The organism is Kitasatospora griseola (assembly GCF_014648555.1).
GTDB classification, from domain to species: Bacteria; Actinomycetota; Actinomycetes; order Streptomycetales; family Streptomycetaceae; genus Kitasatospora; species Kitasatospora griseola.
The window spans coordinates 292490-337513 of the sequence record NZ_BMRI01000004.1; the positions used below are offsets into that span (position 1 = coordinate 292490).

Sequence of the window (45024 nt, forward strand, 5' to 3'; positions counted from 1 at the left end):
GACTCGTAGCCCTCGCCGACCACGAAGGCGCGGCGGATGGCGCGGCCCTCCTCGGTGCGGACCGGGATGTTCTGCAGGTTCGGGTCCTGGGACGAGAGCCGGCCGGTGGCGGCGACCATCTGGTTGAAGGTGGTGTGGATGCGGCCCTGCGGGGAGACCGTCTTGAGCAGGCCCTCGACGGTGGTGCGCAGCTTGGCCTGGTCGCGGTGGCGGAGCAGGATGACCGGCAGTTCGTTGTCGGTCTGGGTGGCGAGCCAGGTGAGGGCGTCGGCGTCGGTGGTGTAGCCGGTCTTGATCTTCTTGGTCTTGGGCAGGTTGAGGTCGCCGAACAGGATCTCCTGGAGCTGCTTGGGCGAGCCGAGGTTGAACTCGCGCCCGGCGGCGGCGTGCGCCTCCTCGACGCAGCGCTGGATCTCGGCGGCGAACTGGGCCTCCAGGCCCTGCAGCCAGCCGCGGTCGGCGGCGATGCCGTAGCGCTCCATCCGGGCGAGCAGCGCGGCGATGGGCAGTTCCATGTCGTGGAACAGCTTGTCGGCGCCGACCTCGGCGAGCCGGGTGTCGAAGAGCTCGGCGAGGTCGTGGACGGCGCGGGCCTCGGTCATCTGGGCCTGGGCGCCGGCCGTCGGGTCGGGCTCGTCGGCGTCGAAGCTGAGCTGGCCGGTCTCGGCCTGGGCGGCGGGGGCCAGCGAGCGGGACAGGTACTCCTCGGCGAGGACGTCGAGGGTGAAGGTGCGGCGGCCGGGCTTCTCCAGGTAGGCGGCGAGCGCGGTGTCGGCGCTGACGCCGGCGAACTGCCAGCCCTGCTCGGCGAAGGCGCGCACGACCTGCTTGGCGACGTGCAGGGCCTTGGGGCGCGCGGGGTCGGCGAGCCAGGCGGTGAACGCCCGGTCGTCGTCCTCCTCCAGGGCGGCGGGGTCGAACCAGGCGGCGGCGGTGCCGGTGGCGAGCGCGACCTGCTTGACCTGGCCGGAGCCGAGGGCCCACTCGTAGTCGGCGGCGATCGCGGTGCGCTCGCCCTTGCCGGTGTGCTCCTCCAGCCAGGCGGCGAGCGCACCGGGGACGGTGAGCAGGTCGCCCTCGACGGCGGGGCCGGTGGGGATGTCGGCGGCGGCGGCGCTCTCGGCGCCGGCCGGGTCGATGCCGGCCACCCGGTCGCGGAAGTTGGGGTTGCGGAACTCCAGCGCCTCCATCAGCCGGGCGATTTCCTCCCGGTCGAACGGCGTGCGCTCCAACTGGGGGACGCCGAGCGGGAGTTCGACGTCCCTGACGAGCTCGGTGAGGACCCGGTTGCGCTTGACGGAGTCGAGGTGCTCGCGCAGCTTCTCGCCGATCTTGCCCTTGACCTCGTCGGCCCGCTCGACCAGTTCCTCGAAGGAGCCGAACTGGTTGACCCACTTCGCGGCGGTCTTCTCGCCGACGCCGGGGATGCCGGGCAGGTTGTCGGACGGGTCGCCGCGCAGCGCCGCGAGGTCCGGGTACTGGTCGGGGCGCACGCCGTACTTCTCGGCGACCTTCTCCGGGGTGTAGCGCGTCAACTCCGAGACGCCCTTGGTGGGGTAGAGCACGGTGACGTGTTCGTTGACCAGCTGGAGCGAATCCCGGTCGCCGGTGACGATGAGCACCTCGAAGCCCTCGGCCGCGGCGGCGGTGGCGAGGGTGGCGATGATGTCGTCGGCCTCGAAGCCCTCGGCGGTGAGCCGGGGGATCCGCATCGCGTCGAGGAGTTCGCCGATCAGCGGGATCTGGCTGCGGAACTCGTCGGGAGTCTTGGCGCGGTTGGCCTTGTACTCGGGGAACTCGGCGGCGCGGAAGGTCTGCCGGGAGATGTCGAAGGCGACCGCGAGGTGGGTGGGCGCCTCGTCCCGGACGGTGTTGACCAGCATCGAGGTGAAGCCGTACACCGCGTTGGTGTGCTGGCCGGTGGTGGTGGAGAAGTTCTCCACCGGCAGGGCGAAGAAGGCCCGGTAGGCCATCGAATGCCCGTCCAGCAGCATCAGCCGGGGCCGCCCGGCCGCACTCTTGCCTGCACCCTGTGTCGCCACGTCACATCCCGTTCCTGCCCGGTTGCACTGCCGTCCCCGATCCTATGGCCCGGGGCCGACATCTCCCGGCGCGGCGCGGAGCACCTCCCTACCGACGGGTAGACAGTCGTACGATCGACGCGCACAACGAAGTGAACCCCGAACAGGAGCACCATGACCGACGCGGCGCCCGTACTGAACGTGCCCCAGGACGTGCTGGACCACTTCGCGAAGCTGGGGGTGAACCCGGAGACCTTCTCGGGTGGCCTGCTGGGCGAGAAGCTGGGCATCACCATCGTCGAGGCCTCCCCGGACCGGGTGGTGGGCACCATGCCGGTGGAGGGCAACCAGCAGCCGTACGGACTCCTGCACGGCGGGGCGTCGGCCGCGCTGGCCGAGACGCTGGGGTCGATCGGCGCGATGCTGCACGCCGGCCCGGGCCGCTACGCCGTGGGCGTGGACCTGAACGCCACCCACCACCGCTCGGCCACCTCCGGCCTGGTGACGGGCGTGGCGACGGCGGTGTTCAAGGGCCGCACCGCGGCGACCTACGAGATCGCGGTGACGGACGACACCGGCCGCCGGATCACCAGCTGCCGACTGACCTGCATGCTGCGCGACCTGTAGCGCCGCGAGGCCGCAAAAAGCCTCAACTCCCCACGCGCCCCCTGGGTTTGGCCGTTTCCCGGCACGGGAATTCTCGGCTGGACGAGGGGGCGCCGCCATGTCCGCAGAACCGCCGCCGGGCGAGCCGAAGGGGTTTCTCGGCCCGGTGGAGCCGGGCGAGGGCACCTGGACGCCGCTCCGACTGTACGTCGACGAACCGCCGCGGCTGCTGAGCAGACGCCTGAAGGCGGTCCTGGTCCTGCTACTGCTGGCGCTGGCGCTGTTCCTGACGGCGCGTCACGCGATGGAGCGCACGGCGGCCGCGGCCAACTCGCCGCCGCCGGAGCTGCCGTTCCCCTCGCAGTCCACCCGGTTCCAGTACGGCGGCAGGCTGCCGGTCGGGCAGGAGTCGTTCGCACTGTCCCTGACGGTGCACAACGCCGGCCCCGGCCCGGTGGACGTCCTGGGGGTGAGCCAGGGCTACCGCGGACTGTCGGTGGTGGTGGGGGGATGGCTGCCGCAGACGGTGCCGCCGGGGCAGACGGTGTCGCTGCGGGTCGGCCTGAAGGTGACGGACTGCTCGGCGGCCCCGGCGGACGCCGGCCTGCCCTTCCTCGATGTCACGCTGCGTAACACGCGCGCATTGGAGACGACAAGTCAGATTCTGGGCGATTCCTACGCCCGGGACCTCTCCGCGGCACTGCACGCGACCTGCGACACTCCCGATAATCGAACACCCACGACCAGCCCGAGCAGCTCGGACAAACCTGTCCGATAAGCGGATCTTCCAACCCTGCCTGGGGAGTTGGGCGCCCCGACCGCCCGCGCCACCGGCCGGAGCCCGGAACAGCGGGCTCCACCTGCGGTTTTCTCCCACGCACTGAGATCAACTTCCGGCGTGGTCATAACAAGAGAATCACAGCCTCACCCGCCCCACTGACCGCACCGCCACACGCGGTCTAGAGTCACGCCCAGTCACCGCCCGTCCGATTTTCGGGCCCGGTCGACGCGTTCCGGCACCGCCAGCCCTGTGCGCGTGTCTTCCGTCCAGAAGGAGACCCCCGTCGTGCGAAAGAGCTCACTTCTTGTCGTGACCATTGCAGTTACCGGAGCGCTCACCCTCTCGGCCTGCGGCTCGCGCGGTGCCAAGACCGGCTCGGACAACGCGGGCGGCACCACCAAGGTGGTCATCGGCGTGGACGCCCCGATCAGCGGCAAGCTGTCCGCGCTGGGCCTGGGCATCAAGAACTCGGCCGACCTGGCCACCAAGAAGGCCAACAAGGACAACCTGGTTCCGGGCGTCACCTTCTCCATCGAGGCCAAGGACGACCAGGCCAACCCGACCTCCGGCAAGCAGAACGCCACCGCCCTGGTCGACATGAAGGACGTCGTCGGCGTGGTCGGCCCGCTGAACTCCAGCGTCTCGCAGACCATGCAGAAGGTCTTCAACGACGCCAAGCTGACCCAGGTCTCCCCGGCCAACACCAGCCCCGAGCTGTCGCTCGGCCCGGACTGGGGCAGCAGCAAGTTCACCCGCCCGTACGCCTCGTACTTCCGCACCGCCACCACCGACGTGGTGCAGGGCAAGTACGCCGCCCAGTACCTGTTCAACGAGGCGAAGAAGACCAAGGTCTACGTCATCGACGACAAGAAGACCTACGGCGCGGGCCTGGCGGCCATCTTCCAGGAGGAGTTCAAGAAGCTCGGCGGCACCGTGGCCGGCTCCGACCACATCAACCCGGACGACAAGGACTTCTCCGCGGTCGCCACCAAGGTCGCCTCCTCGGGCGCCGACTCGGTGTACTACGGCGGCGAGTACCCGGAGGCCGGCCCGCTCACCGACCAGATCAAGAAGGCCGGCGCGAAGGTCCCGGTGATGGGCGGCGACGGCATCTACGACCCCGAGTTCATCAAGCTCTCCAACAACAACAGCGACGGCGACCTGGCCACCTCGGTCGGCGCCCCGGTGGAGGAGCTGTCCTCCGCCAAGACCTTCGTCGCCGACTACACCGCGGCCGGCTACAAGGACGCGTACTCCGCGTACGGCGGCTACTCGTACGACGCCGCGTGGTCGATCATCGAGGCCGTCAAGGCCGCGGTGGAGCACAACGGCGGCAAGGTGCCGAGCGACCTGCGCACCAAGGTGCTGGCCGAGATGGCCAAGGTGAACTTCTCCGGCGTCACCGGCCAGGTCTCCTTCGACCAGTACGGCGACACCACGAACAAGCAGCTCACCGTCTACAGCGTCAAGGGCGGCGAGTGGAAGGCGGTCAAGAGCGGTACCTACAACGGCTGATCCCGCACCTGCACCAGCCGATGTCCGGCGGGGGGCGCCACAAGTGCCCCCCGCCTCCTCATACCCCCCTATCCACGGAGGCCCGCGGTGCACGAACTGCCGCAAAACCTGGCCAACGGACTGATGCTCGGCCTGATGTACGGCCTGATCGCCATCGGGTACACGATGGTCTACGGCATCGTCCAACTCATCAACTTCGCCCATGGCGAGATCTTCATGATCGGCGGCTTCGGAGCCCTGACCGCCTACGCCGCGCTGCCGCACGGCACTTCGCTCTGGCTGGCCCTGCCGGTCATGATCCTGGGCGGCGTGATCGCCTCCGTGCTCACCGCCACCGCGGCCGAACGGTTCGCCTACCGCCCGCTGCGGACCGCGCCCCGGCTGGCCCCGCTGATCACCGCGATCGGCCTGTCCATCGCGCTGCAGCAGGTGGTCTGGGCGTTCTACCCGGGAGCCAAGAAGGCCATCTCCTTCCCGCAGTTCGCGGGTGACACCGTCGACCTCGGCCTGTTCCACCTCCAGCGCAACGACCTGTTCCTGCTGGCCGCCGCACCGCTGTGCATGCTGATCCTGGCCTCGTTCGTGCGCTTCACCCGCACCGGCCGGGCCATGCAGGCCACCGCGCAGGACCCGGACACCGCGAAGCTGATGGGCATCAACACCGACCGGATCATCGTGATCGCCTTCGCGCTGGGCGCGGCCTTCGCCGCGGTCGCGGCCGTGGCGCACGGCCTGAGGTACGGCCAGGTCGACTTCATGATGGGCTTCCTGGCCGGTCTGAAGGCCTTCACCGCCGCCGTCCTGGGCGGCATCGGCAACATCTACGGCGCGATGCTCGGCGGGCTGGTCCTCGGCGTCGCCGAATCGCTGGCCACCGCGTACATCCAGAACGTCCCCGGCATGCACCAGCTCGGCGGCGGCGCCTGGGCCAACGTGTGGGCGTTCGTCCTGCTGATCGTCGTGCTGCTGGTGAGGCCACAGGGCCTGCTCGGCGAGCGCGTCGCGGATCGGGCGTGAGCAGATGACCACTTCGTCCCAGAAATTCGCGGCCTCGCACGAGACCACGCCCGTTCTCCGGCTTCCCGGCACCGCGGCGCTCGCCGCGGCGGTGGCCGGCGGGGTGCTGGCCGCCGCGTCCGCGGCGATGTCCTGGACCTGGACCGACCAGTTCCCGGGCGACCTCACCTACTACGGCTCCCCGGCCGGCCTGCAGTGGCCGGCGCTGGTCGGCGGCCTGCTGACCGCGCTGCTGGCGCTCGCCGCGCACGGGCTGAAGGGCCTGCGCTGGCTGAGCCCGTCCGGCAGCCACAACGGCGTGCTGTTCGCCGCCCTCGGCACCCTCGCGGTGTGCTGGTACTCGGTGATCGCGATCACCGTCCAGCTGGACGGCCTGGTCAACCTCGACCCGGGCGGCTGGGTCGCCGCGGTCGGCTCGTTGCTCGCCGTGGTCGGCGCGCTCGGCCTGCCGCTGGACCGCCGCCGCACCGTCAAGCAGACCCCCTTCGCCCCGTGGTGGTACCTGGTCGCCGGTGTCGCGGTGGTGCTGCGGGTCGGCTTCGGCCAGGGCTGGGCGCTGAACGCCGTCCCGCCCGGCGTCCGGCCGCTCTTCACCGAGAACCTGTGGTTCTTCGTCGCCGTGCCGGTCGTGATCCTCGGCTTCCGGCTCTGGCAGCTGCTGGACGCCTGGCTGCGGATCGGCCGGATCGAACGCCCGCTGCCCGCCGCCCGCGCACTGCCGTCCTGGGCGGAGATCCTGGTGATCACCGCGGTGTTCGCGCTCGGCCTGGGCGTGGTCGAGTTCGGCATCTCCACCGAGTACGGCGAGCTGTTCATCGGCTTCCTGCTGCTCGCGGTCTTCGCCACCGCCGCGCTGCTGGCCGGCGGCACGGTCGCCCGGCTGAGCGAACTGACCACCCGCCACCGCGCGGTGACCACCGGCGCGGCGTTCGCCGCCGCGGGCGCGTTCCCGTTCACCCAGAGCAGCGAGACGTACGTGCTGATCGGGGCGAACATCCTGATCTTCGCCACGGTGGCGCTCGGCCTGAACGTGGTGGTCGGCCTGGCCGGTCTGCTGGACCTCGGCTACGTCGCCTTCCTCGGCGTCGGCGCGTACGCGGCCGCGCTGGTCTCCGGCTCGCCGTACTCGGTGTTCCGCGGCCTGCACCTGCCGTTCCCGCTCGCGGTGCTGATCGGCGCGCTGGCCGCGCTGGTGTTCGGCGTGGTGATCGGCGCCCCGACGCTGCGGCTGCGCGGCGACTACCTGGCGATCGTCACGCTCGGCTTCGGTGAGATCTTCCGGATCGCCATGAACAACCTGGACGGCCGCTCCGGCCCGAGCCTGACCAACGGCCCGAACGGCGTCGCGGCGATCCCCGACGTCAACCTGTTCGGCTTCGACTTCGGCCGGCCGCACGACTTCGGCTTCGTCCAGCTCGGCAAGTTCGGCAACTACCTGCTGCTGATGCTGGTGGTCACCGCGATCGTCGTGGTGGTGTTCGGCCGGGTCGCCAACTCCCGGATCGGCCGCGCCTGGGTGGCGATCCGCGAGGACGAGACGGCGGCCGAGGCGATGGGCATCAACGGCTTCCGGGTGAAGCTGATCGCCTTCGCGCTGGGCGCCACCCTGGCCGGCCTGGCCGGCGCGGTGCAGGCGCACGTGGCGGGCGCGGTCTCCCCCGACCAGTACCAGTTCGCCGGGCCGGTCCCGCCGAACTCGGCGTTCCTGCTGGCCGCGGTGATCCTCGGCGGCATGGGCACCATCAGCGGACCGCTGGTCGGCGCGGCGCTGCTGTTCCTGATCCCGGCGAAGCTCCAGTTCCTGCAGTCCTACCAACTGCTGGCGTTCGGCGTCGCGCTGATCCTGCTGATGCGCTTCCGCCCCGAGGGGCTGATCGCCAACCGCCGCCGGAAGTTGGAGTTCCACGAGGCCGAGCTGCCCGCGCAGGGCGGCCCGACCGATGACGCACTCTCGAAGGCAGGGGCGTGAGCACCATGACCACCGACACCGCGCCCGCCGCACCGCTCGCCGAGACGGTCCTGGAAGCCACCGACGTGGTGATGCGCTTCGGCGGCCTGACCGCCGTCAACCAGGTCAACCTGACGGTCCGGCAGGGCGAGATCGTCGGTCTGATCGGCCCGAACGGCGCCGGCAAGACCACCTTCTTCAACTGCCTGACCGGGCTGTACGTCCCGACCTCGGGCGTCGTCAGGTACAAGGGCCAGGTGCTGCCGCCCAAGCCGCACCTGGTCACCCAGGCCGGCATCGCCCGGACCTTCCAGAACATCCGGCTGTTCTCCAACATGACGGTGCTGGAGAACGTCCTGGTGGGCCGGCACACCCGCACCGAGGAGGGCCTGTTCTCGGCGATCCTCCGCGGCCCGGGGTACCGGCGGGCCGAGGCCGAGAGCCGTGCACGGGCCATGGAGCTGCTGGAGTTCTGCGGCCTGTCCGGGAAGGCCGACCACCTGGCCCGCAACCTGCCCTACGGCGAGCAGCGCAAGCTGGAGATCGCCCGGGCGCTGGCCTCCGAGCCGGGCCTGCTGCTGCTGGACGAGCCGACCGCCGGCATGAACCCGCAGGAGACCCGGTCCGCCGAGGAACTGGTGTTCGCGATCCGGGACCTCGGGATCGCGGTGCTGGTGATCGAGCACGACATGAAGTTCATCTTCAACCTGTGCGACCGCACCGCGGTGCTGGTGCAGGGCCAGAAGATCGTCGAGGGCGACCGGGAGACCGTCCAGAACGACGAGCGGGTGGTCACCGCCTACCTGGGCGAGCCGCTCGAAGGAACCACCACCGCTACGGAGGCCGACCAGTGACCGCTCTGCTGGAGGTCGAGGACCTTCGCGTCGCCTACGGCAAGATCGAGGCCGTCAAGGGCATCAGCTTCACCGTCGAACAGGGCGAGGTCACCACCCTGATCGGCACCAACGGCGCGGGCAAGACCACCACCCTGCGCACCGTGTCCGGCCTGCTCCGGCCGACCGCGGGCCGGATCCTGTTCGAGGGCGAGCCGATCGACACGGTGCCCGCGCACAAGATCGTCGCGCTGGGCCTGGCCCACTCCCCCGAGGGCCGGCACATCTTCCCGCGGATGACCATCGAGGAGAACCTGCTGCTGGGCGCGTTCCTGCGACGCGACCAGGCAGGCATCGCGCGGGACATCGAGCGGGCCTGCTCGCTGTTCCCGATCCTCGACGAGCGCCGGAAGCAGGCCGCGGGCACGCTGTCCGGCGGCGAGCAGCAGATGCTGGCGATGGGCCGGGCCCTGATGTCCAACCCGAAGCTGCTGCTGCTGGACGAGCCCTCGATGGGCCTGTCGCCGCTGATGATGCAGAAGATCATGGCGACCGTGGTGGAGCTGCGCGCCTCGGGCACCACCATCCTGCTGGTGGAGCAGAACGCGCAGGCCGCGCTCTCGCTCTCGGACCGCGCGTACGTGATGACGACCGGCGAGATCACCCTCTCCGGCACGGGCGCGGAGCTGCTGCGCGACGACACGGTGCGCCGCGCGTACCTGGGCGAGGACTGACGGACCGTCAGTACGGCGAGTGCCCCCGTCGGAAGTCCGACGGGGGCACTCGTGCGCTCGGGGGCGGTCAGCCCTCGGCCGCCTCGGCCTTCTTGCGGTCCTGGGCGGCGCCCTCCTCGATCACGGCCTCGGCGACGGCGGCCATGGTCATCCGGCGGTCCATCGAGGTCTTCTGGATCCAGCGGAACGCGGCGGGCTCGTTCAGCCCGAACTTGGTCTGCAGCACGCTCTTCGCCCGGTCGACCAGCTTGCGGGTCTCCAGGCGCTGCGAGAGATCCGCGATCTCCTGCTCCAGGGTGCGCATCTCGGTGTAGCGGGAGACCGCCATCTCGATCGCGGGCACCAGGTCGCTCTTGCTGAACGGCTTGACGATGTAGGCCATCGCACCGGCGTCGCGGGCCCGGTCGACCAGTTCGCGCTGCGAGAACGCGGTGAGCATCAGCACCGGGGCGAGGTGCTGCTCGTGGATCCGCTCGGCGGCGGACAGGCCGTCCAGCACCGGCATCTTGACGTCCAGGATGGCCAGGTCGGGCTTGAGCTCCTCGACCAGCCGTACCGCGGTCTCGCCGTCACCGGCCTCACCGACGACGGTGTAGCCCTCCTCCTCCAGCATCTCCTTGAGGTCGAGGCGAATCAGTGCCTCGTCCTCGGCGATGACGATTCGGGTGATCTGGGGCGAGTCGGTCTCAAGCGGCTGGGGCTGCTCGTCGGCGGTGCTCACGGGGCTCCTCGGTCCGGCGGGGTGCTGCATGCACGAGCCTACCCAGACGCGGTATGTTTGGTTCACCACGGTGGGGGGTTTGACCTTCGAACCGCTGGGCCCCGATAGCCCAATCGGCAGAGGCAACGGTCTCAAACACCGTCCGGTGTGGGTTCGAATCCCACTCGGGGCACTTTCTCTTCAATTCCAAGGTCGCCGACCTTGGCTGCGCGCCGCCGCGGTGACCATCACCACGGCGGCGCGAATCGTTTCCCCGCCCGGCTGCCGGGGGATCCGGATCAGGACGCCAGGTGCAGTCCGGCGGACGGGCCGGCCCGGTGGGCGAGGGCCGCCGCCTCGCCCCGGGAGGCGACGCCGAGCTTGGCCAGGATGTTGGCGACGTGGAACTTCACCGTGGACTCGCTGATGTGCAGCGCGGCGGCGATGTCCCGGTTGCGGCGGCCCCGGGCCAGCTGGTCCAGCACCTCCCGTTCGCGCGGCTGGAGACCGTCCAGGGGGTCGCCGACCGAAGCGGGTTCGGGCAGCGCGAGGGGCAGGTCCACGGTGATGGTGGCGCCCCAGCCGGGCACCGCCTCGACCGTGCTGCGCCCGCCCAGCGCGGCGATCCGCTCCGCGGTGCGGTGCACGCCCAGCGCGTCGGCCGCCAGCGCGCCGAGGCCGTCGCCGCGCACCACCGCGCGCAGCACCGAATCGGCGGTGAACTGCCAACTGACATGCAGCCGCCCGGGCTTCTCCTGGTCCAGCATCACCAGCACGGCGGCCCGGACGGCGTCCCTCGCGGTGTGCGCCAGGTCGGCGGGGACGGAGCGGGCGCCGTCGGCCGGGGGCGCAACGTCGAGGCGGACCCGGGTGTGGCGCAGCAGCGGCCGCAGTTCGCGGGCCAGTCGGGCGAACGCGGCGTCGGCGGGCTCCTCGCTGAGGACGCGGTCCAGGTCCGCGGAGCGGCGCAGGTCGAGCAGGGCGGTGACGGCGAGTTCGGTGGCCGCGCGGCGGGCGGCGGCGTCGTCCAGGTCGGCGGAGCGCAGCGGGGCGAGGATGGCGGTCAGCGCGGCGCTGTGGGTGCCGGTGGACTTGGCGATCGCCCAGGCGCGGGCGTTCGCGGAGACCCGGGAGACGGCGGCCTGCGCGGGGGCGGCGTCGGTGGCGCGGTGGTCGGAGTGGGTGACCACCAGGTCCCACAGCTGTTGCAGGATCTCCAGCACGTCCGTCGTCAGCGGCGCCCCGTCCGGCCGGATCAGCACCAGCACGGCGCCCTTCCCGGCCCCCGGCGTGGTGGTGACCACCACCAGCGGCCGCTCCGCTCCGGCGAGTTCGGCCTCCCCCTGCCAGGGCCGGCCGGGCCCGGCCTCGGCCAGCGCGCGCTCGCCGAGCCGGGAGATCACCAGGCTGCCGAAGGCCTCCGTCAGCTCCGACGGCCCGACCGTGTTCGCCGGGGAGTACGCGCAGACGCCGCTGAGCTGCGCCGCCGCCAGGTGCGGGACCAGCGGTTCGAGCACCTCGGACAGCTTCGGCAGCAGGCCGGGCCGGGGTTCGCGCAACACCTCGACGGCGCGGGCCAGCGCGTCCTGCGGGCGGGCCCAGGGGGCGGTCTCGTCCATACCCGCCAGCCTAGTTCGGGCCGCGGGTGCCGACCCTGGCCTTTCGGCCGGGTCGACCTGTCCGAAAGGCGGGCCGCGGGTCAGTCCGCGAGCCTGAGGGCGAACCGGTCGAAGACGGTCAGCACGTCCACCCAGGCGACCGCGCGGGTGCAGACCGCCTCCCCGGTGGTGAACGTGCAGTCGAACCCGTCGACGACCATCCCGTTCAGCTGGCGGGAGTCCGGGTCGTTGATGGTGATCACCGGTCCGCCGCTGTCGCCGCCGCGCGCGACGACTCCGCCGTTCTGCGGGACGCCTTCGCTGCCGAAGACGGTGACGCCGGCGGTGGGCCAGCTGGCGTCGCCGGCGTTGGTCGTCCGGATGTTGCAGACCACCTTGGAGCTGTAGCCGAGCTGGCAGACGAAGTCCCCCACCGCCACGTCGCGCACGCCGTTGAGGCGGCGGACGTACCCCTGCTGGTCGAGGCCGTCCCAGGTGAAGGGGGCCGTCGGGGTCTCGATGAAGCCCGCGTCGAGATCGGCGATCTTGGCCTGGACCACGCCGACGCGGTTGCCGCCCGCCGCCCAGACGGTGTCGCCGAGGTTGTAGCAGTGGCCCGCGGTGACGAGCCATTGGCGTCCGTCGGCGGTGCTGACGCCCGGGATGCCGCTGGTGCAGTGGGCCCGTGAGCCATCGATGGGTCCGAGCGCGGCCGCCGCGTAGAACGGCGGGGTGTCGTTCCACCGGCTCAGCGGCGTCGCGGCGGGTGATCGGCGGACGCGGACGGGGGTGGCCCCGGCGGCGAGCTGGGCCTGCGCGACCTCGGGCCTGGCGAAGTACTCCTGAGCGGCCTTCGGGTCGTCCACGCCGAGGTCGATCGCGCTGCCGTCGACCGTGCTCGACGCCTTGTTGATGGCGAACGGCAGGTCCTTGCGGGCCATCAGGGCTGTGATCTCCTTCCGGAGCTCCTGCCGCGGCTTGGCGCTCCTCCGCACCGTCAGCAGCTCCGTCCGGGCCTGCGGGTTGGCCTTGCGCACGGCGTCCAGGAAGGCGGGGGCCCGGTCCGGGTCGGTGAGGTAGACGTTGACGGACCGGTAGTCGGGGGCCATCTCGACCTGGGTGTACACGTCCGCCTGGGTGCCGCGGCCGGCTCGGGACGCGGCGTCCGCCACCACCCGCAGCGGTTCCAGCACCCGGCCCTGCTCCTCCGGCGTCATGGCGGCCACCACGTCGGCGGACAGCGGCTCGGGGGCCTTCTCCACGGCGATCGCCGAGGACAGCGGCAGGGCGGCCAGCGCCGCGGCGAACGCGAGGGGGCGCCATGCGAATTTCGTCATCGGATCTCCATCGATCACTCCCCGAGTTCGAACACGTACTGCGAGCGACCCTAGGGACGGTCGAATGCCCCGGCAAACCCAGCGCGGCGGTCCGGGTCCGGCCGTCCTGGCTTTTCGGCCAGGTGGAACCGTCCGAAAGACCGGCCGGGCGGCCGCCGCCCGGGGCGCAGGATGGAACCCGTCGGAACGAAGCAACTCCCCGTGAATCCAAGGACATTGCCATGACCAAGGCCATTGCTTTCGCGCACTACGGCGACCCGGACGTGCTGGGCCCGATCGACCTGGAGCTGCCCGAGCCGGGGCCCCGCCAGGTGCGGGTCGCGGTCCGCGCGGTGGGCGTCAACCCGCTGGACCACAAGCTGCGCAGCGGCGCGCTGGACGGGTTCTTCCCGGTCGTCTTCCCCTCGGTGCCGGGTTACGAGGTGGCGGGCACGGTGGAGGCGGTCGGCGCGGAGGTCGCCGAGTTCGCCGTCGGCGACCAGGTGTTCGGCGCGGTGATGGGCGGCGGCTACGCCGAACACGCCCTGGTGGACGTCGAGTTGCTGGCGGCCAAGCCGTCCGGGCTGAGCTGGGAGGAGGCGGCGGCGATCCCGACGGCGGCGGAGACCGCGGAGCGGGTGCTCGGGGTGCTGGGCGTGCGGCCGGGCGAGACCCTGCTGGTGCACGGCGCGGCGGGCGGGGTCGGCACACTGCTGCTGCAGTTCGCCCGGGCGCGCGGCATCACGGTGGTGGGCACCGCGAGCGAGGCCAACCACGCCTACCTGCGGGAGCTGGGCGCGATCCCGGTGGCGTACGGCGAGGGCCTGGCGGAGCGGGTGCGGGCGGCCGCCCCGGGCGGGGTGGACCGAGCGCTGGACGCCTCCGGGAAGGCCGACGAGCTGGCGGTGTCGATCGAGCTGACCGGCAGCGCAGACCGGGTGCTGACGATCACCTCGCCGCTGGCGGGCCAGCAGTACGGCGTCCGCTTCACCGGCGGCGCCGAGGCCGAGCCGTACCACCCGGGCGCGTACGCGGCGGTGCTGGCGCTGCACGAGGCGGGCACGCTGGTGCTGCCGATCCACCGGGTGCTGCCGCTGGCGGAGGCCGCCGAGGCGCACCGACTCAGCGAGCACGGCCACCTGCGCGGCAAGATCGTCCTGACGGTGTGACGGGCGAAGGGCCGCCCGGTGCCGGGCGGCCCTCGCGTCCGTCAGTTGTCCAGCTCGCCGACGTGGTGCACGCGCACCAGGTTGGTGGAGCCGGCCAGCCCGGGCGGGGAGCCCGCGGTGATCACCACGATGTCGCCGCGCTTGCAGCGGCCGAGGCTCAGCAGTTGGGCGTCGACCTGGGCGACCATCTCGTCGGTGGTGGTGACGAACGGGCCGAGGAAGGTCTCCACGCCCCAGGTGAGCGCCAGTTGGCTGCGCACGGCGGGCTCGTAGGTGAACGCCAGGACCGGGATCGGCGAGCGGTAGCGGGTCAGCCGGCGGGCGGTGTCGCCGCTCTGGGTGAACGCGATCAGGTACTTGGCGTCCAGGAAGTCGCCGATCTCGGCGGCGGCCCGGGCCACCGCTCCGCCCTGGGTGCGGGGCTTGCTCTTCTCGGTGAGCGGCGGCAGCCCGCCGGCCAGGATGTCGGTCTCGGCGGCCTCGACGATCCGGGCCATCGTCCGGACCGTCTCCACCGGGTACTTGCCGACCGAGGTCTCGCCGGACAGCATCACCGCGTCGGTGCCGTCGAGCACCGCGTTGGCGACGTCGGACGCCTCGGCGCGGGTCGGCCGGGAGGCGTTGATCATCGAGTCCAGCATCTGGGTGGCGACGATCACCGGCTTGGCGTTCCGCTTGGCCAGCTTGATCGCCCGCTTCTGGACGATCGGCACCTGCTCCAGCGGGAGTTCGACGCCCAGGTCGCCGCGGGCGACCATCAGGCCGTCGAAGGCGTCCACGATGGAGTCCAGGTTCTCCACCGCCTGCGGCTTCTCGATCTTGGCGATGACCGGGATCCGACGGCCCTCCTCCGCCATGATCCGGTGCACCCCCTCGACGTCCTTGGCGCTGCGCACGAACGACAGCGCGATCAGGTCGGCGCCGGTCCGCAGGGCCCAGCGCAGGTCTTCGACGTCCTTGTCGGAGAGCGCGGGCACGGAGACGGCGACTCCGGGCAGGTTGAGGCCCTTGTGGTCGGAGACCAGGCCCCCTTCGATGACGATGCAGTGCACCCGGGGGCCCTCGACGTGGGTGACCTCCAGGCAGACCCGGCCGTCGTCGACCAGGATCCGTTCACCGCGCGACACGTCGGCGGCCAGGCCCTGGTAGGTGGTGCCGCAGATCTCCCGGTCGCCCGGGACGTCCTCGGTGGTGATGGTGAACTCGTCCCCGCGTTCCAGCAGCACGGGGCCGTCGGCGAAGGTGCTCAGCCGGATCTTCGGGCCCTGCAGGTCGGCGAGCACCCCGACGCTGCGGCCCGACTCGTCCGAGGCCTTGCGGACCCGGTGGTAACGATCCTCGTGCTCCGCGTGGGAGCCGTGGCTGAGGTTCAGTCGGGCGATGTCCATGCCGGCGTCGACCAGGGCCTTGATCTGGTCGTACGAGTCCGCGGCAGGCCCGAGAGTACAAACGATTTTTGCTCGGCGCATACCTCAGAAGCCTAGGTATTACCCGGCCGTAACAGCACGCTTCCGGCCAGTCGTCCCATGGCAGTTGGCGAAAGATTTGATGAACGGACCGACACAGTCGCAACGGTGGCGTACGGGGTGAGCACGATCGACTCCGGTTGACGCACTGGTGTGCGGCCCGGCGGGCCGGTGTCACGGGAGAGTTGCCCAGATCTCACCTGTTGGACAGCTCTCGGGGCTGGTACCGGAGGCCAGAAGACGGCAGACTGCCACACGCGTTTTTCTACGCGCGTCACGGCAGGTGGCGGGGTGTCAGCTGCCCTGTCGCCGATGCCGCCCGACGGCCCGTACTGCTCGACTTGGAGACCTCGATGGCCCTGAACCGCCGTGACTTCGTCACCCGCTCCGCCGCCACCGCGGCCGGGGCCGCCCTCGCCGGCGGCCTGACCGCCGCCACGGCCACCCCCGCCGCCGCGGCGGACCAGAACCAGGGCGAGTCCCGCGGCCGGGGCCCCGTCCCGTTCAAGGCGAGCTTCACCGTGATGGGCACCACCGACCTGCACGGCCACGTCTTCAACTGGGAGTACTTCACCGACTCCGAGTTCGACGACAAGAGCCACAACGACGTCGGCCTGGCCAAGATCTCCACCCTGGTCGAGCAGGTCCGTGCCGAGAAGGGCCACGGCCGCACCCTGCTGATCGACGCCGGCGACACCATCCAGGGCACCCAGCTGTCCTACTACTACGCCCGGGTCGAGCCGATCACCGGCAAGAAGGCCCCGGTCCACCCGATGGCCGCCGCGATGAACGCCATCGGCTACGACGCCGCCGCGCTCGGCAACCACGAGTTCAACTACGGCATCCCGCTGCTGCGCGCCTACCAGGACCAGCTGGACTTCCCGCTGCTCGGCGCCAACGCGCTGAACGCCAAGAACGAGAAGCCAGCCTTCCCGCCGTACGTGATCCGCGAGCTGCACCTCGGCCACGGCCGTCCGATCCGGGTCGGCATCCTCGGCCTGACCAACCCCGGCATCGCGATCTGGGACAAGGCCAACGTCCAGGGCCAACTGACCTTCCCGGGCATCCCCGAGGTCGCCGCCAAGTGGGTGCCGAAGCTGCGCGCCGCCGGCGCCGACGTGGTCGTGGTCTCCGCGCACACCGGCGTCGACGACCCGTCCTCCTGGGGCGACCAACTGCCCTACGCGGAGAACGCGGGCGCCGCGATGGCCGCCACCGTTCCCGGCATCGACGCGGTGCTGGTGGGCCACGCCCACAAGGAGATCGCGCAGCGGATCGTGGTCAACACCCAGACCGGCAAGAACGTCGTGCTGTCCGAGCCGCTGTGCTGGGGCGAGCGGCTGACCTGCTTCGACTTCGAGGTCGAGTTCGCCCGCGGCCAGTGGACCGTCACCGGCGTCACCTCGCGCCTGCTGAACTCCAACACGGTCGCCGAGGACCCGAAGATCGTCAAGCTGGTGGACGCCCAGCACAAGAAGGTCGTCGCCTACGTCAACCAGGTCATCGGCACCTGCAAGGAGACCCTCTCCATCGCCGAGTCCCGGTTCAAGGACACCCCGATCATCGACCTGATCGGCCGCGTCCAGGCCGACGCCGTCCGCACCGCGCTGGCCGGCGGCCAGTACGCGAACCTGCCGGTGGTGGCCCAGGCCGCGCCGTTCAACCGCACCGCGGTCATCCCGTCCGGCCAGGTCAAGCTGCGCGACGCGGCCGGCCTGTACATCTACGAGAACACGCTGGAGGCCCGCCTGCTGACGGGCGCCCAGATCAAGGACTACCTGGAGTACTCCGCCAAGTACTACGCCCAGGTCGCCCCGGGTGCGCCGATCAACCTGGACACCCTCACCAACCAGGCCAACAACACGCCCGACTACAACTACGACTCCCTCTACGGCGTCAGCTACGACATCGACATCGCGCAGCCGGTCGGCAGCCGCATCGTCAACCTGTCGTACCAGGGCAAGCCGGTCGACCCGACCGCGCAGTTCGTGCTCGCCGTCAACAACTACCGTGCCAACGGCGGCGGCAACTTCCCGCACGTCGCCAAGTCGCAGCAGCTGTGGGCGAACTCCGACGAGATCCGCAACACCATGATCGCCTGGGTGAAGGCCAAGGGCGTCATCGACCCGGCCGACTTCTACGGCCAGTCCGGCTGGCGCCTGGTCCGGGCCGGCGTGCCGGTCTTCTAACTCCCGCTCGCACCAGGGCCGTTCGGACCGCGTCCGGACGGCCCCGGCCGTTTCCCGCGGAACCGGATCGCCGGCTGCCCCGTCCAACTCGCGTCCTGTGAACGGACTTCGAGGGGGATCACGGAGATGCGTGGACGGATTGCGGTGGCGGCGGCGCTGGTTCTGCTGCTCGGCGGGTGCGCGAGCAGCACGGCTCCGAAGAGCTCGGCGATCGGGCCGAGCCTGATCACGGCCGGACCGGAGGTGCGCACCGCCACCGGCGAGGCCGCCCGGCGGGCCTCCGAGGTGACGGCCGCCTGGCCCGGATCGGCGGCCCAACAGGCCTGGGAGCACGGCTACTTCCCTCTCCAGGACACCACCGAATGGCTGCCCGAGGGGGCGTTCCACAACGGCGCGGACAAGGCCGCCTACCTGGCCGGCCACCTCGACCTGGCGACCACCCTGCCGGTTTCCGTCTCCGGCACCACCGAGGTGACGTTCGCGGACGGCTCCCGACTGGCCCTGCCGCAGCGCTCCGCGAAGACCGTCTTCGACTCACTGACCCAGCGCCGCAGCGCCTGCGCCGCCGACTGCGACACCCGGCTGACCGTCACCGCCGTCCGGCCCGGCACCACCGCCGTGGCCACCAGCCGGGGCCAAGCCGTCATCCCGGTCTGGGAGTTCACCGTCACCGGCTACGACCGGCCGTTCCGCTACCCCGCCGTGCTCTCCCAGGCCCCGGCCCCCACCGCGCCCGCCCCCGTCACCGGCGCCACCACGCTGCACTCGGTCTCCGCGGACGGTCTGGTGCTCACCGCCTTCGTCCCGCACGGCAGTTGCGACACTGTCCGGCCCGGCGAGGTCCACGAGACCGACCGGGCCGTCGTCCTGATCGGCCGCACCACCCCGGCCGAGTCCGGCCGCCCCTGCAACGACGCCCTGCTCTCCACCCCGGTCGAGTTCCGCCTCTCCCGCCCGCTCGGCGCCCGCGCCGTCCTCGGCCTCGCCGACGGCCGCCCGCAGATCCCGGCGTCGCAGTAGCCTGACCGCATGCCGACCACCGAGCGCCTCACCCTGCGCCCCTGGGAACCCGCCGACCGCGACCGCGCCTTCGACCTCTACTCCCGCTGGGAGGTGGCCCGTTGGCTCGGTGCCGAGCCCCGCGCCCTCGCCGAGCCCGCCGAGGCGGACGACCTGATCGCCCGCTTCGGCTCCCGCTGCACGCCCGACGGCCGCTACGGCGTCTGGGCGGTCGAGGTCCGTGAGACCGGCGTGATCGCCGGGACGCTGCTGCTGATCCCGATCCCGGACGGCGCCGGCGAGATCGAGATCGGCTGGCACTTCCACCCGGACAGTTGGGGCCACGGCTACGCGACGGAGGCCGCGACCGCGGTCCGCGACCGCGCTCTCGCCGACGGCCTGACAGAGCTGTACGCCCTCGTCCGCCCGGACAACACCCGCTCGGCGGCGGTCTGCCACCGCCTGGGCATGACCCCGCTCGGCCGCACCGACCGCTGGTACGGCACGGAGCTGGAAGCCTTCCGGCTCGGCCAGTAGAGGACGACAAGGGGCGCCGGGAAGCCGAGCGCGACAGGCGCACGCGCCCCGGTCTTCGCGCCCGACCGCTCTCCCTCAGAAGGGGAAGCGCGAGCGCCCGTGCTGGATCGAGATCCACTTGACGGTGGTGAACGCGTCCACGCTGCTCTCGCCGTTGAGGCGGCCGAGGCCGGAGTTCTTCTGGCCGCCGAACGGCACGATCGGTTCGTCGGCGATGGTGCCGTCGTTGACGTGCATCATGCCGGTGTCGATGCGCTGGGCGAACCGCACGCCGCGTTCGATGTTCGCGGTGTGGACGGCCCCGGACAGGCCGAAAGGCGTGTCGTTGGTGATCCGGACGGCCTCGTCCTCGTCGTCGAAGGGGATCAGCAGGGCGACGGGGCCGAAGATCTCGCGGTGCAGGATCGGGGCGCCGACCGGGATGTCGGTGAGGACGGTGGGCTTCACCAGGGTGCCGACGGTGGCGCCGTGCAGCAGCGGACGGGCGCCGGCGGCTATCGCCTGGTCGACCTCGGCGGTGACGGATTCGGCCTGGGCGGTGTTGATCAGGGGGCCGAGCTGGGTCTCCGGGTCGCCGGGGTCGCCGGCCCGCAGCGAGGCGACCTTCGCGGTGAACTTCTCGCTGAACTCGGCGAACAGGCTGCGGTCGACCAGGATCCGGTTGGCGGCCATGCAGATCTGGCCCTGGTGGACGAAGCGGCTGGCCACGGCGGCGTCCACCGCGTAGTCGACGTCGGCGTCGTCGAGCACCACGAGGGCGCTGTTGCCGCCGAGTTCGAGGACGGTCCGCTTGAGGTGGCTCGCGGCGACGGTGGCGACGTGCCGGCCGACGGTGTCGGAGCCGGTGAAGGCGATCACCTTGGGCACGGGGTGCTCGATGAACGCGTCGCCGATCTCGGCGATGTCGGTGAGGACGACGTTGAGCAGGCCGGCGGGCAGCCCGGCCTCCTCGAAGATCTTGGCGATCAGGGTGCCGCCGGCCACCGGCGCGTCCTGGTGGGGCTTGAGGACGACCGCGTTGCCGAGGGCGAGCGCGGGCGCGACGGCCTTCAGCGACAGGAAGATCGGGGCGTTGAACGGGCTGATCACGCCGACCACGCCGACCGGAAGCCGGTAGAGGCGGTTCTCCTTGCCGGGCACCGGCGAGGGCAGGATCCGGCCCTCGGCGCTCAGCGCCAGCGACATCGACTCCCGCAGCATGTCCTTGACCAGCGAGAGTTCGAACGCGGACTTCATCAGGGTGCCGCCGAGCTCGACGGTCAGCACGTCGAGGATCTCGGCCTCGCGGGCCTCCACCACCTGCAGCGCCCGTTCGAACACCAGTCGGCGGTCGTACGCGCTGGCGGCGGCCCAGGCGGGCTGGGCCCGCTCGGCGGCGCGATAGGCCTGGTCGATCTCCTCGGCGGTGGCCACGGTGAAGGAGGCCAGCTTCTCCCCGCTGAAGGGATCGAGGTCCACGATGTCCCAGGAGCCGGTTCCCGGCCGCCACTGGCCGTCGATGTACTGCTGGGCGAGTTCCGCGATCAAGGACATCGGATCCCTTTCGGTGCTGACGATCACCTACTGACGGATCATCATCTTAGGTGCGGACTAGCTCTCTTGGAGGATCTCCGCCAGAAGCACCCGAGTCTCCTCCTCGGACAGCGCCGCCGCCGACACCCGGTCCAGCGCGGCCGTGTACTCGGCGACCTCGCTCGGCTTGTCCAGGTACAGCGCGGTGGTGAACTGCTCGACGTACACCACGTCCGACAGGTCCGGCTCGGGGAAGCACAGCACGGTGAACGCCCCGCTGTCCGCCGCCAGCGCGCCCATGCCCAGCGGCAGCACCCGCAGGCTGATGGTCTCCCGCAGCGACAGCTCGGCCAGCCGCGCCAGCTGACCGCGCATCACCTCGGGCCCGCCGCACGGGCGGCGCAGCGCCGTCTCGTCGACGATCAGCTCCAGCCGGGCGGTGGTGTCCGGCGCCAGGTAGCGCTCCTGGCGGCGCAGCCGGACGGCCGCCCGCCGGGCGATCTCCTCGTCCGGCACCGTCGGGCTGCCCGCCCGCATCACCGCGTGCACGTACTCGGGCGTCTGGAGCAGCCCGGGCACGAACTGCACCTCGTAGCTGCGCACCAGGTTCGCCGCGTCCTCCAGGTTGAGGTACGTCTGGAACCAGCCGGGGATGACGTCCCCGTAGCCGTGCCACCAGGCCGGGGTGTTGGTCTCGACGACCAGGCCGAGCAGCGCCGCCCGGGAGTGCTCGTCCTCCACGCCGTACAGCGTCAGCAGGTCCGCCACGTCGCGCTGCTTGAAGCCGACCCGGCCGAGCTCCATCCGGCTGATCTTCGACTCGGAGGCGCGGATCGAGTAGCCCGCATCCTCCCGGGTCACGCCTCGGGCCTCGCGCAGGCGGCGCAACTGGGCGCCCAACTGGATGCGACGCGCGGTCGCACCGCTGCCCGTCTGCAGGCCCGTCATGCAAACCTCCGCCCCGAACCACCAGTTGGACCCTGTGGGATGCAGTCTGCCACTGCCCGACGACACTCCGCGAGGGGCTTCCGGCATTTGGCCAAGCCGTTGCACAGTTGTGCTGCGGCGTCACTCAGGACAGCGTCGGCAACACCCGGGCGAGATCGGTGCGCGAACTCACCCCGAGCTTCGGGTACGCCTTGTACAGGTGGTGGCCCACGGTGCGGGCGCTCAGGAACAGTTGGGCGGCGATGTCCCGGTTGGACAGGCCCTGCGCGGCCAGCCGGACGATCTGCGACTCCTGCGGGGTCAGGCCCGCCACCGCCCCGGCCGGGCCGCGCGCGGCGGGCGCGCCGGTGGCGTCCAGCTCCAGCCGGGCCCGCTCCGCCCACGGCAGCGCGCCCAGTTGACGCAGCGTCCGCTCGGCCGAGCGCAGCGGCACCCGGGCCTCCGACCTGCGCCGGCCCCGGCGCAGCCACTCGCCGTACAGCAGCTCGGTGCGGGCCTGCTCCCACGGACGGGGCTGCTCGGCGTGCCGGGCCAGCGCCGCCAGGTAGCACTCCTCGGCCAACTCCTCCGGCGCCAGCAGCGCGTGGCAGCGGTGCACCAGCGCCCGGGCCCACGGCAGCCCGCTGCGGTCCGCCCACCGCTCGAACCGGGCCAGCGGCTCGGCGACCTCCTCCGGCCGGCGCAGCCGCACCGCCGCCTCCACCAGGTCCGGCACCGAACGGACGGCCGACACCTGGAAGTTCTGCCCGCCGCCGGCCAGCGCCGCCAGCTGCCCGAACGCGTCCTCGGCCCGGCCCGCGCCCAACTCCAGCACGCCGAGCGCCCACTGCGCCCACGGCACCCCGGAAGCGCCGCGGGCCCGCGCCAGCCCGGCGTGCTCCCGGCACCGGGCGTCCTCGCCGCGGGCCGCCGCCAGGTACGCCAGGAAACCGTGCAACTGCCCGGTCCACAGCGGCTGCCCGCAGTCCTCGGCCAGCCGCAGCGCCTCCCCCGCGTGCTCGTCGGCGGTGCCCGGGCGGCCGGTGAACAGCTCGGCCTCGGCCAGGAAGAACAGCAGGGTGGGCAGCGTGCCGAACGCGCCGGCCTCCCGGGCCTCCCGGACCAGCCGGCCCGCGAGGTCCAGCACCTCCTCGTCCCGGCCGGGCAGCAGGGCGGCCCCGCAGGGCAGCGCCAGGTCGACGGGGGCCACCGCGCCGGCGGCCCGGGCGGCCTGTTCGGCCTCCGTCAGGGTCGGCCCGTCGGGGGCGTCGCCGAGCGCCGCCGTCACGTACCGCACCGCCGGCGCGAGCGGGTCGTCCGCCGGCAGGGCGAGTGCGCCGAGCGCCGTCAGCGTCCCGCACACCGCCTCCACGTCGAGGTACCAGGCGGCGTGCAGGGCCTGCACCAGGACCCGGGTCGCCGGGCCGGGCGCGAACTGCGCGACCAGCGCCGCCGCCTCGATCAGCCGCCGGTGCGCGGAGCGGTGCTCGCCGCGCCAGAACTCCGCCACCCCGCGCGCGAACAGCAGGTGCGCCCGGGTCACCGCGTCCAGCCCGGGTACGTCCGCCGCGGCCGCCAGCGCCTCGGCCCGGCCGACCTCGCCCGCCTCCAGCGCCGCCTCCACCGCCTCCACCGTCAACTCCCGGGCCCGCGACGGGTCCGGGCTCAGCCGCGCGGCCCGCTCGTACGCCGCCGACGCGCCCGTGTGCCCGCCCCGCGACGCCGCGCCGGCCGCCGCCGATGCCAACTCCTCCGCCACCGCCGTGTCCCGGCCGGTCGCCGCGAGGGCCAGGTGCCAGGCCCGGCACAGCGGCTCCCGCTCGCCGTACGCCTGCGCGAGCGCGGTGTGCGCGGCCAGCCGGTCCATCAGCGGCGCCCGGTCGATCAGCGCCGAACGCAGCAGCGGATGCCGGAACACCACCCGGCCCTCCGCCAACTCCACTCGGACCAAACCCTGTTGCTCGGCCGGCGCGAGATCCGCGACCGTCAGACCGCACTCCCCCGCCGCCCGCAGCAGCACCTCCAGCGCACCGGATTCCTCCAACGCGGCCAGCAGAAGCCACCGTTGGGTCCCGCCGGGCAGGCGGCTCACCTGCCCGTGGTACGTCAGCCGCAGCCGCCCCGCCGGAGGCAGCATGCCCGCCGCACCGGCCGCCGAGAGCTCCACCAGCGCCAGCGGGTTGCCCTGGGCTGCCTCCAACACCGGCTCCCGGTCGGCGAGTTCGGGTGCGACGGCGGCCAGCAGCTCGGCGGCGGACCGCTCGTCCAGCGGCTCCACCCACGACTCGGGCAGCCCCGGCAGCTCCGGGCCGTCCGTCCGGGTCGCCAGCAGCAGCGCCACCGCCTCCGCGCCCAGTCGGCGGGCCGCGACCTGCAACACCGCCACGGACTCCCGGTCCGCCCACTGCACGTCGTCCACCAGGCACAGCAGCGGTTCCTGCTCGGCCAGCTCGCCCAGCAGCGTCAACACCGCCAGGCCCACCAGCAGCCGATCCGCGGCCGGGCCGTCCGCCAGTCCCAACACCCGCTCAAGCGCTGCCCGCTGAGGGCCCGGCAGCTCGGGCACCCGGTCCAGCACCGGGGCCAGCAACTGGCTCAGCGCCGCGTACGGCAACCGGGCCTCCGACTCCACGCCCGTCGCCCGCAGCACCCGCCCCGACGCGGACTCGGCCGCCGCGGCCAGCAACGCGCTCTTGCCGACCCCCGGCTCCCCGCGCAGCACCAGCACCCCGGCCCGCCCCGCGCCCGCCTCCGCCAGCAGCCGGCCGACCGCCGCCAGCTCCGTCCCCCGCCCGTACAGCAGCATGCCCAGCACCCTACCCATACGCGACTGATTCGCCGTCCGCGCGAGATCCCTAACGTCTTGTCCCGCAAGGAAGAACCGCACCGGAACGGGAGACCACCATGGACCTGCAGAACATCGTCGAGCGCTACCTCGCCGTCTGGAACGAGACCGACCCGACCGCCCGCCGCAAGCTCGTCGAGGACGTCTGGGCCGCCGACGGCACCTACACCGACCCGCTGACCGCCGTCCGGGGCCGCGACGAGTTCGACGCCGCCCTCGCCACCGTCCAGACCCAGTTCCCCGGCTTCGCCTTCCGCCTCGGCAGCCCCGTCGACACCCACCACAACGTCGCCCGCTTCACCTGGGAGCTCGCCCCGGAGGGCGCCGAGGAAGCGCTCGTCGTCGGCTTCGACGTCCTCACGGCCACCGAGGACGGGCGCGTGGCCTCGGTGGTCGGCTTCCTCGACAAGGTGCCGAGCGCGTAGCGGAGGGTCCACAGAAAACAACGACGCCTGCCCTGTACCTGGTCGGGGAAGGGGCAGGCGTCGACCGGATCCCGGCGGCTCTGGCGGGTCGGTGTTTGTCGGCCGCACCCCCGTGAGGGGGCTGGCGTTCTTGGGGGTGGTCAGACCACCAGGGGACGGTCGGTCGGCTTGATCGGGGCGGGGAGCGGTGTCTTGCCACCCAGGTACTTGTCGACCGCCGCGGCGGCCGAACGGCCTTCCGCGATCGCCCAGACGATCAACGACTGACCGCGACCGGCGTCACCGCAAACGTACACCCCGGAGACGTTGGTGCCGAACTTGCCGTCCCGGGCGATGTTTCCGCGGGCGTCGAGGTCGACGCCGAGCTGCTCGACCAGGCCGTTCCTGACGTCGGTGCCGGTGAATCCCATGGCGAGGGTGACGAGTTGGGCGGGGATGACCTTCTCACTGCCCGGAACCGGCTCGAACTTGCCGTCCTTGAAGGCGACCTCGACGAGGTGCAGCTCCTGGACGTTCCCGTCCTCGTCGCCCGCGAAGTGCGTGGTGGAGACCGAGTACACGCGCTCGCCGCCCTCCTCGTGGGCGGAGGTCACCTTGTACGTCATCGGCATGGTCGGCCACGGCTGACCGGCCGGACGGGCCTCCGACGGCCGCGGCATGATCTCCAACTGGGTGACGGAGGCCGCGCCCTGGCGGTGCGCGGTGCCGACGCAGTCGGCGCCGGTGTCGCCGCCGCCGATGACCACGACGTGCTTGCCCTTGGCCGAGATCGGGGAGTCGACGTAGTCGCCCTCCTGGACCTTGTTGGCCAGCGGCAGGTACTCCATCGCCTGGTGGATGCCGTTCAACTCCCGTCCGGGGACGGGCAGATCACGGGCGGTGGTGGCGCCGGCCGCGACCACGACCGCGTCGAAGCGGGAGCGCAGGTCCTGGCCGGTGAGGTCGACGCCGACCTCGACGCCGGTGCGGAACCGGGTGCCTTCCGCGCGCATCTGCTCGATGCGGCGGTTGATGTGGCGCTTCTCCATCTTGAACTCGGGGATGCCGTAGCGCAGCAGTCCGCCGATCCGATCGGCGCGCTCGTACACGACGACGGTGTGCCCGGCCCGGGTGAGCTGCTGGGCGGCGGCCAGACCGGACGGGCCGGAGCCCACCACGGCGACGGTCTTGCCGGACAGCCGCTCCGGGACCTGCGGGGTGACGCCGCCCCGGTCCCAGGCCTTGTCGATGATGGTGACCTCGACGTTCTTGATGGTCACCGCGTCCTGGTTGATGCCGAGCACGCACGCCGACTCGCACGGGGCGGGGCAGAGGCGGCCGGTGAACTCCGGGAAGTTGTTGGTGGCGTGCAGGCGCTCGATGGCGCCGACGAAGTCGTCCCGGTACGCGAGGTCGTTCCACTCGGGGATGAGGTTCCCGAGCGGGCAGCCGTTGTGGCAGAACGGGATGCCGCAGTCCATGCAGCGCCCGGCCTGCTTGCTGATGATCGGAAGGAGGCTGCGCTCGACGTAGACCTCGTTCCAGTCGCGCAGTCGCACGTCCACCGGACGGCGCTCCGCCAGCTGCTTGGGGGTGGTCAGGAAGCCCTTGGGGTCAGCCACGTGCCGCCTCCATCATCTTCGCGGTGGTGTCGGCCTCGGAGAGGCCATCGCGCTCAGCGGCGTCCTTGGCGGCGAGCACTGCCTTGTAGTCGGTCGGCATGATCGTGGAGAAGCGGGAGACTCCGCTGCCCCAGTCGGCCAGGAGTTCGGCGGCCACGGTGGAGCCGGTCTCCTCGTAGTGCTGCTGCACGGTCTCGCGCAGCCATTCGCGGTCGGCGGCGTTGGGAGCCTCAATGCCCACCATGCCGCTGTTGACGTTGGCGGGGCGCAGGTCCAGCACGTAGGCGATGCCGCCGGACATGCCCGCCGCCAGGTTGCGGCCGGTCTCGCCGAGGATCACCACTCGGCCGCCGGTCATGTACTCCAGGCCGTGGTCGCCCACGCCCTCCACCACCAGGGTGGCGCCGGAGTTGCGGACGGCGAAGCGCTCACCGGCCTTGCCGCGCAGGTGGATCCGGCCCGAGGTGGCGCCGTAGCCGATGGTGTTGCCGGCGATCACGTGGTGCTGCGCGTCGGCGCCGATCGCGGCGGCGTCCCGGGCGGGACGGACCACGAGCACACCGCCGGACAAGCCCTTGCCGACATAGTCGTTGGCGTCGCCCTCCAGGCGCAGCGTCACGCCCCGGGGGACGAAGGCGCCGAACGACTGGCCGGCCGAGCCGGTGAAGGTGACGTCGATGGTGCCCTCGGGCAGGCCTTCGCCGCGGTACTTCTGGGTGACGCGGTGGCCGAGCATGGTGCCGACGGTGCGGTTGACGTTGCGGATCGGCAGCTGGATGCGGACGGCGTCGCCGCGCTCCAGGGCGTCCTCGGCCAGCTCGATCAGCTGGTTGTCGAGGGCCTTGTCGAGGGCGTGGTCCTGCTCGGTGGTGCGGTGCAGGGCCGCGCCCTCGGGCAGTTCGGGGACGTGGAGCAGCGGGGCGAGGTCGAGCCCGGCGGCCTTCCAGTGGTCGATCGCGGCCCGCGCGTCGATGTGCTCGGCGTGGCCGACGGCCTCCTCGATCGAGCGGAAGCCCAGCTCGGCGAGGATCTCGCGGACCTCCTCGGCGATGAACTCGAAGAAGTTGACCACGAATTCGGGCTTGCCGGTGAACCGCTCGCGCAGCACCGGGTTCTGGGTGGCGACGCCGACCGGGCAGGTGTCGAGGTGGCAGACCCGCATCATGATGCAGCCGGAGACCACCAGCGGGGCGGTCGCGAAGCCGAACTCCTCGGCGCCCAGCAGGGCGGCGATGACCACGTCGCGGCCGGTCTTCAGCTGGCCGTCGGTCTGCACCACGATGCGGTCGCGCAGGCCGTTGAGCAGCAGGGTCTGCTGGGTCTCGGCGAGGCCGAGCTCCCAGGGGCCGCCCGCGTGCTTGAGCGAGGTCAGCGGGGAGGCGCCGGTGCCGCCGTCGTGGCCGGAGATCAGCACCACGTCGGCGTGCGCCTTGGAGACGCCGGCCGCGACCGTGCCGACGCCGACCTCGGAGACCAGCTTCACGTGGATGCGGGCGGCCGGGTTGGCGTTCTTGAGGTCGTGGATCAGCTGAGCCAGGTCCTCGATGGAGTAGATGTCGTGGTGCGGCGGCGGGGAGATCAGGCCGACGCCCGGAGTGGAGTGCCGGGTCTTCGCCACCCACGGGTAGACCTTGTGGCCGGGCAGCTGGCCGCCCTCGCCGGGCTTGGCGCCCTGGGCCATCTTGATCTGGATGTCGTCGGCGTTGACCAGGTACTCGGAGGTGACGCCGAACCGGCCGGAGGCGACCTGCTTGATCGCCGAGCGGCGCTCGGGGTCGTACAGGCGCTCCGGGTCCTCGCCGCCCTCGCCGGTGTTGGACTTGCCGCCGAGGCGGTTCATCGCGATCGCGAGGGTCTCGTGCGCCTCCATCGAGATGGAGCCGTAGGACATCGCGCCGGTGGAGAACCGCTTGACGATCTCGGAGACCGGCTCGACCTCGTCCACGGAGATCGGGGCCCGGTCGAGGCCGTCCAGCCGGAACAGGCCGCGCAGCGTCATCAGCCGCTCGGACTGGGCGTTCACCCGGCCCGTGTACTGCTTGAAGATGTCGTAACGCTTGGTGCGGGTGGAGTGCTGGAGCCGGAACACCGTCTCCGGGTCGAACAGGTGCGGCTCGCCCTCGCGGCGCCACTGGTACTCGCCGCCGATCTCCAGCGCGCGGTGCGCGGCGGAGATGCCGGACGCCGGGTACGCCTTGGCGTGCCGGGCGGCGGTCTCCCGGGCGATCTCGTCCAGGCCGATGCCGCCGAGCTTGGTGGTGGTGCCCGCGAAGTAGGCGTCCACCAGCTCCTGGGACAGGCCGATGGCCTCGAAGACCTGCGCGCCGCGGTAGGAGGCGACGGTGGAGATGCCCATCTTGGACATCACCTTCAGCACGCCCTTGCCGAGCGCCTTGATCAGGTTCTTGATCGCCTTCTCGGGCTCCGCGCCCTGCACGAAGACGCCCTGCGAGACCAGGTCCTCGACGGACTCCATCGCCAGGTACGGGTTGACCGCGCCGGCGCCGTAGCCGATCAGCAGCGCGACGTGGTGCACCTCGCGGACGTCGCCGGCCTCGACCAGCAGCGACACCTGGGTGCGCTGCTTGGTGCGGATCAGGTGGTGGTGGATCGCCGAGGTGAGCAGCAGCGACGGGATCGGCGCGTGCTCGGCGTCCGAGTGCCGGTCGGAGAGCAGGATGATCCGGGCCCCGTCGGCGATCGCCGCGTCGGCCTCGGCGGCGATCTCGGCGAGCCGGGCGGCCAGGCCCTGGCCGCCGGTGGCGACCTTGTACAGGCCGGAGAGGGTGACGGCCTTCAGGCCGGGCTGGTCGCCGTCCGCGTTGACGTGGATCAGCTTGGCCAGCTCGTCGTTGTCGATCACCGGGAAGGTGATGCCGACCGAGCGGCAGTGCGCCGGGGTGGCGTCCAGCAGGTTGCCCTCGGGGCCGAGGTTGCTGTGCAGCGAGGTGACCAGCTCTTCGCGGATGGCGTCCAGCGGCGGGTTGGTGACCTGGGCGAACAGCTGGGTGAAGTAGTCGAACAGCAGCCGCGGCTTCTCGCTGAGCGCGGCGATCGGCGAGTCGGTGCCCATCGAGCCGAGCGCCTCGGCGCCGGTCTTGGCCATCGGCGCGATGATGACCCGCAGCTCCTCCTCGGTGTAGCCGAAGGTCTGCTGACGGCGCGTCACCGAGGCGTGGGTGTGGGCGATGTGCTCGCGCTCGGGGAGCTTGGCGAGCTGGATCTGCCCGGCGGCGACCCACTCCTCGTAGGGGTTCTCGGCGGCGAGGGCGGACTTGATCTCCTCGTCCTCGACGATCCGGTGCTCGGCGGTGTCGATCAGGAACATCCGGCCGGGCTGCAGGCGGCCCTTCTTGGCGACCTTGTCCTGGTCGATGTCGAGCACGCCGACCTCGGAGGAGAGCACCACCAGGCCGTCCTCGGTGATCCAGTACCGGGCGGGGCGCAGGCCGTTGCGGTCCAGGACGGCGCCGATCCGGGTGCCGTCGGTGAAGGTGACGCAGGCCGGTCCGTCCCAGGGCTCCATCAGGTTGGAGTGGTACTGGTAGAACGCGCGGCGGGCCGGGTCCATGGTGGCATGGTTCTCCCACGCCTCCGGGATCATCATCAGCACCGCGTGCGGCAGCGAGCGGCCGCCGAGGTGGAGCAGCTCCAGCACCTCGTCGAAGGACGCCGAGTCGGAGTGGTCCGGGGTGCAGACCGGGAAGATCCGGCTCAGGTCGCCGGGGATCAGGTCGGTGGCGAGCTGCGACTCCCGGGCGGTCATCCAGTTGCGGTTGCCCTTGACCGTGTTGATCTCGCCGTTGTGCGCGACGAAGCGGTACGGGTGGGCGAGCGGCCAGCTCGGGAAGGTGTTGGTGGAGAACCGCGAGTGCACCAGGCCGATCGCGGAGGCGTACAGCCGGTCCGACAGGTCGGGGAAGAACGGCTCCAGCTGCCCGGTGGTCAGCATGCCCTTGTAGACCAGGGTGCGGGCGGACAGCGAGGGGAAGTACACCCCGGCCTCCCGCTCGGCGCGCTTGCGCACCACGAACGCGATCCGGTCCAGCTCGATGCCGGCCCGCTCGCCGTGCGAGACGAAGAGCTGCCGGAAGCGCGGCATGACGGAGCGGGCGGTGGCGCCCAGCAGCTCCGGGGCGGTGGGGACGTCGCGCCAGCCGAGGACGGTCAGGCCCTCCTCGGCGGCGATCGCGCCGATCCGGGCGACGGCGGCCTCGGTCGCCTCGTCGTCCTGGGGCAGGAAGGCGATGCCGACCGCGTAGGAGCCGGCGGCGGGGAGCTCGAAGCCGACGTTGGCGCGCAGGAACGCGTCCGGGATCTGGGTCAGGATGCCCGCGCCGTCGCCGGAGTCGGGCTCGGCGCCGGTGGCGCCGCGGTGCTCCAGGTTGCGCAGCACGGTCAGCGCCTGCTCGACGATCCTGTGGTCGGCGATGCCGGTGAGCGTGGCCACGAAGCCGACGCCGCAGGCGTCGTGCTCGTTGCGCGGGTCGTAGAGACCCTGGGCCTGGGGACGCGCGTCCGGAACGAGGGCGTAGGGGCCGCCGGTGGCCGGGTCGTCCTCGTGGCCGGAGTGCAGGGATGCAGACAGCATCGGCTCTCCCGTCGTCGTGATCAGTTGCTTGATGCAAAGGGACGACGTTGGCCCTGATGCGATTGGTCGGTGCAGGTTACATGATGCCGGTGGTCCCGGGAAGCGGATTCCTGCGTCCATATCGCGGACGCAACCCCAGGTCACGGGGCGGATGGAGGGAAGGCGCAGCGTCGCGCGTCCAGACCAGTGTGCCCGGGGTCGAGGGGGTCGAAACAGGGGCGAAACACCCCCGGAACGACCCCTGCCGGGGTCAACCTGGGATTCTCCGACCGGGATGCCGACTGCGGTTGGGATTGTGCGGGTCGGCGACCGGATGTTGAGACTAGGGCAAGGCGACGGCCCGTGCCCATGTGTGGAACATCACGCGCTGCAGTGCATAGTCATGCAGAGATCTGGGTGTTCGTACAGGCCCGTCCGGAGGCCCGGTCAGCCGATCGCCCCGCCGATCAGTCGGCCCAGCAGGAAGGTGACGGCCGCCGCCGCGCCGCCCAGCGCGAGCTGGCGCAGGCCGCTGAACCACCAGGTACGGGCGGTCACCCGGGCCACTGCCGCACCGCAGACGAACAGGCCGAGCATGGCCAGCAGCGCGGCCGGCCACAGCGCGGTCGCGCCGAGCAGGTAGGGCAGCACGGGCAGCAGCGCGCCCAGCGCGAAGCAGCCGAACGAGGAGACGGCGGCGACCAGCGGCGAGGGCAGGTCCTCCGGGTCCACGCCGAGCTCCTCGCGGGCGTGCACGGCGAGCAGGGTGTCCGGGTCGGCGGACAGCTGGCGGGCCACCTCCATGGCCAGCTCCGGCTCGACGCCCTTGGCCACGTACAGCTGCGCCAGCTCGGCCAGCTCGCCGTGCGGGTTGCGCCGCAGCTCGATCCGCTCGGCCTCCAGCTCGGCCTCCACCAGCTCGCGCTGGGAGGCCACCGAGGTGTACTCCCCCACCGCCATGGAGAACGCGCCGGCCGCCAGGCCGGCCAGTCCGGTCAGCACCACGGTGCTCGGCTCGGCGGCCCCGCCGACCACGCCGGTCATCAGCGCGAAGTTGGACACCAGGCCGTCCACGGCGCCGAACACGGCCGGACGCAGCCAGCCGCCGTTGACGTCCCGGTGGTGGCCGTCGGCGGGTATCCGGGGCTGCGGGCTGTCGGTGTGGTGGTCGACGGTGATGGTGCTCATGCGGGCGGCTCCCCTTCCGGGCACGGCGAACACCCCCCAGGCCGGGTTCCGGACAGGCTGCTCGTGCCCTTCGAAACTAGCCTTTTGACCTGCGAGTTTCCAGCAAAGTAAGCCTGCCCAAAGGCAGTTGGGGCCGCCCCGCCGGTGCTGGCGGAGCGGCCCCGTGGAGGGTCAACTGGTGCGCTCAGGAGGACTTTTCGGAGTCCTTGGCGGCCTGGACGCTCTTCGCGTCCTTCGGGTCCTTCGCGTCCTTCGCGTCCTCGGGGCCCTTGGCGTCCTTCGGCGTGTCGTCGGCCGGGGCGTCCCCGGCGCCGGCCGCGGCAGCCGCGGCCTCGGCGCGCTCACGGGTGGCCTGCGGGTCGATCTCGTCCGGGTCCTCGCGGCCGGGGCGCAGCCGGGCGGAGACCACCAGGTAGACCACCGCGCCGATGAAGACGAGGATCGCCACCCAGTCGTTCAGCCGCAGGCCGAAGAAGCGGTGCGCCTCGTCGATCCGCAGCCACTCGGTCCAGAACCGGCCGGGCGTGTAGAGCGCGACGTACAGCGCGAAGGCCCGGCCGTGGCCTAGGGTGAAGCGCTTGTCGGCCCAGATCACCAGCACCGCGACCAGCACGCACCAGAGCGACTCGTACAGGAAGGTCGGGTGGTAGACGCCGGTGACCACGTCGCCGTTCGGCAGGGTCTTGTCGATCTCCAGACCCCAGGGCAGCGTGGTGGGCTTGCCGTACAGCTCCTGGTTGAACCAGTTGCCCCAGCGGCCGATGGCCTGGGCGAGCGCGATGCCGGGGGCGAGCGCGTCGGCCCAGGCGGGCAGCGGGACGCCGCGGCGGCGGGCGCCGATCCAGGCGCCGACCGCGCCGAAGGCGATGGCGCCCCAGATGCCGAGGCCGCCCTCCCAGATCTTCAGCGCGTCGAGCGGGTGCTTGCCCTCGCGGAAGTACAGCTGGTTGTCGGTGATGACGTGGTACAGCCGGCCGCCGACCAGGCCGAACGGCACCGCCCAGACCGCGATGTCGCCGACCGTGTGCCGGCCGCCGCCGCGGGCGACCCAGCGCTTGCTGCCGAGCCACACGGCCACGACGACACCGATGATGATGCAGAAGGCGTAGGCGCGCAGCGGGATGGGTCCGAGGTACAGGACGCCCCGCGACGGGCTCGGAATGTATGCGAGATCCATGACACCCTCGACGCTACCGTGTCCCGCCCCTCGCACCGGCACCGGAGCGGGTCACGGAAGCATCAAACCTCCCGGTCGGTCGTCCGGCGGTCAGGGCGTGGGCGAGGTGTTGGGCTCGGCGGCGGTCGAGGTGGGCGCCGGGCTCTGCCCGTGCGAGCCGGGGGTGCCCAGCTGCTTGCCCTGGTTGGCCTCGTCCACCCACTTCACCAGGTTGTCGGTGCTGATCTGCTCGTCGCCCTTCTTCGGGTAGATCGGCTGGCCGTTGAGCAGCACCGTCGGCGTGGACTTGAAGCCGGACTTGTCGAAGTCCTGCTGGACCGCGGAGACCCAGCCGCCGAACCTGTTGGTGTCGACGCAGGACCGGAACTCCGCGTTGTCCAGCCCCGGCACCTGCTTGCCCAGGTCGATCAGGGTCTGCTTGGTGCCGAAGGTGTCCTCGGTCTCCCCGGGCTGGTTGCGGTACAGCACGTCGTGGTAGTCCCGGAAGTGCCCGGCGTTCTGCGCGCAGCCCAGCGCGTTGGCGCCGTACTTGGAGCCGTTGCCGCCCAGCGAGCGATCGATGAACGAGACGATGTGGTAGTTGACGAAGACCTTGCCGGCGTCCTCCAGCTGGTCGATGGTCGGCGAGAAGGTGCGCTCGAAGGCGCCGCAGGCCGGGCAGCGCGGGTCCTCGTACACGGTGAGGGTGGACGGGGCGTTGGCGGCGCCGACCGGGATGATCAGGTTCTTGTCGCCGATGGTGCCCGCCGGGGCGGCGGTCGGGGTCTCCGGCTTGGAGCGCTGGTTCTGCACCACCACGCCGATCACCACGGCGGCGGCGATCACGGCGACCACCGCGCCGCCGACCACCAGCTTCTTCTTCCGCTTCGCCCGGGCCTCCTGCTCCGCCCGTTCCTCCAGCATCCGCTCACGGGCGCTGCGCTTGCCTTCTTGGTTCTTGTCGCTCATGAGGTGCTCTGCCATGGGTCCAGGGGTCGGTTCTCTTCGAGGGGTGGGGTGGGGACGGGGTGCTCAGGCGGCCAGCCAGGCGTCCACCGAGAGCTTGGTGCGGGGACGGAAGATCAGCCACGCGGACAGCAGCAGGAAGCCGGTGTCGCGGAGGATCTCCTGCACGTACTTGGTCTGCGAATCGCTCACCGCGCCGCCGCCGCCGAAGCAGCCGCAGTCGATCGAGATGCCGCGCGCCCAGACGGAGGAGATGCCGGCGATGAACAGCAGCAGCAGCGCCGCGGAGATCACCGCGACCACCCGGGTGCCGAGGCCCAGCACCAGCAGCACCGCCAGGGCCAGCTCCAGGAACGGCAGCCCCCAGCCGACCGGCTTCACCAGCGACTCGGGCAGGATCTCGTAGGCCCGGACGGCCTGCGCCGCCTCCGCCGGGTCGGCGACCTTCGCCAGACCGGCCCAGCCCCACACCACGGCCAGGCCCAACCGCGCCGCCAGCCCGAACCACTCCGCCGCCGGACCGTCCACCACCCGGCGAAACCCGCTCACCCGGTCGTGTTCGGCCTGCTGACTGGCCATCAGTTCCCCCTCGGGCACGCTCCGCCGTTTCCTGCCTGATGAACCGTAGGGGATGGCGGGTGGTTCCTCCACATTCGCGAGTTACGCCGGACGGGTGAGGTTATGCGGACATACGTCCGGTTCGGCAGATCATCGTCCCGGCTCTCCGCACCCCGCCTCCGACTGCTGGCACACCACCGCCCGCTCCGCGCCCCGGCGGGCCAACTCCCGTTCCACGCCGCCGCTTCCGGCCAGCGCCGCGACCAGCGCCAGACCGGCCGCCAGCGCCCGCAGCAGGACCGCCCTCTGCACCCGCGCCATCCGCCCGCCCTTCCGCCGACCCACCGTCAGCCGGTTCAACGGCCGGAGCCCCGACAAGATCACCGAGCGGCCCGGACAGTTCACCCGATCAGGTGGCGGCCCCGGAACGCCGAAGAGCCGCCCGGGGAGCGGCTGTTGCTCCCCGAACGGCTCCGGGCCCTCGGCTCCGGGCGCTACTTGCGGCGCACACCCGTCGCCAGGTCCGCGGCCAGCGCCCGGACGGCGGCCGTGCCGGCTTCCGGATCGGCCGCGTCCAGCAGGCGCTTCACGAACGCGGAGCCGACGATCACGCCGTCCGCGAAGGCGGCGACCTCGGCGGCCTGGTCGGCGTTGGAGACGCCCAGGCCGACGCAGACCGGCAGCGCCGTGGTGGCGCGGGTCCGGGCCACCAGGTCCTCGGCCAGGTTGCCGACCGCGGAGCGGGTGCCGGTGACACCCATCACGGCGGCGGCGTAGACGAAGCCGGAGCCCGCCGCGGTGACCTCGGCCAGCCGGGCGTCCTTGGAGGACGGGGCGACCACGAACACGGTGTCCAGGCCGTGCTCCCCGGCGGCCTTGCGCCACTCCGCCGCCTCCTCGACCGGCAGGTCGGGCAGGATGCAGCCCGCTCCCCCGGCCGCGGCCAGGTCGGCGGCGAACCGGGCGACGCCGTAGCGGTCCACCGGGTTCCAGTACGTCATCACCAGCACCGGCACGGCCGGGTGGGCGGCGGCGACCTCGGCGACGGTGCGCAGAACGTCCTTGATCTTCACGCCGCCGCGGAGCGCGATGTCGTCGGCGGTCTGGATGACCGCGCCGTCCAGCACCGGGTCGGAGTGCGGCAGGCCGACCTCGACGACGTCGCAGCCGCCCTCGATCAGCGCGTTGATCGCGGCGATGCCGCCGTCGACGGTCGGGAAGCCGGCCGGCAGGTAGCCGATCAGGGCGGCCCGGCCCTCGGCCTTGGCGGCGGCGAGGGCGGTGGTGAGCTTGGTGTCGGCCATGGTCAGTTGGTCCCCTCGGCGTCGTCGTAGAGGCCGAAGTACTCGGCGGCGGTGTGCATGTCCTTGTCGCCACGGCCGGACAGCGAGACCAGGATGGTCGCCTCCGGGCCGAGCTCGCGGCCGAGTTCGAGCGCGCCGGCCAGGGCGTGCGCGGACTCGATGGCCGGGATGATGCCCTCGGTGCGGGACAGCAGCCGCAGCGCCTCCATCGCGGCGCGGTCGGTGACCGGGCGGTACTCGGCCCGGCCGGTGTCCTTCAGCCAGGCGTGCTCGGGGCCGACGCCCGGGTAGTCCAGGCCGGCCGAGATCGAGTGCGACTCGATGGTCTGGCCGTCCTCGTCCTGCAGCACGTAGGTGCGCGAGCCGTGCAGCACGCCCGGGTCGCCCTTGGTCAGGGTGGCGGCGTGCTTCGGGGTGTCGGCGCCGTCGCCGGCCGCCTCGCAGCCGATCAGGCGCACGCCCGCGTCCGGGATGAACTCGTGGAAGATGCCCATCGCGTTGGAGCCGCCGCCGACGCAGGCGACCACCGCGTCGGGCAGCCGCCCGGTGCGGTCGAGCACCTGCTGCCGGGCCTCGATGCCGATGACCCGGTGGAAGTCGCGCACCATCATCGGGAACGGGTGCGGGCCGGCGACGGTGCCGAACAGGTAGTGGGTGGAGTCGACGTTGGCGACCCAGTCGCGGAACGCCTCGTTGATGGCGTCCTTCAGGGTGCGGCTGCCGGACTTCACCGGGATCACCTCGGCGCCCAGCATCCGCATCCGGGCGACGTTCAGGGCCTGCCGCTGGGTGTCGACCTCGCCCATGTAGATGGTGCAGTCGAAGCCGAACAGCGCGCAGGCGGTGGCGGTGGCCACGCCGTGCTGGCCGGCGCCGGTCTCGGCGATGATCCGGGTCTTGCCCATCCGGCGGGTCAGCAGCGCCTGGCCCAGCACGTTGTTGATCTTGTGCGAGCCGGTGTGGTTCAGGTCCTCGCGCTTGAGCAGGACCCGCGCCCCGCCGGCCTCGGCGGAGAACCGGTGGACGTCGGTCAGCGGGCTGGGCCGGCCGGTGTAGTCCTTCAGCAGGGCGTCGAGTTCGGCGGCGAACGCCGGGTCGGCCTTGGCCTTCTCGTACTCCTCCGCGACCTGCTCGACGGCGGCGACCAGCGCCTCCGGGATGAAGCGGCCGCCGTAGGCGCCGAAGTAACCGCGGCTGTCCGGGACCTGGGTACCCGGAAGGTTGAGCTCGGACATGACTCGTCCTCGAAGTGGAAGTGACGGCGTGAAAGTGGAACGGGCGGCGAAGGGTCAGCCGCGGGTTCCGCGCCATCGACGTCCGGGGACCTGCCCGGGCTCGCAGCCGATCACGTAGCGCACCCGCCGCCCCAGCACCCGGCGTGCGGGCGCGCGGCAGCCGCGCGGGCGGCAGCCGGGGGCGAGACGGGTGGCGATCGACATGGCGGTGGGTCAGCCCCGCCCGTTGTTGCGCAGCGCCGGGTGGGCGCCGGCGGCGACCAGGTCGGCGACCGCGGTGCGCGGGTCGCGGCCGGTCACCAGGGACTCGCCGACCAGCACCGCGTCGGCGCCCTGGTTGGCGTAGGTGATCAGGTCGTGCGGGCCGCGCACCCCGGACTCGGCGACCTTGACGATGTGCGCCGGGATGGCGTCCACCACGTTGCCGAAGGTGTTCCGGTCGACCTGGAGGGTCTTCAGGTTGCGGGCGTTGACGCCGATGATCTTCGCGCCGGCGTCCACCGCGCGGGCGATCTCCTCCTCGTCGTGCACCTCGACCAGCGGGGTCAGCCCGATCGACTCGGCCCGCTCGATCAGCGAGACCAGGGCCGGCTGCTCCAGCGCGGCGACGATCAGCAGCGCCAGGTCCGCGCCGTGCGCGCGGGCCTCCCACAGCTGGTAGGCGGTGACGATGAAGTCCTTGCGCAGGATCGGGGTCTCGACCGCGGCGCGCACCGCGTCCAGGTCGGCCAGCGAGCCGCCGAAGCGGCGCTGCTCGGTGAGCACGCTGATCGCGGCGGCCCCGCCGGCCGCGTAGTCGACCGCCAGCGCGGCCGGGTCGGCGATCGCCGCGAGTGCGCCCTTGGACGGGCTGGAGCGCTTGACCTCGCAGATCACCCGGACGCCGTCGCCACGCAGCGCGGCCACGCCGTCCTTCGCCTCGGGCGCCTTCGCGGCGAGCTCCTTGAGCTCGTCCAGGGAGGTCCGGGCCTGTCGCTCGGCGAGGTCCTGCCGGACCCCGTCGATGATCTCGTCGAGCACAGTCACGCGTGCGCCCCCATCATGTTTCGCTGGTGTGGCCGGGGACACAGGTGCATGGCCCCGGCCTTTCGATGGTATCGGGCCCGGGGGGCGCACTCCGCATCCGTCCGGCGCGCGTCTCGATCGGCGGACCGCCGGGCGCGCGTTCAGGGCCCGTCCCGAGGGCTGTTCCGGACTGCCGGGGCCCGTCCCGAGGCCTGTTCCGGGCTGTCGGGGGCGCGGGTCGACGGGGTTCTAGACCGCCGGGGGCGCGAGTCCGGCGCCGATCGGCAGGTTGCGCACCACTGCGAACAGCGCCAGGACCAGCATCAGCAGCACCGCCTGTCGGCCGGTCAGTCGGAAGCCGGCGGGGCGGCCGCGCACCGCCCGCACTGCCCAGCGCACCCACAGCACCAGGGCGGTCAGCGCCAGCAGCGTCACCAGCAGGTTGTCGTGGCCGGCGGTCAGCAGATCGCCCCTGGTCAGCGCGTGCACGCAGCGCAGGCCGCCGCAGCCGGGGCACCACCAGCCGGTCGCCTGCAGCACCGGGCACACCGGGTAGTGGCCGGGCGTGTTCGGGTCGACCGCGGCGACGAACGCGGTGGGCATCGCCACCGAGACCAGCGCAACCAGCGGGCGGACCAGGCGGCGCGGGGCCGAGCCGGCGACGGGGGCGGGGGGAGCGTTCACGGGCACGATTGTGCCCGGGCCGGTACGGGAAACTCCCCGGAAAACGCCGAACGGCGGGCGCGCGGCCCGCCGTTCGTACCGTGTCCCGCGGTCAGGCCGCGGTGACCGCGCTGCGCTCCTCGGTGGAGGCCGGCGCGTAGTTCTTGCTGGGCTGCTTGCCCATGCCCGCCATCGACATCGCCTTGCCGACGACACCGCCGATCAGGACCACGGCGAGGCCCGCAATGGTCAGCACGACGTTCGGCATGATCATGGCCACGCCGGCCACGCAGAAACCGACGAAGGAAATGACCACGCCGGTCCACGCGGCGGGAGTGTGGCCGTGCGCTGCTGAAGCCATCTTGATGCTGCTCCTTGTTATCCGGGGCCCCGGTCGGGCGATCCTGGGCGGCGCTCGACGGGTTGACACCCCCATTGTGCCGGGCCGAACACGGCGTCCCCAAGCGGGGGCCGCAGTGGTACCGAGCACACTCAGCCGGTGGGGTCCTCGCCGCGGTCCAGGGCCTTCCACAGGTCAGCGGGGCTGTCCCCGGCCGGGCGGGGCGCCCGCCGGGCAGTCGGTGCCTCGTAACGGGAGCCCATGGCAGGCCAGTTCCGGCCGAAGCGGACCGTCACGGCGCCGGCCAGGAACAGCAGCAGCCCGCCCGCCAGCGCCACCCACGGCCAGCCGGTGCGGGTGATCCCCTCGGCGTGCGCGCTGGTCAGTCCGAGCTGCGCGGCGGCCAGGTCGTGCAGGCCTGCGGTGTCAGTGCGGCCGATGACCGCCCCGGCGACCGCGCCGACGCCCGCCAGCACCGTCAGCAGGCCGACCAGCATCCGGGCCCGGCCGCGCACCGCGAACACCGCGACGGCGGCGGCCATCGCCACCAGCGCCATGCCGGTCGGCAGGCCGGTCAGCTTGCTGCCCGAGGCAGCGATCTCGATCCGGCCGCCGGCCGTGCCGGGCGCCACCCCCTCCGCCCAGGTGCGGCCGACGGCGGTCAGCACCAGCGTGGCGCCGAGCGCGGTCAGCAGCAGCATCAGCGCGAGGGTGCCTCGGGACTTGGGGGCAGCAGGGGTCTCACTCACCCGTCCAGTGTCCCCGACCGCACGCCACAGCTCGCCACCGCCCCTCACCGCCGCACGCCACCGCCCCGCCGCGGGCGGGGTCGGTCAGCGCAGGGTGTTGGCGGCGGCGACCGCCCGCAGCACCGCGGTGGCCTTGTTGCGGCACTCGGTGTCCTCGGCGTGCGGGTCGGAGTCGGCGACCACGCCCGCCCCGGCCTGGACGTACGCGGTGCCGCCGCGGATCACCGCGGTGCGGATCGCGATCGCGGTGTCCGAGTCGCCCGCGAAGTCCAGGTAGCCGACGCAGCCGCCGTACAGCCCGCGGCGGGTCGGCTCCAGCTCCTCGATGATCTGCATGGCGCGGGGCTTGGGAGCGCCGGACAGCGTGCCGGCCGGGAAGCAGGCGGTGAGCACGTCGAGCGCGCTGCGGTCCTCGGCGACCTTGCCGGTGACGGTCGAGACGATGTGCATGACGTGGCTGTAGCGCTCGATCGTCATGAACTCCACCACCTCGACCGATCCCGGCGCGCAGACCCGGCCCAGGTCGTTGCGGCCCAGGTCGACCAGCATCAGGTGCTCGGCCCGCTCCTTCGGGTCGGCGAGCAGCTCGGCGGCCAGCTCGGCGTCCTCCAGCGCGGTGGCGCCGCGGTGCCGGGTGCCGGCGATCGGGTGCACCATCGCCTCGCCCTCGGCGACCTTGACCAGCGCCTCCGGGCTGGAGCCGACCACGTCGAAGCCGCCCTCCGCGCCGCCGTCCGGGCCGGGGAAGCGGAACAGGTACATGTACGGGCTGGGGTTGGTGGTGCGCAGCACCCGGTAGACGTCCAGCGCGGACGCCTCGCACGGGGACTCGAAGCGCTGCGAGGGCACCACCTGGAACGCCTCGCCGGCCCGGATCCGCTCCTTCACCACCTCCACCGCCTTGCGGTAGGGCTCGCCGCCGAACGGCGAGTGCGCCGCCACCTCGGTCGGCGTCCAGGTGGCCAGGCCCGGGTCGACGGGGCGGCGCAGGTCCGCCTCCATCGCGTCCAGCCGGGCCACCGCGTCGGCGTACGCCTCGTCCACGCCGGTGGCGAGGTCGTTGTGGTTGACGGCGTTGGCGATCAGCAGCACGGTGCCGTCGGCGTGGTCGAGCACCGCCAGGTCGGTGGCCAGCAGCAGGGTCAGCTCGGGAAGTTGCAGGTCGTCCGGGGTGAGGTCGGGCAGGTTCTCCAGGCGGCGGACCACGTCGTAGCCGAGGTAGCCGACCAGGCCGCCGGTGAGCGGCGGCAGGCCGTCGTCGGGGTGCCGGGGGGTGTGCAGGGCGGCCAGCGTGGCGCGCAGCACCTCCAGCGGGTCGCCGGTGGTCGGAATGCCGACCGGGGGCTCGCCCAGCCAGCGCGCGCCGCCGTCCTGACCGACCGTCAGGACGGCGCCGGAGCGCACCCCGACGAACGAGTACCGCGCCCAGCTGCCCTGCTCGGCGGACTCCAGCAGGAAGGTGCCGGGCCGTTCGGCCGCCAGGCTGCGGTACACGCCGATCGGGGTGAGGCCGTCCGCGAGGAGCCGGCGGGTGACGGGAATGACCCGGGTGTCTGCGGCGAGCGTGCGGAAAGCCTCAAGTTCCATGGGGCACCGATCGGATGAGAGGGGCAGGTGGGCGGTCGAAGCAGGGACAGGCTAGCGGGACAGCGGCAGCACGTCGGCGTCGAAACAGGTCCGGTCGCCGGTGTGGCATGCCGCGCCGACCTGGTCGACCTTGACCAGCAGGGTGTCGCCGTCGCAGTCCAGCGCGACGTGCTTGACGTGCTGGAAGTGGCCCGAGGTGTCGCCCTTCACCCAGTACTCGTTGCGGCTGCGGCTCCAGTACGTGCAGCGGCCGGTGGTCAGGGTGCGGTGCAGCGCCTCGTCGTCCATCCAGCCGAGCATCAGCACCTCACCGGTGTCGTACTGCTGGGCGACGGCGGGCAGCAGGCCGTCCGCGGTGCGCTTGAGGCGGGCGGCGATCGCCGGGTCCAGGGCGGTGCTGCCGGGGGCGGCGGGGTTGGTCGACATGCCCCCATTCTCGCAGGGCGTCCGGGTCGGCCCGGGCGGGCGGCCCGACCCGGTAGTTTGAGCCCCGACGAAAAGCAGAACTGCTGTGCATGTTGGGGGATTTGCCAGGTGAGCCAGTACCAGTCGCAACCACTGCCCGCCGCCGCGTTCGGTGACTACCGGCTCCAGCGGACGGCGGGCGAGCACCTCCACCCCGGCGAGCCGATGATCGGCGCCTGGGCGATGAAACTGGACCGTCTGGCGCCGCTCTGGTGGGACCGGGACACCGTCCGCGCGGCGAGCTACGCCCCGCTGGCCTGGATCCACAACTTCTTCGCCGCGCTCTGGCGCGGATTCTGGACGTACTTCCTGCCCCGCTGGTTCGTCGAGATCTTCGTGCCGAACCTGCACCTGCGCCGCCCGTACGGCCTGTCGCTGACCCGGCGCGCCTACCGCGCGCTGCGCCGGCCGCTGCACGGCGGCTCGCTGAGCGGCGGCGACGGCTCGACGGCACGGCAGTTCTGGCGGGCGGTGCGCACCACGCCCGGCGAGAAGCTACGCGCCGACCACGACTTGTTCACGGTGCTGCTGACGGACCGCCGGCTGCTGGTCCTCAGCCGCTGGACCAGCCTGCAGCACAACCAGCACTACCGGGCCGTCCCGCTGTACGAACTGCCCCTCGGCAGCTGGTGGCTGCGCCCGGACACCCCGAACGACGTCTGGGCCGCCCGCCAGGACCTGCTGTTCGCGGACGGCTCCTGGATCGCCCTGGACTTCCAGGACTCGGACGAGCGGGAGGCGTTCCGCGCGGCGACGGCGGGGCGCTGACCGTACCGGTCGGCCCCGCCGCCACCCCGACGGGGCCGGTCAGCCGAAGGCGGTCGCGATCCGCGACTCGTCCACCCGGTACGGCGCCGGGTCGTGCGCGAGGCCGACGTCGTGCAGGAGCTCCTGCTTGACCGCCTCCTTGTTGACGTCGCTCGTCAGGCCCTCCTTGGCGACCGCCCAGGAGGACTGCCCGGCCGCCTTCAGGCTGCCCTTGAGCGTGCCGTCGCCGCGCTGCGCCGGGTCGCCGTCCTCGATCCCCAGCCCCTCCCGGAGCTTGCCCTCCGCCCACTCGCTCGCCTTGGCGTCGAGCTTCTGGGCGGCCTGGGCGATCTTCCCCTCGCCCTGTTCCAGCTCGCGGAGGCCGTTGAACGCCGTCTTCACGTCCTTGACCTTGGTCAGCGCCTTGCTGATGCCCTCCAGGTTGCGGACGGCCTTCACGGCGCTGCCCAGCTCCTTGAGCGCCTTCAGCAGCTCCTCCAGCTTGCGCGCCAGCTCGGTGGAGACCTTGGCGACCTTCGCCACGAAGCGGGCGATCTGCGCCTCGGTGATCAGCGCGTCCGCGATCAGGCCGACGCCCATGGTGACCACCGCGATCACCGCCTCGGCGGCCAGCGACTCGATCAGCGACTCGATCGCCTCGCTGATGATCTCGATGATCATGCCCTCGGCCATCGCGCACTCCTGCGCGGCCGAGTTGATGATCTGGGCGGTCTGCTCCATGCCCTTCGCGGTCTGGTCGAGCGCGTCCGCGACCTCGCCCATGTGGCCGCCGAACGCGTCGCTGGCGCTGCCCGCCCACCCCTGGGAGAGCGGCACCGCGCCGCCGCGCAGCTCGGACGCCACCGACTGGACGGCGTGCGCCTGCGCCTGCCACTCCTCGGCGGCGGCGTTCAGCTCGGCCAGGTTGCCGGTGACCTTCTCCAGCATCCCCAGCAGGCCGGACTGCTCCAGCGCCCACTCGACCGCCTCGTCGAGCATCCCGCCCAGGCCGCCCCGGTCGGGGTGCTGCGCGGGGTCGAGGTTCGCCATCGCCTGCTCGACCCGGGCGTGCGCCCAGGCGTAGGCGTCGCTGGGGCCGTCCAGGGACAGGCCGGGCGGCATCGAGCCCTGGCCGATCATGATCCGGCCGGTGCCGGTGTCGCCCCAGCCGCCGCCCGCCGCCTCGGCGCCGACCTGACCGGCGACCCGGCCGAGCATGCCGCCGAGACCCGCGACGTCCCCGCCGCCCTCACCGGCGCCGTCCAGCTCGGTCGACGGCGCGGCGCCGCCGCCCGGCTCGGGGTTCTCCGGGTCCTTCGGGCCGAACAGCTTGTCGGCCGCCCAGTCACCGGCGCGCTGGCTCACGCTGTCGATGACGGTGCCGGCGCTGTCCTTGAGCTTGCCCTTGAACCAGTTCTCCCGCGGGTCGATCGGGCCGACGCCGTCCGCGCCGTCCCCGCCGTCGTCGGTCGGGTGCTGCGGCTGCTGCTGGCCGTTGTGCGGGGGCTGCTGCGGCTGCGCCGGGACGTGCGGCTGCGGCTGCTGCCCGGTGTGCGGCGGCTGCTGCGGCGGCGCCGGGACGTGCGGCTGGTGCTGCTGCGGCACGTGCGGCTGCGGCGGCGGGCCGGACTGCCCGCCGTGGTTGCCGGTGCTGCCGGTCTGGCCGCCGTGATTGCCGGTGCTGCCGGTCTGGCCGCCGTGGCTGCTCGAACCGCCCGTGGAGGTCCGGCCTCCGCCGCCCCCGCTCCGCCC

38 protein-coding genes and 1 tRNA gene are annotated in these 45024 nt (G+C 72.2%); 14 read left to right on the top strand and 25 right to left on the bottom strand.

The genetic code is table 11. The features are described from left to right. On the bottom strand, positions 1-1994 hold a 1994-nt coding region (gene polA, locus IEZ12_RS07370; protein WP_229847333.1), incomplete at its 3' end, for a DNA polymerase I. 201 nt (positions 1995-2195) lie between these two features. Here polA and IEZ12_RS07375 point away from each other — a divergent pair. From IEZ12_RS07375 to IEZ12_RS07405, 7 genes are all read left to right on the top strand, one after another. Then, positions 2196-2648 (top strand): PaaI family thioesterase, encoded by a 453-nt coding sequence (locus IEZ12_RS07375; RefSeq protein ID WP_043913376.1) that lies wholly within the window; start codon positions 2196-2198, stop codon positions 2646-2648. 97 nt (positions 2649-2745) lie between these two features. After that, a complete protein-coding gene (locus IEZ12_RS07380) occupies positions 2746-3405 on the top strand; it encodes a Tat pathway signal sequence domain protein (RefSeq protein WP_189271312.1) in 660 nt (219 codons plus the stop codon). A gap of 288 nt (positions 3406-3693) precedes the next feature. Beyond that, a complete protein-coding gene (locus IEZ12_RS07385; RefSeq protein WP_189271313.1) occupies positions 3694-4923 on the top strand; it encodes a branched-chain amino acid ABC transporter substrate-binding protein in 1230 nt (409 codons plus the stop codon). 87 nt (positions 4924-5010) lie between these two features. Beyond that, positions 5011-5940, top strand: coding sequence for a branched-chain amino acid ABC transporter permease (locus IEZ12_RS07390; protein ID WP_043913379.1), 930 nt, complete (start codon positions 5011-5013; stop codon positions 5938-5940). Positions 5941-5944: 4 nt separating this feature from the next. Continuing rightward, a complete protein-coding gene (locus IEZ12_RS07395) occupies positions 5945-7909 on the top strand; it encodes a branched-chain amino acid ABC transporter permease (RefSeq protein ID WP_189271314.1) in 1965 nt (654 codons plus the stop codon). A 5-nt stretch (positions 7910-7914) separates the two neighbouring features. Further along, on the top strand, positions 7915-8742 hold the full coding sequence (locus tag IEZ12_RS07400) for an ABC transporter ATP-binding protein (protein WP_043916262.1): 828 nt from the start codon (positions 7915-7917) through the stop codon (positions 8740-8742). Continuing rightward, the gene (locus IEZ12_RS07405) at positions 8739-9455 is read left to right on the top strand and encodes an ABC transporter ATP-binding protein (RefSeq protein WP_189271315.1); all 717 of its coding nucleotides are present in this window, start codon (positions 8739-8741) and stop codon (positions 9453-9455) included. Before IEZ12_RS07400 ends, IEZ12_RS07405 begins: the two co-directional genes overlap by 4 nt. Positions 9456-9522: 67 nt before the next feature. Here the strand turns inward: IEZ12_RS07405 and IEZ12_RS07410 are convergent, their stop codons facing one another. After that, the gene (locus IEZ12_RS07410) at positions 9523-10206 is read right to left on the bottom strand and encodes an ANTAR domain-containing response regulator (protein ID WP_043913385.1); all 684 of its coding nucleotides are present in this window, start codon (positions 10204-10206) and stop codon (positions 9523-9525) included. A gap of 68 nt (positions 10207-10274) precedes the next feature. Between IEZ12_RS07410 and IEZ12_RS07415 the strand changes: the two genes are divergently transcribed. Beyond that, positions 10275-10348: transfer RNA gene (locus tag IEZ12_RS07415), tRNA-Leu, on the top strand. A gap of 106 nt (positions 10349-10454) precedes the next feature. Here the strand turns inward: IEZ12_RS07415 and IEZ12_RS40360 are convergent. Further along, positions 10455-11774: a helix-turn-helix transcriptional regulator gene (locus IEZ12_RS40360; RefSeq protein ID WP_189271316.1), complete on the bottom strand. Its 1320-nt coding sequence runs from the start codon at positions 11772-11774 to the stop codon at positions 10455-10457. 80 nt (positions 11775-11854) lie between these two features. Beyond that, entirely contained in the window at positions 11855-13090 is a 1236-nt protein-coding gene (locus IEZ12_RS07425; RefSeq protein ID WP_189271317.1) for a chymotrypsin family serine protease, read from the bottom strand. A 221-nt stretch (positions 13091-13311) separates the two neighbouring features. On the opposite strand from IEZ12_RS07425, the gene IEZ12_RS07430 reads away from it, so the two are divergent. After that, entirely contained in the window at positions 13312-14238 is a 927-nt protein-coding gene (locus IEZ12_RS07430) for an NADP-dependent oxidoreductase (RefSeq protein WP_189271318.1), read from the top strand. A gap of 41 nt (positions 14239-14279) precedes the next feature. On the opposite strand, the gene pyk is transcribed toward IEZ12_RS07430, so the two are convergent. Then, on the bottom strand, positions 14280-15707 hold the full coding sequence (gene pyk, locus IEZ12_RS07435) for a pyruvate kinase (RefSeq protein WP_100586964.1): 1428 nt from the start codon (positions 15705-15707) through the stop codon (positions 14280-14282). A 350-nt stretch (positions 15708-16057) separates the two neighbouring features. Here pyk and IEZ12_RS07440 point away from each other — a divergent pair, with 350 nt between their 5' ends. The 3 genes from IEZ12_RS07440 to IEZ12_RS07450 all read left to right on the top strand — a co-directional run bounded on the left by IEZ12_RS07440 (position 16058) and on the right by IEZ12_RS07450 (position 19429). Beyond that, positions 16058-17893, top strand: coding sequence for a bifunctional metallophosphatase/5'-nucleotidase (locus IEZ12_RS07440; protein ID WP_189271319.1), 1836 nt, complete (start codon positions 16058-16060; stop codon positions 17891-17893). Positions 17894-18019: 126 nt separating this feature from the next. Then, positions 18020-18913, top strand: a complete 894-nt coding sequence (locus IEZ12_RS07445; protein ID WP_189271320.1) for a hypothetical protein — start codon at positions 18020-18022, stop codon at positions 18911-18913. A gap of 9 nt (positions 18914-18922) precedes the next feature. Then, a complete protein-coding gene (locus IEZ12_RS07450; protein WP_189271321.1) occupies positions 18923-19429 on the top strand; it encodes a GNAT family N-acetyltransferase in 507 nt (168 codons plus the stop codon). Positions 19430-19504: 75 nt separating this feature from the next. Here the strand turns inward: IEZ12_RS07450 and IEZ12_RS07455 are convergent, their stop codons facing one another. The 3 genes from IEZ12_RS07455 to IEZ12_RS07465 all read right to left on the bottom strand — a co-directional run bounded on the left by IEZ12_RS07455 (position 19505) and on the right by IEZ12_RS07465 (position 24674). Further along, entirely contained in the window at positions 19505-20962 is a 1458-nt protein-coding gene (locus IEZ12_RS07455; RefSeq protein WP_189271322.1) for an aldehyde dehydrogenase family protein, read from the bottom strand. Between the two features lie 57 nt (positions 20963-21019). After that, a complete protein-coding gene (locus IEZ12_RS07460) occupies positions 21020-21889 on the bottom strand; it encodes a helix-turn-helix domain-containing protein (RefSeq protein WP_043913401.1) in 870 nt (289 codons plus the stop codon). Between the two features lie 124 nt (positions 21890-22013). Then, a complete protein-coding gene (locus IEZ12_RS07465) occupies positions 22014-24674 on the bottom strand; it encodes an ATP-binding protein (protein WP_229847316.1) in 2661 nt (886 codons plus the stop codon). A gap of 98 nt (positions 24675-24772) precedes the next feature. Between IEZ12_RS07465 and IEZ12_RS07470 the strand changes: the two genes are divergently transcribed. Beyond that, entirely contained in the window at positions 24773-25138 is a 366-nt protein-coding gene (locus IEZ12_RS07470; protein WP_189271324.1) for a nuclear transport factor 2 family protein, read from the top strand. A 140-nt stretch (positions 25139-25278) separates the two neighbouring features. Here IEZ12_RS07470 and IEZ12_RS07475 read toward each other — a convergent pair whose 3' ends face one another. From IEZ12_RS07475 to hisI, 16 genes are all read right to left on the bottom strand, one after another. Continuing rightward, the gene (locus IEZ12_RS07475; protein WP_189271325.1) at positions 25279-26739 is read right to left on the bottom strand and encodes a glutamate synthase subunit beta; all 1461 of its coding nucleotides are present in this window, start codon (positions 26737-26739) and stop codon (positions 25279-25281) included. After that, the gene (gene gltB / locus IEZ12_RS07480) at positions 26732-31330 is read right to left on the bottom strand and encodes a glutamate synthase large subunit (RefSeq protein ID WP_189271326.1); all 4599 of its coding nucleotides are present in this window, start codon (positions 31328-31330) and stop codon (positions 26732-26734) included. Before gltB ends, IEZ12_RS07475 begins: the two co-directional genes overlap by 8 nt. Positions 31331-31756: 426 nt before the next feature. After that, the gene (locus IEZ12_RS07485) at positions 31757-32497 is read right to left on the bottom strand and encodes a VIT1/CCC1 transporter family protein (RefSeq protein WP_043913408.1); all 741 of its coding nucleotides are present in this window, start codon (positions 32495-32497) and stop codon (positions 31757-31759) included. 184 nt (positions 32498-32681) lie between these two features. After that, positions 32682-33674, bottom strand: coding sequence for a prolipoprotein diacylglyceryl transferase (gene lgt / locus IEZ12_RS07490; RefSeq protein ID WP_189271327.1), 993 nt, complete (start codon positions 33672-33674; stop codon positions 32682-32684). 90 nt (positions 33675-33764) lie between these two features. Beyond that, positions 33765-34637 carry a DsbA family protein gene (locus IEZ12_RS07495; protein ID WP_308431010.1) on the bottom strand — a complete coding sequence of 291 codons (873 nt, stop codon included), beginning with the start codon at positions 34635-34637 and terminating at the stop codon, positions 33765-33767. A gap of 48 nt (positions 34638-34685) precedes the next feature. Then, a complete protein-coding gene (locus IEZ12_RS07500) occupies positions 34686-35198 on the bottom strand; it encodes a MauE/DoxX family redox-associated membrane protein (RefSeq protein WP_189271328.1) in 513 nt (170 codons plus the stop codon). Positions 35199-35327: 129 nt separating this feature from the next. Next, positions 35328-35498 carry a hypothetical protein gene (locus IEZ12_RS07505; protein WP_189271329.1) on the bottom strand — a complete coding sequence of 57 codons (171 nt, stop codon included), beginning with the start codon at positions 35496-35498 and terminating at the stop codon, positions 35328-35330. Between the two features lie 173 nt (positions 35499-35671). Beyond that, positions 35672-36481, bottom strand: coding sequence for a tryptophan synthase subunit alpha (trpA, locus tag IEZ12_RS07510; protein ID WP_189271330.1), 810 nt, complete (start codon positions 36479-36481; stop codon positions 35672-35674). A gap of 2 nt (positions 36482-36483) precedes the next feature. Further along, positions 36484-37716, bottom strand: a complete 1233-nt coding sequence (gene trpB / locus IEZ12_RS07515; protein ID WP_100586977.1) for a tryptophan synthase subunit beta — start codon at positions 37714-37716, stop codon at positions 36484-36486. 54 nt (positions 37717-37770) lie between these two features. After that, a complete protein-coding gene (trpM, locus tag IEZ12_RS40520; RefSeq protein WP_167349402.1) occupies positions 37771-37920 on the bottom strand; it encodes a tryptophan biosynthesis modulator TrpM in 150 nt (49 codons plus the stop codon). 9 nt (positions 37921-37929) lie between these two features. Continuing rightward, positions 37930-38742, bottom strand: a complete 813-nt coding sequence (gene trpC / locus IEZ12_RS07520; protein WP_043913417.1) for an indole-3-glycerol phosphate synthase TrpC — start codon at positions 38740-38742, stop codon at positions 37930-37932. Positions 38743-38970: 228 nt separating this feature from the next. Next, on the bottom strand, positions 38971-39405 hold the full coding sequence (locus IEZ12_RS07525; RefSeq protein ID WP_229847317.1) for a DUF2752 domain-containing protein: 435 nt from the start codon (positions 39403-39405) through the stop codon (positions 38971-38973). Between the two features lie 91 nt (positions 39406-39496). After that, positions 39497-39745 (bottom strand): HGxxPAAW family protein, encoded by a 249-nt coding sequence (locus IEZ12_RS07530; RefSeq protein ID WP_043913421.1) that lies wholly within the window; start codon positions 39743-39745, stop codon positions 39497-39499. A gap of 131 nt (positions 39746-39876) precedes the next feature. Beyond that, entirely contained in the window at positions 39877-40425 is a 549-nt protein-coding gene (locus IEZ12_RS07535) for a TIGR02234 family membrane protein (protein ID WP_189271396.1), read from the bottom strand. A 132-nt stretch (positions 40426-40557) separates the two neighbouring features. Next, positions 40558-42060: an anthranilate synthase component I gene (locus IEZ12_RS07540; protein ID WP_043913423.1), complete on the bottom strand. Its 1503-nt coding sequence runs from the start codon at positions 42058-42060 to the stop codon at positions 40558-40560. A 51-nt stretch (positions 42061-42111) separates the two neighbouring features. Next, positions 42112-42486, bottom strand: a complete 375-nt coding sequence (gene hisI / locus IEZ12_RS07545) for a phosphoribosyl-AMP cyclohydrolase (protein WP_100586982.1) — start codon at positions 42484-42486, stop codon at positions 42112-42114. Between the two features lie 108 nt (positions 42487-42594). On the opposite strand from hisI, the gene IEZ12_RS07550 reads away from it, so the two are divergent. Continuing rightward, entirely contained in the window at positions 42595-43293 is a 699-nt protein-coding gene (locus IEZ12_RS07550) for a hypothetical protein (RefSeq protein WP_043913426.1), read from the top strand. A gap of 39 nt (positions 43294-43332) precedes the next feature. Here IEZ12_RS07550 and IEZ12_RS07555 read toward each other — a convergent pair. Continuing rightward, on the bottom strand, positions 43333-45024 hold a 1692-nt coding region (locus tag IEZ12_RS07555; protein WP_189271331.1), incomplete at its 5' end, for a WXG100 family type VII secretion target.

Bases quoted from the DNA above. Each gene is read 5' to 3' on its own strand.
- IEZ12_RS07535 (WP_189271396.1), bottom strand. From the start codon at position 40,425: ATGCTGCTGCTGACCGCGCTCGGCGCCACGCTGGTGCTGACCGCCGTC.
- IEZ12_RS07440 (WP_189271319.1), top strand. From the start codon at position 16,058: ATGGCCCTGAACCGCCGTGACTTCGTCACCCGCTCCGCCGCCACCGCG.
- IEZ12_RS40360 (WP_189271316.1), bottom strand. From the start codon at position 11,774: ATGGACGAGACCGCCCCCTGGGCCCGCCCGCAGGACGCGCTGGCCCGC.
- IEZ12_RS07540 (WP_043913423.1), bottom strand. From the start codon at position 42,060: ATGGAACTTGAGGCTTTCCGCACGCTCGCCGCAGACACCCGGGTCATT.
- IEZ12_RS07430 (WP_189271318.1), top strand. From the start codon at position 13,312: ATGACCAAGGCCATTGCTTTCGCGCACTACGGCGACCCGGACGTGCTG.
- pyk (WP_100586964.1), bottom strand. From the start codon at position 15,707: ATGCGCCGAGCAAAAATCGTTTGTACTCTCGGGCCTGCCGCGGACTCG.
- IEZ12_RS07455 (WP_189271322.1), bottom strand. From the start codon at position 20,962: ATGTCCTTGATCGCGGAACTCGCCCAGCAGTACATCGACGGCCAGTGG.
- trpM (WP_167349402.1), bottom strand. From the start codon at position 37,920: ATGTCGATCGCCACCCGTCTCGCCCCCGGCTGCCGCCCGCGCGGCTGC.
- trpB (WP_100586977.1), bottom strand. From the start codon at position 37,716: ATGTCCGAGCTCAACCTTCCGGGTACCCAGGTCCCGGACAGCCGCGGT.
- IEZ12_RS07470 (WP_189271324.1), top strand. From the start codon at position 24,773: ATGGACCTGCAGAACATCGTCGAGCGCTACCTCGCCGTCTGGAACGAG.
- IEZ12_RS07400 (WP_043916262.1), top strand. From the start codon at position 7,915: ATGACCACCGACACCGCGCCCGCCGCACCGCTCGCCGAGACGGTCCTG.
- IEZ12_RS07395 (WP_189271314.1), top strand. From the start codon at position 5,945: ATGACCACTTCGTCCCAGAAATTCGCGGCCTCGCACGAGACCACGCCC.
- IEZ12_RS07530 (WP_043913421.1), bottom strand. From the start codon at position 39,745: ATGGCTTCAGCAGCGCACGGCCACACTCCCGCCGCGTGGACCGGCGTG.
- IEZ12_RS07380 (WP_189271312.1), top strand. From the start codon at position 2,746: ATGTCCGCAGAACCGCCGCCGGGCGAGCCGAAGGGGTTTCTCGGCCCG.
- IEZ12_RS07425 (WP_189271317.1), bottom strand. From the start codon at position 13,090: ATGACGAAATTCGCATGGCGCCCCCTCGCGTTCGCCGCGGCGCTGGCC.
- IEZ12_RS07495 (WP_308431010.1), bottom strand. From the start codon at position 34,637: ATGGCAGAGCACCTCATGAGCGACAAGAACCAAGAAGGCAAGCGCAGC.
- hisI (WP_100586982.1), bottom strand. From the start codon at position 42,486: ATGTCGACCAACCCCGCCGCCCCCGGCAGCACCGCCCTGGACCCGGCG.
- IEZ12_RS07485 (WP_043913408.1), bottom strand. From the start codon at position 32,497: ATGAGCACCATCACCGTCGACCACCACACCGACAGCCCGCAGCCCCGG.
- IEZ12_RS07445 (WP_189271320.1), top strand. From the start codon at position 18,020: ATGCGTGGACGGATTGCGGTGGCGGCGGCGCTGGTTCTGCTGCTCGGC.
- IEZ12_RS07500 (WP_189271328.1), bottom strand. From the start codon at position 35,198: ATGGCCAGTCAGCAGGCCGAACACGACCGGGTGAGCGGGTTTCGCCGG.
- IEZ12_RS07460 (WP_043913401.1), bottom strand. From the start codon at position 21,889: ATGACGGGCCTGCAGACGGGCAGCGGTGCGACCGCGCGTCGCATCCAG.
- IEZ12_RS07410 (WP_043913385.1), bottom strand. From the start codon at position 10,206: ATGCAGCACCCCGCCGGACCGAGGAGCCCCGTGAGCACCGCCGACGAG.
- trpA (WP_189271330.1), bottom strand. From the start codon at position 36,481: ATGGCCGACACCAAGCTCACCACCGCCCTCGCCGCCGCCAAGGCCGAG.
- gltB (WP_189271326.1), bottom strand. From the start codon at position 31,330: ATGCTGTCTGCATCCCTGCACTCCGGCCACGAGGACGACCCGGCCACC.
- IEZ12_RS07465 (WP_229847316.1), bottom strand. From the start codon at position 24,674: ATGCTGCTGTACGGGCGGGGGACGGAGCTGGCGGCGGTCGGCCGGCTG.
- IEZ12_RS07450 (WP_189271321.1), top strand. From the start codon at position 18,923: ATGCCGACCACCGAGCGCCTCACCCTGCGCCCCTGGGAACCCGCCGAC.
- IEZ12_RS07375 (WP_043913376.1), top strand. From the start codon at position 2,196: ATGACCGACGCGGCGCCCGTACTGAACGTGCCCCAGGACGTGCTGGAC.
- lgt (WP_189271327.1), bottom strand. From the start codon at position 33,674: ATGGATCTCGCATACATTCCGAGCCCGTCGCGGGGCGTCCTGTACCTC.
- IEZ12_RS07505 (WP_189271329.1), bottom strand. From the start codon at position 35,498: ATGGCGCGGGTGCAGAGGGCGGTCCTGCTGCGGGCGCTGGCGGCCGGT.